Source organism: Janthinobacterium sp. MP5059B, from assembly GCF_001758645.1.
Lineage (GTDB): Bacteria > Pseudomonadota > Gammaproteobacteria > Burkholderiales > Burkholderiaceae_D > Janthinobacterium > Janthinobacterium lividum.
In genome coordinates this window covers 57,672-98,380 of the sequence record NZ_LRHX01000011.1, presented here as the reverse complement: position 1 = coordinate 98,380, position 40,709 = coordinate 57,672, and the positions used below count along the sequence as shown (strand labels likewise).

Below are 40,709 nucleotides of genomic sequence, written 5' to 3'. Positions count from 1 at the left end.
CTGCCATATTGCTGCAGTACCGGGTCAGGATGCAAAGTAGTGCATTCAGGACAGATTTCTGTCCCCATCGTCTAGAGGCCTAGGACATCACCCTTTCACGGTGAGTACAGGGGTTCGAATCCCCTTGGGGACGCCAGATTCGCAAGTAGTAACAGGTCGGGATGCAAAGCAGCGCATCCAGGACAGATTTTCTGTCCCCATCGTCTAGAGGCCTAGGACATCACCCTTTCACGGTGAGTACAGGGGTTCGAATCCCCTTGGGGACGCCAGACCGGCTGAATCAGCCAACAAAAAAGCCGCCTGGTAACAGCGCGGCTTTTTTGTTATGGGTCGCCATGCCCACGTTTTTCTCTTTCCGTTCAATATGCCACTTCCTACCGATCGCGCACCATCCCTGGCCATCTTCTGCAAAGTCGTCGATAACTACGGCGATATCGGCATTTGCTGGCGCCTGGCGCGGCAGTTGAGCGGCGAGCATGCCGTGGCCGTCACCCTGTGGGTCGATGATTTGCCGAGTTTCCAGCGCATTTGCCCGGAAATCGACGTGGCGGCCGAAGCGCAGCACGTCTCCGGCGTCATGGTGCGCCATTGGCGCGGCCAGGATGGCGCGTTCGTGCCCGGCGACGTGGCCGACATCGTCATCGAATTCTTTGCCTGCGACATTCCGCCCGGCTATATCAGCGCCATGGCGCAGTGCGCGCCGCATCCCGTGTGGCTGAACCTGGAAGGCTTGACCGCGGAAGAGTGGGTCGAGGGCTGCCACGCGCTGACGTCGCCGCGCCACGGCATGATCAAGCATTTCTTCTTTCCCGGCTTCACGAACAAGACGGGCGGCTTGCTGCGCGAAGCGGCGCTGGATGAGAAAAGGCTGGCGTTCCAGGCCGATGCACCCGCCATGGCGGCATTCCTGAGTCAATTCGGCGTGACGGCGGCGGAAATGTCCGCCTTGAAAATATCGCTGTTCTGCTACCCGTCCGCTCCCGTCGCCGAGCTGTTTGCGGCCTGGCAGGCAGGGAGCGAACCCATGACGTGCCTGGTGCCGGAAGGCGTCGCGATCGATGCCGTTCAGGTGTTTATCGGCGATGATGCGGCGGTATCTGGTGCGGTGCGCACGCGCGGCGCGCTCACCGTGCGCGTGCTGCCTTTCGTGCCGCAAGACGATTACGACCGCCTGCTGTGGGCCTGCGACGTCAATTTCGTGCGCGGCGAGGATTCCTTCGTGCGCGCGCAATGGGCCGGCCAGCCGTTTCTCTGGCATATCTATCTGCAGGATGAAAACTTGCATCACGTGAAATTGCGCGCCTTCCTGCAGCGCTATGCGGCAGATGCGGACGGCGCCATCGACAGCCTGGTGCAGGCGGCGCTGGCCTGGAATGGCGCCAGCGCGGACGCCTTGCCGTGGTCGCAGCTGTGGCCCGCATTGCAGGCCGATCTGCCGCGCATCAGGGTGCGCGCGCAGGACTGGCAGCGGCAGATGCAGGCTAATGGCGATCTGGCAAGTAAGCTGCTGGCGTTCGCTGGCGCGACGAGATAGGCGCTTGCTCAAAATTAAGGTAAAATGCCCGGTTATTTCTAACGTATTTTTAACCGATCAAACGCAAGCTTGCGGCGCTGATGGCGCACAGGCGGCAGATGGTCTTCATGCAACCCACTTTTTACGTACATTCCTATGAAACCCGCAAAAGAAATTCGTGTTGGCAATATCATCATGGTCGACAGCAAGCCAATGATCGTGTTGCGTTCTGATGTCAACGGTTCGAGCCGCACGGGCTTCACCTACAAATGGAAGATGAAAAATCTTCTGACGAACACTCCGATGGAAAACGTGTTCCGCGGCGACGACAAGTTCGACGTTGTTGTTCTGGATAAAAAGCCAGTGACGTATTCGTACTTCGCCGACCCGCTGTTCGTTTTCATGGACACCGAGTACAACCAGTACGAAATCGAAGAAGAAAACCTGGGCGAAGCGCTGAACTACCTGAAAGATGGCATGGAATGCGAAGCCATTTTCTACGACGGCAAAGCGATCTCCGTTGAACTGCCGACGACCATCGCCCGTCAAGTGGTGTACTCGGAGCCAGCGGTCAAGGGCAACACGTCGGGCAACGTCCTGAAAGAAGCCAAGATCGAAAACGCTATCGACGCGCACCGCCACACCGTGCAAGTGCCGCTGTTCGTGGCACAGGACGACGTTATCGAAATCGACACCCGTACCAACGAATACAAGCGTGTCGTACGCAACTGATAGATCGTTGCACTGCGCCGCTCGCATGGCCCGGCATATGCCGGCCTGGCTTGCTCCAGTGCTGGATGATCAAGAAACGCTGCCTTCGGGCAGCGTTTTTTTTGCTTAAAAAATAATTCCCTTCAACAACAATTGTGTTGCAGGGACTGCTATGCTATGGCTAGAACATTATTGCGGTAGAAACATTGAAGTTTCCTGGAGATAGCATGCAGCGCAGTCAGATGTTACGCAGTGGCGCGTCCCGGGGCGTGGCGCGTCCCGTGCTGGCCCGTGCCTCGGCGCCCGCCAGCCCCATGGCCCATCTGCTCGATGCCGGCGTCTTGCCGCAACAGCAAATGATGCAGGCAGGCAAACTCAGCTCCCATGCCCTGACGTCGCAGTACCTGGGGCGCATCCGCTCCCTGTGCAGCATCGGCGCGCGCACCTATCCCGGCATTGAAATCAATCCCGATGCGTTGAAAATTGCCCTGGAAATGGACCGCGAGCGGCAGGTGCACAAGGTGCGCGGCCCCTTGCATGGCATTCCCGTCGTCTTGCGCGACAATATCGCCACGGGCGACCGCATGAAGACGCGCACGCAAGCCCCCCAAGCCACGCAGGCCAGCTGCGATTCCTTTGTGGCGGCGCGCTTGCGCGCGGCCGGCGCCGTCATCATCGGCAAAAGCAATTTGCGCCAGTGGGCTGCCGTCAGCGTGCCGCATGCCACTGCCAGCTGGGCCGGGCTGACCATCCTGGCCGTCGACAGCGCTGCGGACGGCTCCATCGTCGCGCCTGCTTCAGACTGCGGCCTGGTCGCCATCAAGCCCACGGGCAGGGCCGCTGGCGGGCAGGGCGGCGAGCCAGCCATGGCCGGGCCGATGGCTCCCAGCGTGCGCGAGGCGGCCTGGCTGTTCGCCGCCCTGAGGGGCGAGCGCCTGGCCGATGGCGTGGTGCTCGATGCGGCCGGCTTGCATGGGCGCCGCATCGGCGTGGCGCGCAGCCTGTTCGGCCTGTGCGCGGGGACCGATGCCGTGATCGGGCAGGCGCTGCTGGTACTGCGCGACCAGGGCGCGGAACTGATCGAGATGCCGCCCGCGCCCGGGACTGGCGGCATCGAAGCATTGCTGGGCTCGCATGGGCTCGATGCGCTGGTGGGGCCTACCTGCCATGGCGTATCGCAGGCGCCGGCGGCCTTGCCGCATATCACGGTGCCGGCCGGCGTGGCCGGGGGCTCGCCGGTCGGCTTGTCCTTCATCGGTCCGGCCCACGGCGACATGCAGCTCATTGCGATGGCCTATGCGTATGAGCAGGCGACTTTGCACCGGCGCACGCCCGCGCTGCCGTCGAGCATCACCCTGGCGCTGCGCCAGCCATGAATTTTCTTTTCGTTTTCTTTCGATAAACTATGCTTGCAACCTTGCTGCTGAGTGCGGCCGTGACCGCCACCCCGACTCCTTTTGACGCCGCGCAATTGTCTGGCAGCTGGTCCGACAGCGTCAATACGAACAGTGTTTGCGAAGAAGCGCGGCACTTTACGCGCATGCAGCTGTCTGACGATCATCAGCGGCTGGCGATCTTCAACGACCGTACGTGGAAAAGCAAGCTGGGTGAAACCAACCGCTTTGCCGCGACGGTGGTGGCGGAAACGGAGCACAGCCTGACTTTACGCTATGACAATGAAACCCGCCTCAATGCCGCTGGCAAGCTGGTGGAATGGCAATTGATCATCGTCGCGCCCGGCGTGTACCGCTGGCGCGAGACGGGCTGGCCGGAAGGCAAGGTCAACGGGGTCGTCGGTATCCGCTGTTCTCCCTGAGGCGGTGCGCAAGCATGCCATTCTGCTATGCTGCCGGCATTACATGATGCTTTTAGGAGATTGCATGTCAGCACGTTTGCTGTTCCCCCTGTTCCTCGGTGCCGCCGTGGCGCTGGCCACGCTGCCGGCGCACGCGCGTACGCCTAGGCTGTCGCTGATCGAGCAGGCGCAAAGCTGCGACGGCGGCCACACCTGCCCGTACTTCCCGGACGTCTACAAGGCGGACTACGCGTTTCGCAAGGCCTTCAATGTGGGCTTGAAAAAAGCTGGCCTGAAGCGGCAGCGCTGGGTGCCGGATGGCGTGGCCAGCCCGCTCAAGCCCGTCGAGATCGACGGCAAGGCGCGCCTGCTGAGCAGTGTCTGCGAACCGCACAATTGCGGCCACCGCTACTCCATCCTGTACGACCCGGCCGAGCGCAGCATGACGGGCGTGTATATGGGCAGCGATGGCAAGGGCGGCCTGCGCACCGTTTACTTCGGCGAACCCAGCATCGCCGAAGCCGACCTGTTGTTCAAGAACTGATGCACGCGCCACTGCGCATTTCCAGCGAACGCGGCGAGCTGGACGTGGACATGATCCACCGCTACCTGAGCGAGCAATCGTACTGGAAGCGCGGCGTGGCGATCGAAACGGTGCGCAAGGGCATCGCCAACGCGCTGTGTTTCGGCGGCTATGTGGATGGCCAGCAAGTGGCGTTCGCCAGGGTCATCACCGATTACACGGATTTTGCCTACCTGCGCGACGTGTTTGTGCTGCCGCCATACCAGGGGCGCGGCTATGGCAAGCAGATCGTGGCCGCCGCGCTCGGCGATGCGCGTGTGCGCGATGTCGCCTGGATGCTGGGGACCGATGACGCGCACGGCTTGTATGCAAGCTTTGGTTTTGCGCCGCTGGAGGCGCCACACAAGTATATGCGTCGTCCTGCGGCGTGAGAATTATCAAAACAACCTTTAGGTGTCAAGAGAGCTATTAACATTATTGTACGCAATAATGTTGCATTGATAATGACATCATGTCATTATGCGCGCTCTGCAGCTTACGCAGCGGTGCGTTGCTGGTGCTGTGCTTTGCCGTCGCTACCTGGCGGGGCAAAGGTGGTGAGCGGTCCGATTGGTCGTCCCTGGCACGTTTTCTCGTCACTTTAAAGGAATACATCATGAAACAATATGGCGCCGAATTTCTCGGCACGTTCTGGTTGGTCCTGGGCGGTTGCGGCAGCGCCGTGCTGGCCGCTGCCTTTCCCGGCCTTGGCATCGGCTTTGCCGGCGTAGCGCTGGCCTTTGGCCTGACGGTGCTGACCATGGCTTACGCCATCGGCCACATCTCGGGCTGCCACCTGAATCCTGCCGTCTCGATCGGCCTGTGGGCCGGCGGCCGCTTCCCCGCCAATCAACTGTTGCCATACATCATTGCGCAAGTGCTGGGCGCCATCGTGGCCGGCGGCGTGCTGTACGTGATCGCCAGCGGCCAGGCCGGTTTCGATGTCAGCAAGGGCTTTGCCTCGAACGGCTTTGGCGCCCATTCGCCGGGCGGCTATTCGATGCTGTCGGCGCTGGTCATTGAAATCGTGCTGACGATGTTCTTCCTGATCGTCATCCTGGGCGCCACCGACAAGCGCGCGCCGGCCGGCTTCGCTCCGCTGCCGATCGGCCTGGCGCTGACCCTGATCCACCTGATCAGCATTCCCGTCACCAATACCTCCGTCAATCCGGCCCGCAGCACGGGCGTGGCCCTGTACGTGGGCGATTGGGCGATCAGCCAGCTGTGGCTGTTCTGGCTGGCACCGATTATCGGCGCCTTGCTGGGCGCGCTGGCCTACCGCTTGATTGCGGGCGAAAAAGAGTAGGTCGGCTTAGCCCGCAGGGCGTAAGCCGACAATGCCGGCAGCGCAGCTTGTCGGCTTGCGCGCGGCCTTGCCACGCTAAGCCGACCTACGCGCCGCGCCACTCGCTCAGGTAATGTTGCGGCGTGCGGCCCAGGATGCGGCGGAACATGGCGCTGAAGGCGCTGGGGCTGGCGTAGCCCAGCGCATAGGCGATGGCCGCCACGCCTTCACCCCGGTCCAGGCGGCAGAAGGCCTCGGCCAGGTGGACTTGCTGCAGCCATTGGCGGTAATGCAAGCCCGTTTCCTTGGGGAATAAACGGATCAGGGTGCGCGCGCTGGCGCCCGCGTCCTGCGCCCAGTCCTCGATGCTGCGCCGGCTGCCGGGCGCGCTCATGATGGCCGAGCAGACGGCCACCAGGCGGCGGTCGCGCGGCCAGGGGATGGCAAGGGGGACGGTATCGGCCCCCGCCAATTCCGACAGGATCAAATGCGCTAGCCAGTCACCGCGTCCCGCCAGCGCATATTCGATCGGTTCGGCCAGCAAGGCCAGGATCAGCTCGCGCAACAGCCGGCTCACTTCCAGTACCTTGCAATCGGCGCCATATTGGGCCGCTACCTGCGCATCGATGTACACGGTGCGCATGCTCAGTTCGCTCAAGATGTGAACTTCATGCACGACGCCCACGGGGATCAGCAGGGCGCGCCGCGGCGGCAGGATCCACACGCCGTGTCCGGTGGAGACGCGCATCACGCCTTCCGTCGCATACAGCAGCTGCGCCCGCACATGGCTGTGCGGCGCCGTGTAGTCGCCCGCCACGTATTGCCTGGACATGGCCGTCACGGGGCGCGGCACGTGCTGGTAATCGTGCGAGCTGGTGCTGCGGCTGAACGGCACGCCATCGGGGTGGGTCTGGGCGGGGTGGTTGGTGTACATGTGGGTCGTTGGATTGTCACCTGATTGTCACTTAGTTGTCACTTGGGCGACGATTATTGGAAGTTGTCAGTTCAGTGACCATACTATACTGGCTTCTTTGCCGGGCCGCCTGCCGTGCCCGATTATTGCGGATGACACATGCACACAACCACACCTGCCCCAGCACTGGCCAAGCCCGTGCCGGCGGCTCCCTCGCTTCACAGTTCCCAACAACAATCCGGTCTGGCCATGCACATCCTGGGCGCCGTCGCCTTCGTGCATTTGCTCAATGACTTGATCCAGGCATTATTGCCGTCGATTTATCCGATGCTGAAAGCCGAGTTTTCACTCAGTTTTACCCAGGTCGGCCTTATAACCTTGACGTTCCAGTGCACGGCATCGTTGCTGCAACCCTGGATCGGCTTGTACACGGACCGCCGTCCGCTACCATTCTTGTTGCCCGTTGGCATGTGCTTTACCCTGGCGGGCGTGCTGATGCTGTCCATCGTCTCGACTTTCCCGACCCTGCTGATCGCCTCGGGCCTGATCGGCGTCGGCTCGTCGACCTTCCACCCGGAAGCGTCGCGCGTGGCCCGCATGGCGTCGGGCGGACGCTACGGCTTTGCCCAGTCGCTGTTCCAGGTGGGCGGCAACGTCGGCTCCGCCCTGGGCCCGCTGCTGGCGGCGGCCGTCATCGTGAACCGTGGCCACGGAAATGTCGCCTGGTTCAGCCTGCTCGCCGTGCTGGCCATCGGCGTGTTGTACAAGGTCAGCCACTGGTATAGTGGCCACCTGGCCAGCTTCAAGCCGAAGGCGGGCGGCCATGGACCTAACTTGTCGCGCAACAAGGTGATGGGTGCGCTGGGCGTGCTGGCCCTGCTGGTGTTTTCCAAATACATCTACATGGCCAGCCTGTCGAGCTACTACACCTTTTACCTGATCGACAAGTTCCACCTGTCGCTCGGCGATGCCCAGCTGTACCTGTTCCTGTTCCTCGCCGCCGTGGCGGCCGGCACCTTCATGGGCGGCCCCATCGGCGACCGCATCGGCCGCAAGCGCGTGATCTGGATTTCCATCCTGGGCGCCGCGCCATTTACCCTGCTGCTGCCATATGTCGACCTGTTCTGGACGGCTGTATTAACGGTGATCATCGGTTTCGTGATTTCATCCGCGTTTTCCGCCATCGTTGTCTTCGCGCAGGAACTGGTGCCGGGCAAGGTGGGCATGATCGCGGGGATCTTCTTTGGCCTGATGTTTGGCGTGTCGGGCATCGCGGCCGCGGCAATGGGCCACCTGGCCGACGTGTCGGGCATCGCCTATGTGTATAAAATCTGCTCCTACCTGCCGCTGCTGGGCATATTAACGGTGCTGCTGCCGCATATCGAGCAGGCGAAAAAGTAGGCCAGCGTCGCGGGAGGGCTTGACGGCCCGCCCGCGCGCATGCGATATTCTCTTCATGAACTCTTCCATCCTCCATCCAGTCCTTGCATACCGCGCCGCCGCTGCGCTGTGTCCGTGTACCTGGCTTCGCGAGGATGCGGCCCGGCGCCGTTAAACTTTTTACTCCTCATTCCGATGGCCACAGTGTTGAAAAACCTGTGGCCATTTTCTTTTTCCGCAACGCGCATGAAAGTCCCGCATGACACTTCATTTGTACGACACGTATAGCCGCAGCCTGCGGCCCTTCGAGACCATCGTCCCTGGCCATGCCGGTATGTACGCGTGCGGCCCCACCGTCTACGATTACGCGCACATCGGCAACCTGCGCACCTATCTGTTCGTCGACGGCTTGCGCCGGGCGCTTGAATTTAACGGCTTGCAGGTGCGCCACGTGATGAACATCACGGACGTGGGCCATCTGACGTCGGATGCGGACAGCGGCGACGACAAGATCGAGGCGCGCAGCGCCCGTAGCGGCAAGTCGGCCTGGGATATCGCCGCCGAATTCACACACGCGTTCGAGGGCGATCTGCGCGCGCTGAATATCCTGCCGCCCACCGTCTGGTGCCGCGCCACGGATCACATCGCGGAGCAGATCGCATTCATCCTCGACCTGGGAGCGAAGGGCTATACCTACCGCACGGACGACGGCATTTATTTTGACACGACGCGCCAGGACAGCTATGGAAAACTGGCGCGCCTGAACCGCGACGGCCTGCAGGCGGGGAAGAGGGTGGAGCTGGGCGAGAAGCGCGAGATCTGCGATTTCGCGCTGTGGAAGTTCAGCGGCGTGCCGGGCCAGCGGCAAATGGAGTGGGACAGCCCCTGGGGCCTGGGTTTCCCTGGCTGGCATATCGAGTGCTCGGCGATGGCGGAAAAACACCTGGGCGCGTATTTCGACATCCATTGCGGCGGTGAAGACCACGTGGCCGTCCATCACAGCAACGAGATCGCGCAAACGGAAGCGCGCCACGGCACGCGCCTGGCCAATTTCTGGCTGCATGGCGCGTTCCTCAAGACCCAGGATGCGAAGATGTCGAAATCCTCGGGCGACTTCTTGCGTTTGCAAGGCCTGGTGGAGCAGGGCGTCGATCCGCTGGCCTACCGCTACCTGTGCCTGGGCGCCCACTACCGCAGCAGCCTCAATTTCACGGACGATGCGCTGCGTGCCGCCGCCAGCGGCCTGGCGCGCTTGCGCTCTGCCGTGCATGCGCTGGGCGCGGCGCAGGGACAGGCCGATCCCGTATGGCATGAGCGTTTCATGAGCTGCGTCAACGATGACCTGAACTACCCGCGCGCGCTGGCCGTGGCCTGGGAGCTGCTGAAAAGCGGGCTGCCGGACGCCGTGAAAAAGGCCACCATGGCCCGCTTCGATGCGGCCCTGGGGCTCGATCTGCTGGCCTGGCAGCCGGCGCAGGTGGCAGTGCCGCAGCAGGTGCAGGCGTGGATGGCGGAACGGGCTATCGCCCGCGCGCAGCGCCAGTGGGCCGAGGCGGACCGCTTGCGCGACCTGGCGCGCGCGGTCGGTTATGGCATCGACGATACGCCGCAAGGGCAACAGGCGCGGCCTTTGTGAAGATGTCCTGCATAATGGCCGCCTGATGAAACTGGAGATGCCGTGAAGCGTCGTTTGCTGCTATTGAGTTTTTGCCTTGCCTTGTCGAACTCCGTCCAGGCGGCCAGCGCCTGCCCCGGTTTTCCCGCGCTGGCTACATCGAGCGAGGCGCTGCTGGCGCAGGTGCGCGCGCTGCCGCCCGCCGCTGTGGACCGCGAACGGCAGGCGTGTGCGCCGGCGACCGTCATCGATTTCGCCTACAGCGGCGGAGTGCTGTGCAGTTTTGGCGGTGAAGTGGATGCGGCGACATCCGCCGTCACGCGCCTGGCGGACGGCGGCGAACTGATCGAGTACCTGTATCTGTTCCCGTATGCACCGGCCTCGCATGCGCGTTTGCTGGCGCTGCTGGCCGCGCGGTTTGCGCCTGTCGACAAGGCGGCCTGGCCGGCCTTTTTGAAGACCGCAAGGCCAGGCAAGGAAACCACGGCCCTGTTCACACATGACGGTTTTTATATTTCGTTGGGCAAGCCCACCGAAGGCGATCCTGCCGCATGGTATTCGAATGTGATCTTTGAAAAGATGGACAAGCCGGCGCTGGGCGTGCGCAAGGTGTGCCGGGAGGGAAGCGATGGCTGAAGCGGATGCCTTTCCGGCGGCGCTGGCCGGCACTGTGGCGCGGCTATTGCCCGCGCTGGGGAGTAGCCGGGCACACCCGCCATTTGCAGTATGCCAGGATGGCGAGGCCTTGCTGATCCCGACGCGCACGTATTACGAGCGCCAGCGATTGCTGGCCTGTACGCAGCTGCCCGGCGACGCGGGCGTGATCGCCCTGTGCCTGGGCACGCGCCACCACGATGGCCATCTGCGCGAAGCGTGTGTCAGGCAGCTGTTGCTGCAGGAGCGGGCGTGGACGGTGCCGTTCGTCGTGCACCTGTGCGGTGAATACGTGCTGGAGATCGTCGAGAGAATCGGGGCGGCGCTGCCGGCCTGGAATGCGCAGGCGCTGGCGCGCTACCTGCGGGAGAACCCCGCATATGTGGCCACCCTGGAGCGGCGCAGCATCAGCTACTGGAACTGCTACTACCGCAGGCGCTACCCCGTGTGGCAAGACTATCCGGGACGCAGGGCCATGGCGGCCCTGCGTGCATTGCAGCAGCTTACGCCTCGATAAAGCGCATCTTGAAGCTGCGGCCCTTGATGTTGCCGAAGTCGCGGCCCAGGGTATTGCCCGCGTTCAGGCGCTTGAAGGCCGCTTCTGCCACCTTGCGGTCCAGCGCCACGTAGGTCATGAACTCGAACACGTTGATCTTGCCCACCTGCTCTTTGGTGAGGCCAGCGTCGCCCGTCAGCGCGCCCAGCAAGTCGCCCGGACGCAGCTTGTCCTTCTTGCCGCCCATGATGCACAGGGTGACCATCGGCGCCGGCAGCGCCTCCATCCCGTCATCTTCCGCCAGTTCCTTCAGGTCGTGCCATTCGGCGGCGCTGTTCTGGTACTGCTCGATCAGCTTGACCCATTTTTTCTCGTTCGGCGCGCACAGCGACAGGGCCAGGCCCTTCTTGCTGCCGCGGCCAGTGCGGCCGATGCGGTGGATGTGCACTTCCGTGTCCTTCGACACGTCGACGTTGATCACGGCGCCCAGGTCGGAAATATCGAGGCCGCGCGCGGCCACGTCGGTGGCGACCAGCACGGAGCAGCTGCGGTTGGCGAACAGCACCAGGATTTCATCGCGCTCGCGCTGTTCCAGCTCGCCGTACAGGGCCAGCGCGGAAAAGCCTTGCTGGCGCAGTTCCTCGGCCAGTTCGCGGCAATGCACCTTGGTATTGCAGAAGGCCAGGGTCGATTCCGGCTTGAAGTGTTTCAATAGCTTGCCGACGGCGCTGTTGCGCTCGTCGAAGCCGATTTCATAGAAGCGCTGCTCGATCTTGTCGTTGTCGTGCTGCGCCTCGACCGTCACTTCCAGCGGATTGACGAGGAACGAGGCCGTGGCGCGGCGGATGTCTTCCGGATACGTGGCCGAGAACAGCAGGGTCTGGCGGCGCGCCGGGCAGGCGCTGACGATGCCGGCGATTTCCTCGTAAAAGCCCATGTCCGTCATGCGGTCCGCTTCATCGAGCACCAGCGTCTGCACGTGATTCAGGTTGATGGTGCCGCGGCCCAGATGGTCGCGCAGGCGGCCCGGCGTGCCGACGACGATATGGGCGCCGTGTTCCAGCGAAGCGATTTGCGGACGCATCGGCGCGCCGCCCGTCAGGGTCAGGATCTTGATGTTGCCAGCCGCGCGGGCCAGGCGGCGCAGCTCATTGGCCACCTGGTCGGCCAGTTCGCGCGTGGGGCACAGCACCAGTCCCTGCACGGCAAACCAGGCCGGATTGAGCTTGTGCAGGATGCCGATGCCGAAGGCGGCGGTCTTGCCGCTGCCCGTCTTGGCCTGGGCGATCAGGTCGCGGCCGTCGAGCACCGCCGGCAGGCTTTGCGCCTGGATGGTGGTCATCTCGTGGTAGCCGAGCGAGTCCAGGTTGGCCAGGAAGGCGGGCGTCAGCGGCAGGCTGGCAAAGGAAGTGGTGGTGTCAGTGGTGGTGTTCATAGGGGCGGAGCCGGTAAAAAGCGGGTGGATGGGCACAGTCTACAGGCGTTCTACGCCCTTGTGCGGATGGTGGTGTGGAAGCTGGCGGCAAACGGCCGCCCGCGTGTGGTATTAATTGTCGGGCGCCCAGATGGGCAAGCCGGTGAGATCCAGGCCGGCGTCGCGCGTCCACACGGGCAGGCCCGTGGCGTCGGTCGGCTCCAGCAATTCGAGCTGCACTTGCTTCAGCGCCAGTTTGCGCGGGCGCGCGCGGCGCTGTGGCTCCGGCGCCGGCTCTGGCGCATCGTGCGCTGGCGGCGGGCCGAAACCGGGCAAGTCGATGGTGGCGTTGTCTTTTTTATCTCTCATTTGATAACCTCTGTCCCTGGCCTGCGAAGGCCAAGGGGCGGGCAGCATGCTGTCCGCCTATGTCCATACGCTTTAACTTCATCCACAAAACAAAAGCCCGGCTACAGGAGTCGGGCTCATTGTGAATATCATCGGCAGGAAAAGCAGACCTGCGGATTAAAGTGCGGCACGCAGTGTATCACAGGCGTGCCGCATTGTGGGATGCGCTGTTGTTGTGTCAGCGAAAGCTCAGGGCGCCCGTCAAGTCGCCCGGCGGCAGCGCGCCGCGTGACGCAAAGGCGTCATTGCGCACTTTCAGGCCTTCGAGCAGCGGCAAGTCGTGCAGGCGCGTGATCAGGCGCAGGATCGACGTGGTGTCGTAGAAACTGTGGTCGACGGCGCCTTTTTTCGCGTATGGCGAAACGACGATGGCGGGAATGCGCGTGCCAGGACCCCAGCGGTCGCCTTTCGGCGGCGCCACGTGGTCCCACCAGCCGCCGTTTTCATCGAACGTGATCACCACGATCATGTCTTTCCACTGCGGCGACTCCTTCAGATGCTGGATGACGTTGGCCACGTGCTGGTCGCCCGACTCGATGTCCGAATAGCCCGCGTGCAGGTTCAGGTTGCCCTGCGGCTTGTAGAAGGTCACGGCCGGCAGCTTGCCCGCCACGGCGGCGGCGAGGAATTTGTTCGAAATCGGGCTGTCGCCCGTGCCGCCGTCGCGCAGGTGTTCGGCGCGCGCGGCGGTGCCGGGTGCGAACTGCTTGAAGTAGTTCAGCGGCTGGTGGTGGAACTGGAAATTCGGCTTGCTGCCGCCGCCCTTGTGGTCGAGCGCCGCTTGCCAGCCGCCGCCATACCAGGCCCAGCTGACGCCCTTGCGCGACAGCAGGTCGCCGATGGTGTCGTAGGTTTGCGGCGGCAGGGTATTCGCGTCGGCCGGATCGGCGTGCAGCGGGTCGCCGTCGAAGGCGGGGCGGATATAGCTGGGCTGGTATGGCGGTGCCATGGTGTTGACGGCATAGCCGTCCGGCGTGAGGGCGCCGTCATTGACGTATTTCGGCTTGCCGTCGAGCGCGGAGGCGGGGCAGTCGGGCGAGATCGCCAGGCGCACGCCTTGCGGGCCGTCGGACAGCACGGCGATCTTTTTCTTTGCCGCCGTCTCGGCCGCGTTGAAGTATTCGTTGGCCCGGCCCGTGACGAGGAACTGGTGGTTCATGTAGGAGCCGCCGAAGGCCGCCATGAAGAAATTGTCGCACAGTGTGTACTGTTCGGCGATCTGCCACAGGTTCAGGTTTTTCGACGTTTCGCCGTAATGGCCCATCACCAGGCCGCCGCTGTCGGCCCATGCGGCAAAGCCGTCGTTCTTGCCGCCGTTGATCTGCATCTGGTTGTTATAGAAGCGGTGCACGAGGTCGCGCGTGATGATGCTCTCGGGCAGGGGCTTGCCGGCCGCATCGCTCAATTTGTAGGGTGCGTTCGGCAGGCCGGAAATCTGGTCTTCCTTGATCAGGTAATCGATGCCGCCGATATTTTGCTGGTTCGGCACCAGGCCGCCCCAGATTTTCGGCAGGGTAGCCAGCGGCTTGCCGTCGCGGTCCAGCTGCTGCGCCTGTTCGGCCGTGACGGCGGACAGGGGGGCGCTGGTGCCGGGGAAGTTGGCGAACAGGTTGTTGAAGCTGCGATTTTCCAGGTAGATCACGACCACGTTCTTGACGTGCGCCTTGAGTTTCGCGTCGAGCGAGCCTTTGGCGATGGTCTTCCTGGCTGGCGCGGCGTCGGCCAATGCCGGCATGCTGGCGGCCAGGCCGACTGCGGAAGCGGCCTGGAAAATGCGCCGGCGCGAGGGATTGGCGGGTTGGTCGGCCGGATCGGCTGGCAGGGCGGGGGCGAGGTCCTTCACACATTCTCCTTGGGTGTCTCTATGGGCACGGGCGTTGGCGGCAATCGCCGGCAACGCCCGTGAAGCGGGAAAATTGTATCACCGGCTCCGCGCCCCTGTGAACTATTCAGCCGCTCTTAGAACTGATAACGCACCTTCAGCGACACCTTGCGCGCCGGGCCATACATGCCCGAGTACCACCAGTCCGACACGGAAGCCGTGTACTGCTTGTCGAACAGGTTGGCCACGTTCACGGTGGCAGAGAGCTTGTCGCTGACGTCGTAGCGCGCCATCAGGCTGGCCACCGAGTACGCCTTCTGTTCCCAGTGCAGGGTACTGTTGATCTGCCACGCGTCGATGTCGGAATACACGCGGCTTTGCCAGTTCATGCCGCCGCCGATGGTCAGGCGATTTAGCTCGCCGGGCAGGCGGTACGTGGTCCACAGTTTCACCAGGTGGCGCGGGAAGGTGGTCTGGATCGCCTTGCCCTCCGCATTTTCCGTCTGGCTGTACGACCAGGACGCGGCCACATTCCAGTTTGGCGTGAGGGCGCCCGTCGCTTCCAGGTCGATGCCCTTGGTATCTGCGCCCTTGATGGTGCGGAACGCCGGATCGTTGGAGCCGGGCAGGGTGTGGCCCGGGTCCGTTTCAGCCAGGTTTTTCTGGCGGATCAGATACAGCGCGGCGGACGTGTTCAGGCGGCCATCGAACCAGCCGCTCTTGACACCCGCTTCATAGGTCTTGCCTTCGCGCGGCGCCAGCAGCTTGCCGTAGCGGTCTTGCGAGGCTTGCGGCTGGTAGATGGTGGAGTAGCTGGCGTAGGCGCTGTGCGTGGCGTCGATGTCGTATACCAGGCCGCCGTATGGCGTGAAGACGCTGCTGTCCGATGCCGGGGATGCGCTGAAAAATTGCGCCTCAGGCGCGTCCGAGATGTAATTTTCGCTGTAGCGCAGTACTTTTGCGCCGGCGATCAGTTTCAGGCGCTCGGAGAGGCTGAGGCGGCTGGCTGCGTAGGCGCTGGCCTGGCGGCGCGTGCTGTCATAGGTGACGAAGGTATTGCCAAACACGGGCGTTGCCATGCGATTCCAGCGGTACAGGTTGACGGGAGCGCCCTGGATGTCCTTGTCGCGGCGGCCATCCGTCGTGCTTTGGAATTCGTTGTAGTCCATGCCCAGCACCAGTTCGTGCTGGCGGCCGAACGCGTTGAACGGTCCGCGCACATTGACGTCCACGCTGTTGACCTGCAACTGGTAGTCGCGGTAGTCGGCGCTCATGCGCAGGCCATCGCCCGTGGCCTGGTCGGCAAAGGCGGTACTCACGTTCATGAACACGGAGCGCTCTTCCTGCGAAGACTGCACGCGGTTGGCCGAGATTTTCAGCTTCCAGTCGTTTGCCAGCGCGTGTTCCAGGGTGGCGAAGAGGTCGGTCGAATTGGTGCCGAAGCGATTCGACTTGGCCGCCGGGCTGAAGGAGCGGGGCAGCTTGGTCATCGCGCCATTGCTGTAGAACAGGGGAAAGCCCAGGTAGGACAAGGATCCGTTCGAGCGCTTGCGCTGGTGCGTGATGCCGGCTGTCAGCTTCGTATCGGCGGACAGGTCCGCTTCGATCACGCCATACACCACTTTCTTGTCGCGGCTGTAGCCGTCGATGATACCGTCGCCTTCCTCGTACAGCGTCACCAGGCGGCCGCGCACGGTGCGCGCCTCGTTCAGCGGACCCGCGATGTCGGCCATGGCGCGCCGTTCATCGTAGGAACCCAGCTCGCCCTCGACGGACGCCTGGAACTGCGCCGTTGGCTTCTTGCGCACCATGTTGATGGCGCCCGAGGCGTCGCCCGCGCCCGTCATCAGGCCCGAGGCGCCGCGCAATACTTCGATGCGGTCGTACAGCGCCATGTCGGCCAGGCTTTGCGACGGTATCGCATTGAGGCCCAGGTTTTCCGAATGCGTGCTGACGCCATCGAGCTGGTAATTGGTGATCGCATAGCCGCGCGAAGTAAAGCCGGAGCGTTCGCTGCCCAGCGAGAACAGGGTGATGCCCGGCGTTTGCGCCATCACTTGCGCGATGGTGTTCAGGCCCTGGTCCTGCATGCGCTGCTGCGTGATGACGCTGACCGACTGCGGCGTTTCCCGGATCGACAGGCCCAGTGGCGTGGCCGTGGCGATCGATAGGGTGGAGACATACGCGCCCGAGCCTTCGGTGGCATCCTGCTGCGCCTTGACTGACACTTCCGGCATCATCGACAGCGCTTCGCCGCCCGCCGCGGCATCGGCCGGACGCAGGACAAAGCTGCCGTTGGCGCTGCGCTCGGCCTTCAGGCCCGTGCCGCGCAGCACGCCGTTCAGGGCGGCCAGCACGTCGTGGCGGCCGCTCAAGCCTGCGGATGTCTTGCCGCGCGTCTGTTCCGGCGTAAAACTGAGGATGACCCTGGACTGGCTGGCGACCTGGCGCAGCGCCGCCGCCAGGTCGCCGGCCGGCACCTGGAAATCCTGGATGTTCTGGCTGGCCGCTGGCGCTGCCGCGCTTTCCTGCGCCATGGCGGGCGCCCGGGCGTTCAGCAGCAGGGCCGAACCGATGAAGACGAGTTGGATGGCATACGCCATGCGCTTGATGCGCGGCTTGGAATGAATGGCAGGAGACATGGTTACCTTGTGGTGTAGTCGTCAAAAAGAACGTTGCCTACACAGGTCACGCGAGAATCGAAAGCGGCTACCTTTTTTTTCGTTGGCGTCTAAATAAATGTTCAACGCTGCTGGCGCGCCTCGACCTGCACCCAGTAGCGCGTGCGCAGGCGGATATCGACGGGCAGGGAGTCGGGCAGCGACAGCAGCACGGCGTCCAGGTCGGCCAGCGGGAAGACGCCGGAAATGCGCAGGCCGGCGACGGCATCGTCGCAGCCCAGCAAGCCATGGCGGTAGCGGCTCAGTTCATGCAGGAAGTCGCGCAGCGGCATGGCGTCGGCCAGCAGCAAGCCCTGGCGCCAGGCCCAGATGTCGGGCGAGACGGCGTGCGCGGGCAAGAGCTGCCGCGCCGTCATGCCGCCGCCCTGGCCTGCACGGATGAGCAGATTGCCATCGCCATGGCGCGGCATCAGCCGGACGGCGCCTTCCTCGACAGACACGAGAGTGCTGCCGCCGGCCTGGCGCACCGAGTAGCGCGTGCCCAGCGCCTGCGCCTGGCCATGCGCGGTTTCGACGAGGAAGGGGCGGTAGGGCATGCCTGTTTCGCGGGCGGTGGCGATGAAGACTTCGCCCTGCACCAATTGCAGCAGGCGCTGCGTGCCGCTAAAGCGGATATTCACGGCGCTGCCGCTGTTCAGGTGCAAACGGCTGCCGTCGGGCAGGGTCAGCTCGCGGCGCTCACCCACGCCCGTGGACAGGTCGGCCAGCGCGGCGCGGGCCATGTCGGGTGCATATTCCGAGCGTGCGCCGAACCAGCCCGTAAGGCCGATGGCCGATACCCACGCCAGCAACTGCAGGCTGTTGCGGCGCGAGATCGGCGAGGCGAGGCGGGAGCGCTGTGTCAGCGCCTTGCGGCTGGCCTGCGCATCGAGTTCGCGCAAGCCGCCGCTGACGCTTTCGATGTGTTTCCACGCCCGCTCATGGTCGGGATGCGCCTGGCGCCACTGCTGCCAGGCCGTTTTTTCCGCCGGCGTGGTTGCGCCGCTCATCAGGGTGGCCAGCCATTCGGCCGCCTGCATGGCGATCGCCAGGTCGATGGGCTGGCCCTGTGCGTAGACGGTGGCGCCGCGCATGTCAGGACGCGGCAAAATCGGGCACGGCAAAAAAGCACAGCAGATTGGCCTTGCTCAGGTATTTTTTGACGGAATGCGTGGTGGTGCCCAGTTCGGCGGCGATCTCGGCATAGGTCATGCCGTCCAGGTGGGCCAGCAGGAAGGCGGCCTTGGCCTTGGCGGAGAGCTGGTCCAGCGCGCGGTCGACCCGTTGCAGCGATTCGAGCAGGATGGACATCGCTTCCGGCGAAGGCGTGCAGGCTTGCGGCTGGTGTAGCAGTGCGTCGAGGTAGGCCCGTTCGAGCTCTTCGCGCCGGCAGTGATTGGCCAGCAGGCGCTTGGCGATGGTGGCCAGGAAAGGGCGCGGCTGCGCGATCCCGGCACTGCTGCGCGCAACGAAGATCTTGATGAAGGTATCCTGCGCCAGGTCGCCCGCCAGCCCCGCATCGTGCAGGCGGCGTTTCAGCCAGTGCAGCAGCCAGGAGTGGTGCTCGGCATACAGGGCCTGGAAATCGGATGGCGGGGAAGGGGCGGACAGCATGCGTACAGTCTGGTTTAATCTAAATGAGAATTGTTCTCATAATAGCGTAGCGGCGCGCACCCGGCAATCAGCAAAACGCGGCGTTGCTGAAATGCGACTGCGTGTCCGGACCGCGCGCGGCGGCGGATTTGCGCTGCCGCACGGCAGATGTAAAAGTTTCCTTGGCGCAAGCTTTCATGTGAGAAAATGCGGGCTGTCGATGTGGTGCGGAGCGGAGCGAAAAATGATGTGGATGGTTGGCGGTGCCCTGGTTCTCCTGGTCGCCAGATTCTTATGGTTGGCCTACTTTCACCGGGTCAACGCGATGTCGCGCCAGGCGGAGTTGATGAACTGGCTCGACATCGGCCGGGTGTCGAATGCCGATGGCGGCAAGGATATTTTGTTGGCGAGAAACGAGCGCGGCGCCAGGATCGACTGGCGCACGGGCGAGGTCTGGCTGATGAATCCGAAGGTGGCCGAGCCGTTCGCCGATTTCCTCGCCGTCGAGCGCTGGCTGACTTTGCGCGACATGCCGGCGGCGGACAAGCCGGCCGCAGCGGCGCCTGCACCCGCGGAGCCGGAACCGGAAGCGGCGCCGGATGCTGGCCCCGTGCGCGATACCTTGCCGGCCTTCCAGCAAAAGGTCGATGCTTGCCTGGCCAAGGCGGAGGGCGGCCAGGAGTTGCTGGAAACGAAGCAGGCTTTCGAGGCGGGCAGCGAGCCTTACCTCGAGGCGTCGACGGAACTGAGCAAGACGGCGCTGGAGCTCGAAGTGTCGCCGGCGATGGTGGCCACGTTTCATATCAGCGCGTTTGCCGCCCTGGCCGAAACGGCGGGAGCCGACAAGCTGGAACGAGTGGCGGCCAGCCTGCACGCGGCGGCCAGGCAGATCAGGGCCAGCGTCACCGCGTAAAGGCGGGACAGGGCAGGCGGCAGGCATGAATGAAAAAACCGCTGCATCCCTTGCGGGAGTCAGCGGTTTTTATGTATTGGTTGCGGGGACAGGATTTGAACCTGTGACCTTCGGGTTATGAGCCCGACGAGCTGCCAGACTGCTCCACCCCGCAGGCGAATTATATACGAGTTTGCTGCATTGCGGGAATGATCTTTGTCAGGCCTGCCGCATCGCTTACTGTTGCTTGAAAACCGTGGCCGTTCCCTGGCGTGTAAACGGCGTGCCCATATGGACTTTCTTGCCGCGCAGTTCGTATGGCAGAAAGGTGATGATTGAATAGCCATCGCGATGGTCGAGCGCTACGGCTATTGCATCTGATTGTTTGCCGGACGAGGGCAGGGGGACGGTGGCGTCATACACGAGGGCGGTTGTCTTGTATTCGCCGTCGACGGCGCCTTGCACCAGGGCTTCCTGTATCAGCTTGATGATGTCGGCCGGCAGTAGCGACATCGCAGCTGTGCTTGCGGGCATGAGGACGAATTTGTCGGCCTGCTTCAGGGCCGCGCCGAGCGGGAGGAAATGGCCTTGCTTTTCAAGTTGTAGCTTGGCCAAAGGAACGACGAACTCTTGCAGATATTCGGTATCCCGCTGCGCTTGGGATTGGGCTTGTGCCGTGGCGGAAAAGCACAGGACGGCAAGCAGGGTGACAGTGCGGCAGGCTTTCAAGGCGTGGCCCTTGTACATTTAAAGTTTCAATTTAACATGATTGTACAATGGGCGAGAATGAAAAAGCCGCTGATCCCTTTGCAAGAATCAGCGGCTTTCATATATTGGTTGCGGGGACAGGATTTGAACCTGTGACCTTCGGGTTATGAGCCCGACGAGCTGCCAGACTGCTCCACCCCGCAGGCGAATTATAGCGGGGTTTGCTGCAATGCGCAATGGCCGGGTTTCAAACCCTGGATTACGCTGCCGCCAGGCGCCACAGCGAGGTGATTTCCTTCGAGCGGGCCGCGTGCAGGCTGTCGGTGGCGTCCTGCGCGCGCGGGTGCGTGGGTTTCACGTCCAGGCGGTCGATGACTTTCAAGCCCGCCTGTTCTATCCACTCCAGCAATTGCGCGCGCGGGCGCAGGCCCAGGTGCTCGGCCAGGTCCGATAAAATCAGCCAGCCTTCGCCGTTTGCTTCCAGGTGCCCGGCCAGGCCGGCGAGGAAACCGCGCAGCATGCGGCTGTCCGGATCGTAGACGGCGTATTCGATCGGCGAGCTTGGGCGCGCCGGCAGCCAGGGCGGATTGCACACGATGAGCGGCGCGCGGCCGGCGGGGAACAGGTCCGCTTGCAGCACGTCGACCTTGTCAAGCAAATCGAGGCGGGCCAGATTTTCGCGCGCGCAGGACAGGGCGCGCGGGTCCTGGTCGGTGGCGACGATGCGTTCAATGCCGCGCTGCGCCAGCACGGCGGCCAGCACGCCCGTGCCGGTGCCGATATCGAAGGCCAGCTTGGCGCGCGCAGGCAGCGGCGCTTCCGCCAGCAGGCCCACGTATTCGCCGCGGATCGGCGCGAAAACGCCGTAATGCGGGTGGATGCGCTGGCCCAGGGCCGGCAGTTCCACGCCCGTGCGGCGCCATTCGTGCGCGCCGATCAGGCCCAGCAATTCACGCAGCGAGGCGATAAACGGTTCTTCGCCGCGGCCATACGCTTCATTGCACGCCAGTTTCACGTCCGGCGCGCGGCGCAGCGGAATCGTGTAGTCGGCGTCGAAAGGCAGCAGCAGCATGGCCAGGGTACGGGCGCGCTGCGACTGGGCCTGGCGGTGCAAGTGGAAGGCTTCCGTGGCGGACGGTTCGGGTTTCGTCAGCTTGGCGGCCTTGGCCTTCTTGCTCGGTTTGTCGTTCTTGTGGTCGGCGCGCCGCGCCAGCGCCTGCAGCAGCTGGCGCGCGTTCTGGAAGTCGCCGCGCCAAAGCATGGCCGTGCCTTCGCAGGCCAGGCGGTAAGCCTGGTCGGCCGTCGTGCGGTCATCGGCGATGACGACGCGCTTGGGCGACGGCATGCCGCTTTCCGAGCGCCAGCGGGCCGAATGCTCGGCGCCGTTTTCGCTCCAGTGGATCTGCGGATGAACGGTAGGTGAAGAAGTGTCGGACATGGGATTCAATCGATAGAAGGTGGCGCGCGGCATGGTCGCCTGCGCAGGCCGTCTTCCATTATACGTTGCTGGCCGTGCTGTTTGCCGTGTCCGTGCCATAGGCGAGTGCCAGCGCGCGGGCGCGCGCCTGCTCTTCCGGCGTGGCATCCACGGCTTTCCTGTCGGCTTTGGCGGTCTCAGCGACTTGGTCCGGCTGCACCAGCTTGAGCAAGCGCAAGCTCAGGCTGCCTGCCAGGCCGTCATCCTTGCCGCTGGCGCTGGCGCCATCGGACGTGCCCTGGTAGAGATTGCTTTGCAATTGCTGGCCCAGCAGCTTGAACAGGTCGTGCAGATTGCCGCCAAAGTGCGTGGCGGGCAACTCTTTCGCCGGCAGCTGTGCGTCATCGGCGGAGCCTGCTTCCTCGGCGGCATTCTGCGTTTGCTCAAGGACGCCCGCGCTGATGTTCGATTGATATTGCACTTCCACTTCGAAGTCGAAGGTCTGACCATCGGCCGTCGTGATCTTGCCCTTGCCGATGAAGTGCGCGTTTTCATCGAGGCTGAAGGCGGCCGCGTGGCTGCTGCCGTTGGCGCCCGAGACGCTGGCGCTGCCACTGCTGAAGCTGGAACCGGCCTGCAGGTCGACGGAATCGAAGGCGACCGTGGCGCCGTCGCCGAACAGCTGGCGCGTCATGGTGGAGAGGAAATCCTGCGCCACGTCGACGGTGGCGTTGCCCAGCGCATCGGTCCGTTGCGACAATCCCTTGGCCGACAGGTCCAGGCCATTTTTTGACAGCGCCACCACATCTTGCGCCGTGCGCTGCATCAGGGGCGAAGCGGCCAGGCCCGTGGCGCTGCTGCCCGTGCGGGACGGCTGCTGGCCAGCCAGCGTATTCGAGGCGGGTTGACGGCTGGCAAGGGCGGGGAGCTGGGACATGGTCGGTTCAAATGGGGAGGATAGTCGAATTAACGGCAATATCGCCCCATTCTTTAACCATCAGTGGTGGTGCGACCAGCTACCGTCTGCCGACTCCAGATAGGATTTGACGGCATCGGCCTGGCCCGTGGCGTGACGCTTGAGTTCGCCGCATGCGCAAATGCCCTGGTACGGCTGGATATGCGAGCAGGCGGAGACTTTTTGCAGGTAAACCTGCATGGATTTGTGACATTTTACGCACTTGAAGGTGAGGCTGCGGGCGGCTTTCATGGGTTCCTTGAACTGTTGCGGGGCGTAGAGTTCGTCTACGCGAAGGCGGCGATTTTAACGCACTCCGGCCATCGTTACACGTTGTTGCATCTGCGCCACGCGCACGTCAACTGAATCCGCGCCATGACGTTGAGCGTATATAGGAGGTCGTCTGACCGCCATTGAAGAGGTAGCACCATGGACAAGCATGACAAGGAAAAGCCTGTACAGCCCGCCAAGGAGCTGGTCAGGAAGTGGCTGAAAGCGGAGCTGGAACAGCGCCGGCCCCCGCCCGACCCCGAGCAGATCCGCCGCGAACTGGGCTGGGATATGCTCAGACTGTGCCGGGAGCCGGCCAGCCGCTAGTGACTCAGCGCACCGTCACCACGCTCTTGCCGCCGGACCCAGGCTGCACGAGGATGCGGGTGGCGATGCGCTCCGTCATTTCCTGTACGTGCGAGATGACGCCCACCTTGCGGCCCATGGCTTGCAAGCCGTCGAGCGCATCCATGGCCACGCGCAGGGTTTCCGTATCCAGGCTGCCGAAGCCCTCGTCGATGAACAGCGATTCCACGCGCACGCGGTTCGAGGACAGCGAGGCCAGGCCCAGCGCCAGGGCCAGCGAGACGAGGAACGATTCGCCGCCCGACAGCGAGTGCACGGAGCGCAGCTCGCCGCCCATGTCCTGGTCGCGCACCATCAGGCCCAGCGACGGATTGTTCGGGTTGTCGATGCGTTCAAGCTGGTAGCGGCGCGCCAGGTGGTTCAGGTGTGCATTGGCATAGCCCAGCAGCACTTCCAGCGTGAATTGCTGTGCATAGTTGCGGAATTTCTTGCCGTCGGCCGAGCCGATCAATTCATTCAGGCTGGCCCAGCGCCGCTCGATGACGGCTTGCGCCTCGATCTGCGCCAGCATAGCTTGCGCGCTGTGGCGCCGCGCATCGTCCTGCGCGATGGCCAGGCGCAGGCGCGTCGCTTCCTGGTTGGCCGCCTGACGATCGGCGCCAAGCGCGTCGAGCGCCGCCTGCAGCGCGGCCTCGTCCGTTTCCAGCGCTTCCGGTGGCCGTTCCAGATGGTCCGCATGCCGCTGCCGGCGTTCGGCCAGCACGGAAACGGCCGCCGTGTGGCGGTCGGCGATCATCTGCAGGGCGTCGCGCTCGGCGCGCATGGCGTCCGGCGCGATGGCCAGGCGCGCGCGCAGCTCGTCGAGCGTGGCGGGCGCATGGCCGGAGTGACGCTGCCGGAACTGCTGCAGCCAATCGTGCAGGACGGCGGTGGCGCCGCGTTCCTGTTCATGCAGGGCGGCCAGGCGCTGCGACAACTGCACGCATGCTTCATCGAGGCGCGCGCGCTGCTGGCTGGCCGACTGCGCCGCCGTTTGCTGCTGGGCCAGCAGCTCCTTGGCCTGCGCGATGGCGCCAGCCAGGCTGTGTTCCACCTCGGCCACGTTCTGGCCCTGCCATAGCGCGTTGCGCTCCGTTTGCAGTGTCGTGCGCTGTTTGTCGGCGGCAGCAAAGGCGGCGTGGGTTTCCTGCGCCGTGTGCCGTGCCTTGCCGGCGGCCAGCAACGCCGCTTCCAGTTGCGCGGCCAGGGTCGCCAGCGCGTGACCGCGATTGTCCTGGTCCGCCTGCTGTTTCATCCATTGCCGGCTTTCCGTTTCGCGCGCCGTACGGAAGTCGGCGGGGCCGGCGCGCCAGTTGTCCTTCCAGCCTTCGGCGCCTTCCACGTCGGCAAACGCGGTATCGAGCTGCGCCAGCAAGCCGTCAAGCGCGCTGCGCGACGTTTCCGCCTTGTCCACGCTGGCCGCCTGCTGCGCCTGCAACTGCGCCAGCCGTGTCTGCGTTTCGGCGACGGCGCTTGTGCAGCGCGCGTGTTCGGCGCCGGCCAGTTCGTGCGCCGCCTGCGCCTGCTCGCGCCGCGCGCTGGCCTGGCGCAGCGCCGCCTCCTGCTGCGCCAGCGCCTGCAGGGCTGCCGTATTGGCCGTCAACTGCTGCGCGAACCAGTGCGCGCGCTGGTTTTCCGGCGGCAGATGCAGGGTATCGGCATGCGGCTGCCATTGCGCGTGCAGGCTGGCGATGGCGGGCGGCAGGGCCGCCAGTTCGGCATCCGTCTGCGCCTGTTCGCGCGCGGTCGCGGCCAGCGCCGCCCTGTGCGTGGCCAGTTGCTCCAGATTGCCGCGCGCCTGTGCGCGGCAAGCCAGTACGTCATCCTGCAAGCTGGCCAGCATCGCCTGCAAAGCGTGATCGGCGTGGCTGTACGGGTGTTCCAGGGCACCGCAGACGGGGCAGGGCTGCTCGTCCTGCAAGGTGGCGCGCAGCTGCTCGACGCTGGCCGCGCATGCCGCTTCCGCGCCTTTCAGGGATTTTTCCGCCTGCGCCAGGCTCGCTTCCAGCAGCGCTGTTTGTGCCGCCGCCGCGGCCAGCGCCGCGTTTTCCGTCTGCGCGGCCTGCGCCAGCTGGGCGGCCCTCGCTTGTCCATGCGCCAGCGCCTGCTGCTGGCGCGCCAGCTCCGTCCACGTCTTTTCCGCCGCATTCAACTGGCGCGCATGGTTTTCCAGCTGTCCGCGCTGTTCCTGCAGCAGCTGTCCGTCGATGGCTTGCACGGCGGCCAGCGCTTCGCGCCGCTGCCCATCGTGCTCGGCGAGCGTGGCGGCGGCGGCCGTCAATGCGGCTTGCGCCGCGTGGCCCGCGTTGGTTGCCGCGCGCACCAGCTGCGCCGCTTCGGCAGCCTTGGCGTCGGCCGCATCGGCTTGCGCGGCAGCCTGGCCGGCCTGGGCGAACAGCTGGTCCGACAATTGCCACGACGTGGCCAGCGCTTGCCAATGCTGGTGCGATGCCAGCCACAGGCGGCCCGTTTCCTGCTCCGCCTGCATGGCGTGCTGGCCTTGCTGCAGATCGTGCAAGGTGGCGCGCGCCGTCTCGTTGGCCTGGTCTGCCGCCAGTGCCGCCTCCCTGGCCTGGCGGTGCGCGGGCAAGTGGGCGGCAATGCCGGCATCGAGCGCCTTGGCGGCATCGAGCCGGGGTGCCGCGTCGCGCTGCGCCGCTTCCCTGGCCTGCAAGGCCGCTGCCGCTTGCTGCACGCCGGCAGCCAGTTGCGCCTCGCTGGCCACGGCTTGCGCCGCCTGCGCGCGCGCCGTTTCCAGCGCGGCGCCGCTGCTGGCGATATCGCTCGCCAGGCGCGCCACGTCATCGACGAAGGGGCGCGCCGGCTGCAGCAATTCCCACTGCGCCAGCGCCGTGCGGCGCTCTTCGGCAGCGGCCCGTTCGGCATCCGCGTTATCGAGCGCCTCTTGCGTCGCCGCTATCTGGCTTTGCAGCTTGTGCGTTTCCTGGTGCCAGCGCTGCTGCAGTTCCAGCACCGCCTTGCGCAAGTCGATGGTTTGCAGGGTGGTCTCGGCCGCGCTGCACAGGGCCTCGGTATCGGTACGTTCTTCCGGCGACAAGGGCCGCTGGTCGGCCAGTTTTTCGCCCAGGCGTTCGAGGACCTGCTTTTCTTTTTTTGCCCGCTCGAAGGCGCGCATGGAAATGTCGGTATAGATGCTGCTGCCCGTCAGGGTTTCCAGCAACTCTCCCCGTTCATTGTCTTCCGTCTTGAGGAAGGTGGAAAACTCGTTTTGCGCCAGCAGCACGGCGCGCGTAAACTGGTCGAACGACAGGCCGATGCGCTTTTCGATCTCTTCCTTGACTTCCGTCTTGGTGCCACCGATGGGCTGCAGCGCTGGCAGCTGGTGCAAGCTCATGGCGGTCGCCTGCAGCGCGCCTTCGGCTTTGGTGCGCGAACGGCGCACGCTCCAGCGCGCGCGGTAGCTTGCGCCATCGTTGCCGACGAAGTCCACTTGCGCGTAGCCGTCCGGCGTGCCGCGCCGCAGCAGGGTGCGCGTATCCTGGGCGTTGACGGTTTCCTTGCCCACGTCGGGCAGGGCGCTGCCCCGGCCCAGCACTTTCAGCAGGCGCGGCGTGGCGTCGTACAGGGCCAGGCACAGGGCATCGAGCAGGGTGCTCTTGCCCGCGCCCGTGGGCCCGCTGATGGCGAACAGGCCGGAAGACGCGAGCGGCTCCTGCTGGAAGTCGACTTCAAATTCGCCGGCCAGCGAGGCCAGGTTCTTGCCGCTGATTTTCAGTATTTTCATGGTTCTTCAGGTGTGCTCAAGCGCCAGGCAGCAGCAGTTCGGCCAGGGCCGACAGTTGTTCGGGCGGCGCGGGCCGGCCGTATTTTTGCAGGTACAGGCGGCGGAAGATGTCGTCGGGCTGCAGCTGGCCCAACTGGTCGAGCGTCATGTTTTCGGGCGCGCTGCTGCGCGCGGCGCTCGACGTTTCGATCTTCGCCAGGCGCAGGTGCTTGCCGTCGAGCGCCGTTTCGATGCGCGTACGCAGGCCCGGCTCCGGCGCATCGAGGCGCACGCGCACTTCCAGGAAGGGCTGTGCTTCGGCCGGCGCGTCCGGCACTTCGAGGGCGGCCAGCTGTTCCAGCACTTCGGCAATCGGCGCCGGCGTGGCGGGCACGCGCAGCAGCGGCACGGCGCGCGGCACCTCGATGGCGCGTACCTCGCGTAATTGCTCGCCGTCGATATCGAGGCAGAGTACCTGATGGCGGTAATTCACTTCCGCGAAGGACAGGGGAATCGGGCTGCCGCAGTAGCGGATATGCTGCTGGCCGCCCACGGCCTGCGCCTTGTGCAAATGGCCCAGCGCCGCATACGCGATGGCGGTGTCGAAAATCCCCGACGGCAGCATCTCGGTGCCGCCGATGACGATGCGGCGTTCGGAGTCGTTCGACATTTCGCCGCCCACCATGTGGCAGTGGCCCATGGCGATGATGGCTTGGCCGGGCTGGCGGCGCGCCAGCGCCAGGTCCGCCAGCTGGCGGTACAGCAGGGCGATGCCGCCCAGGTAGGCATCCTGGGTATCGCCGGCCGGCAGTTTCGGCACGTCGCCGGGGCGCAGAAAGGGCACGGCCAGGCACCACGCCTGCACTTGCCCATCGTTGCCGGTGAGCGGCAGCAGCAGGCGTTCCAGGTCGATCTGGCCATCGTCGCCACGCAGCAAATGGCCGACCACGTGCGTGCCATGCGCGGCCAGCAGGGGGCCGGGCGCTTCCAGGCGGCCGGCCGAATCGTGGTTGCCGGCGACGACGACCAGCTGCAGCGCTGGCAGGCGCGCGCGCGCCTGCTGCAGGAATACATATAACTGCTTTTGCGAGGCGGCGGAAGGGTTGGCGTTGTCGAACACGTCGCCGGCCACCAGCAGCACGTCGACCTGTTCGGCCACGAGCGTGTCGAGCAGCCAGTCGAGGAAGCGCTGGTGTTCGTAGCCCCGCTCATAATTGTGCAGGGTCTGGCCCAGATGCCAGTCGGAAGTGTGCAGCAGGCGCATGGTGGGGCAAGGGTAGGGAGGACAGGCGCCAATATAGCAGGAATGGCGCCTGTCTCACGCCGTCAGCACGCCTGCGCGATAAGTATTGCGCCCATCCTGTTTCGCCTGATACAGCAGCACGTCGGCCCGCTGCAGCAGCACGGCGGGGGAAATGTCTTCGTCGCGGTAGAAGGCCAGGCCGATGCTGGCGGAAATGCGCACGCTGATGCCATCGAGTTCGAACGGCTGCTGCATGGCGGCGACGATTTTTTCCGCCAGCACGGCCGCGTCGTCGGGCCGGGTGATCTGTTCCATGATGATGGTGAATTCGTCGCCGCCCAGGCGGGCGATGATATCGGTGGCGCGCATGGTCTGCGTCAGGCGCTGGGCGAAGGCGCGCAGCAGGGCGTCGCCGGTGCCGTGGCCATGCGTGTCGTTGACGGGCTTGAAGCGGTCGATATCCATGTACATGACGGCCATCAGGTGCTGCTGCTGGCGGCTCGCGTGCATGGCGTCGCTGAGTTTTTGCTGGAAGCCGGCGCGGTTCGACAAGCCCGTCAGCGCATCGACCTGGGCCAGCTTCAGCAGCCGCTGTTTTTCGCGCTTTTGCACGGTGATATCCTGGCGCATCACGTGAAAACCCACCACCTGCAGCTTGTCTTCGCCGATCTGCGGGATGTAGATCACTTCCATGCAGCGCTCGATGCCTTCCTTGTCGTCTTCTTCCTCGAAGCTCAGGGTTTCGCCCGCCAGCACTCTTTCGATATACGGCGCCACCGTGCGGTAGCGCGCCTCGCCCACGGTGTCGCGCACGCTTTTGCCCAGCGCCTGCCGGCCCGTCAGGCCGAATTCGCGTTCATAGGCGATGTTCAGGAAGCGGTAGACCTGGTCCGCGTCGATGTACGCGATCATCGCCGGCAAGGTGTCGGCGATGGTGCGCAGGCGCGCTTCGCTTTCCAGCAGCGCCACTTCCGATTCGCGCAAGGTGGTGATGTCGTCCAGGGTCCCCACGTAGCCTTCGATCCGGTCGTCGATGAGGATGGGGGCAATTTTGACGGAGACCCAGACCAGCCTGCCGTCGCGCTGCAGGCAGCGCAGGGTGGACTGGAACGGCGCGTGGCTGCGCGTGAGCTGTTCCAGCGCCACGTGCATCAGCGGATAGTCGTCCGGGTGCAGGGCGCTGGTCCAGCCGGCGCCCAGGGCGGCGGCGCGCGGCAAGCCCGTGATCGATTCGAAGGTGCGGTTGACGTAGGTGCAGCGGCGCTGGCGGTCCAGGCGCACCAGCCCGAGCGGCGAGGCGTCGTTGACGGCGGCCAGTTCGGCCTGTTTCTGGCGCAGTTCCAGTTCCTGCTGGCGGCGCTGCGAGATATCTTCGGCGATGCACAGGATATGTTCGATCTGCTGGCGCTCGTCGAACACGGGCACGGAGACGGCGCGCAGGTAGCGCAGGCTGCCGTCAGCCAGGCGCAGCGGTTTTTCCGTATGGTCGATGACCCCGCGCTCGGCCAGGATGGCGCGGTCGTCCTCGGCGTCGTGCAGGCCGAAGTCGGGCGGGAAGGCCTGGCAATCGGTCTTGCCGATGACGTCGGCGGCCAGGTGGCCGGTGATATCCTCTGCGGCCTTGTTCCACACTTCCATCTTGCCGAAATTTTCCGGGCGCGCGCTTTTCACGTAGACCAGCACGGGCAGATGGTCGATCAGCGACTGCAGGAAGCTGCGGTTGTCCTGCAGCGCCAGTTCGTCGTGCTTGCGCGCGCTGATGTCGCGCGAGGTGACGGCCACGCCGTCGGCAATCGGCACCACCTGGTGGCGCAGCCAGCGCGTGCCACCCGAGGCCAGCGGCAGCTCGAATTCATCTTCCAGCGGCTGGCCCGTTTCCATCACCAGCACGAAGCGCTTGAAAAAACGCTCGCCGCGCAGCAGCGGCATCTGCTGCAGTACGCGCTGGCCCAGTAGTTCGGAGCGTGGCTTGCCCAGCATGTCGGCGGCCCGCTCGTTGATGTCGGCGAAGATGAAATCTTCCACCGGCTTGCCCGGCGCGGGGCGCCAGGCTTTCAGCAGCAGCACGGCATCGAGGCTGCCCTGGTGCGCCGCGCGCAGCAAGGCCTGCGTCTCCTTGGCCTGGCGGATGCTGCGGCGCAGGCGCGCGCTCTGGCGCATCAGCAGGGTCGTAAAGCCGGCAATGAGCACGCTGGCGGCAAGCAGCGCGCCGACATAGACCAGGCGGCGGTGTTCGAAGCGCGCCAGGGCGACGGCGCGGTTCACGCCCACCACGGCCAGCAGCGGGTAGCGCGGCAGCTCGTGGTAGCTGTAGATGCGTGACGTCGCGTCGACGGGCGGCTCGATCAGCAGTTCTTCGGGGGCGTGCTGCGGCGGTCCCGGCATGCGGAAGTCGATGCGGTCGCTGAGGATCAATTGCTCGCCGATGCGTCCCACCGTCAGCCCGCTGTCGCGCGCCACCAGCATCAGCGCGCCCTGTTCATCGAGGTTCAGGCGGTCGTAGTCGTCGACAAAATACGTGGGGTCGACGAGGATGACGATGGCGCCGGCGAAGCGGCCTTGGGCATCGTTCAGGCGGCGCGCCAGGCGGATGGTCCAGCGCTTGCTCTCGGCGTCGAGCATGGGCGTGTCGACCAGGGCCGTGTCGGATGCATTCGCGGCCAGCGCCCTGAAAAATGCCTGCGTGGCCAGGTTTTCCGGCAGATAGGCGTGAGCGCTGTCGACCACATTGCCGTGCGCGTCGATGAGGGCGATCGGCAATTCGAGCTTCGATGGCAGCACGCTGTCGAGCAGGCCCTGGCGGCGCGTGAATTCATTCAGGCGCAGGCCGCCGTCCGTTTCCTCGTATTTGAGCTTGAACAGTTGGGTGGCGTGATCCGTCTGGCGCAGGGTGAAACTGGTATGGTCGGCCAGGGTGCGGGCCAGCGACTGGCTGACGGCCACGGCGTCGCGCACGGCGCTGGCCCGCTCCTGGCCAACCTGGTAAAAGACGGCCGCCCACAGCGCCAGCAGCAAGATGAGCGCGAACAGGGGTACCAGGCTGAGACGGTACAGGCGGCGGGCAAGGCGTTGCAGGGGTCTTGTTATCGCTATCACGGGCGCTTGCAGGCTAGGGTCATGGAAAAGGGGAAGGGCGGCGTGGCGCGCATCATAGCCGAAATATGCTGACCTGCGCGCGGCCTGCTGCCCCAGCGTCTGTTCGTAGTCTGTCGCTGGCCTTATTTTGCGTTAAATCAAGTATCTGTGGTGCCGCGCACGCTAAAAAAAGCACGCCGGCGGCGACACGGGCCGGCGGCGTGGCAGAAAAAGTACAATTGCGCCCCCATCCTCATTAAAATGGGCGCTTCTACCTCCCATATCGAAAGTTGTCATGCAGAGTAAAAAGCCCGACGCGGCAAGACTGGACAAGATCGTGGCCGAAGCGCGCCGCGCCGCCGACCAGCGCGAGAGCGGCTACCGCGAGCGCTCGCTGAAGATGTATCCATGGGTATGCGGCCGCTGCATGCGCGAATTTACGCGCGCCAACGTGCAGCAGCTGACGGTGCACCACCGCGACCATAACCACGACAACAATCCGCCGGACGGCAGCAACTGGGAACTGCTGTGCCTGTATTGCCACGACAATGAGCACTCGCGCTACCTGGAAGCGGACCGTGGCGCCGGCCTGCTGTCGGCCGAGGTGGCGCCCGCCACGCACAATCCGTTTGCCGCGCTCGCTGGCCTGATCAAGAAAAAGGACTGAGCGGGCCGCGCCGCTTCCCCCATGCGCATCTTGCTGACCGAAGACGACCCGCAGCTGGGCCGCGCCACGCAGATCGGCCTGGAACAGGGCGGCTATGCCGTCGACTGGGTCACGAGCGCCGAACACGCGCACACGGCCGTGCGCCTGCACGACTATGGCTGTATTTTGCTCGACCTGGGCTTGCCGGGGCAGGATGGCATGCAGGCGCTGGGCGTGCTGCGTGACAATGGCTACAGCGGCGCCGTGCTGGTCGTCACGGCGCGCGACCAGGTGGGCGAGCGCATCGCCGGGCTCGACGCGGGGGCCGACGACTTCATCGTGAAACCGTTCGACCTCGACGAGCTGGCCGCGCGCATCCGCAGCGCCTGCCGCCGCGCCGCCGGCCGCCTGCGCGAGCACCTCGTGCATGGCGACCTGGTGCTCGATATCGCGGACCGGCAGGTAACGCAAGGGGGATTGCCCGTGACCTTGACGGTGAAGGAATTTCGCATCCTGCAACTGCTGCTGGAGCACGGCGGCCGGGTGCTGAGCCGGGAACAGCTGGAGAAAAACCTGTACAGCTGGGGTGACGAAGTGGAAAGCAATGCCGTGCAAGTGCATATCCACCACCTGCGCAAGAAGCTGGGGCGGGACTTGATACGCACCGTGCATGCGATCGGTTATTGCATCGACAAGCCCAAAGCGGCTTGACACAAAAACGGGCTACCCTGAGGCAGCCCGTTCGATGTTGACGCTGATGGCGCGTTACGGCATCAGAAATCGACGGTGGCCGACAGCCACAGGCGACGGCCGTCCAGGCTGTTGACATAGCGGTTGGCGTAGGTCAATGCCGGTGCGCGGTATGGCTGGTAGTCGACGAAGTCCTTGTTGAGCAGGTTGTACACGGCCGCGTTCAGGGTGACGCGCTTGTTCAGCTGGTAGCTGCTGCCCAGGTGCAGCATGGTGTAACCCTTGTAGTCGCCCAGCGCGGCCTTGGCGGCGCGCGTGGAAGCCGAGGTGCCCGGATCGCGGAAACGCTCGCTGCGGTACTCGGCGCGCAGCCAGCCGTTCCACTCGCGCGAGATATCCCACGACAGGCGCGCATTGACGGCGTGCTTGGGCGTGTCGCTCAGGGGCTTGCCGGCGTTGCTGCCACTCTTCTGTTCGCTTTCCGTGTACGTGTAGTTGGCGCTGGCCGACAAGGTCTTGCCCAGCGGGAAGCGCGTGTTCAGCTCGACGCCGCGCGTGACGGCTTCATCCACATTGACCGATTGGCCAAATGCGTCCACGTTGGGCCAGTTGCCGAAGCTGACGCAGCCGGGACGGTTCGGCGAAGGGCGGTAGTCGCAGTTGACGAGGCCCGTGCCCGTCGTGATCTTGTCCTTGAAGGTATTGTTGAACAAAGTGCCGCTGGCGGTCCAGCCGGCCAGGTTGTCGAAGTACGCGCCGATTTCCGTCGTCGTGCTCGTTTCCGGCTTCAGGTCCGGGCTGCCGACGAGGGGGATCGTGCCCTGGCCGCCAAAACCGTTGATGCCTGGCGACAGTTGCTCCACGCGCGGCGTCTTGTAGCCCTTGCTGACGCCGCCCTTGACGGTCCAGCTTGGCGCTGCGTTCCACACGGCATAGGCGCGGGGGCTGGTCTGGCCGCCGAAGATGCTGTGATCGTCATAACGGGCGCCGACGGTCAGTGCGACGTTGTCCAGCACCTGCCATTCGTCTTCCACGAACAGGGCTTTTTGCGTGAATTCGAATTTTTTCGGCGCCACGCCGTCCGTCATTTCCGCTTTCCACCATTGCGCGCCGATGGTAGCCATGTGTTTGCCCAAAGGCATGACCAATTTGGTATCGAACACCTGGCTTTCCACTTCCAGCGTGCGCGCGCTGCCGGTAACGGCGCCTGGCGTGCCCGGCGGAATCGTGCGGCCCAGGGTTTCCGTCTTGTTTACCATGTAGCTGCTGTCCAGGGTGCCGAAGCCGAAGCGGCCCGTGTGCGACAGGGTCCACTGGTCGCGCTTGTATTTCTGTTCCGGGCCGTAGCCGCCCTGTACGGTATTGGTGCCGAGCTGGCCCTTCGAATTGTCGTAGGTCTGGCGGCCCGCGTCCGCGTCGAGGATGACGGTGTGGTAGCGGTTCGGCGTGAAGGCCAGGCGCGCGCCAAAGTTCTCGATGTCCGAGCGCACGGGGTTGGCGCCCATGCTGGCGGGCACTTGCGCGCCGGCCGCGTTGAGGACGCGGATGTCGGCCGCGTCGCGGCGCTGCTTGCTGCCGCGCAGGGACAGGCCCAGCGAGTCGGTGGCGATGGGGCCGCTCAGGTAGAAGCGGCCGCTTTTCACGTCGCCGAAGTCCGATTCTTCCTGCAAGGTGTAGTCGGCCGAGACGGAGCCCATCCACTGCTTGCCCACCTTGCGCGTGATGATGTTGATCACGCCGCCCATGGCGTCCGAGCCGTACAGGGTCGACATGGGGCCGCGGATGATCTCGATACGCTCGATGGCGGCCAGCGGCGGCATGAAGCTCGTCTGCGTGCCGCCGAAGCCGTTCGGCGTGACATTGCCTGCCGCGTTCTGGCGGCGTCCGTCGATCAGCACCAGGGTGTAGTCGCTGGGCATGCCGCGGATGCTGATGTTCATGCCGCCCGTCTTGTCGCCCGCCGCACCCACGTCGATGCCTTCCACGCTTTCCAGCGCCTGCGTCAGGTTGCCGAAGCGTTCCTTCGACAGCTCCTGGCGCGTCAGCACCGTGATCGAGGCCGGCGCCTGCTTGATATCCTGCTCGAAACCGGAGGCGGAGACCACCACTTCCGGCATGCTGGCAGGCGTGCCCGTCTGGGCGTGAGCCGGCAGGCAGGACAGGGCGGCCAAGGCCAGGGCCAGGGTGGTGGGACGCGGCAGGCGCGCGCTGCGGGTGCTGTTGGACATGCAAACTCCTGATGGTGGATGAGTTATTGGTTTTGCTGGTGCAAGCTAATGGGAATCATTGAGGCAATAAGAATCATTTACAATTGCAGCCATGGCTTCCCAAAAAATATTTCGCTCCGGATCTTGCGCAGAAGTTCTTAAGAGATTCTTAACGGCTGGCGGCGGCCTGAAAACCTGGTCGCTGCGGCGCACTTTGCTGGGCGTGCTGCTGGGCCTGACCCTGGCCCTGTGGGTGGGCAGCGCCGCCATCGTGTACGTGGAAGCGCGCCGCGAAAGCCAGGAACTGTTCGACCAGTCGCTGATCGAGACGGGCCACCTGCTGCTGTCGCTGGTGGAAAAGGATGCGCGCCAACACGGCTTGACGGGGCCCATCGACGTGCCGCTGCGCGGCCATCCGAATCCCCATCAGTATTTGCTGTTCAAGGTGCGCGACGCGCAGCAGCGCGTGCTGTACCGTAATGACGCGGCGTCCGATATCGCCCTGTCGCGCAGCGCGCCGGACGGCCTGTCCTGGACCCGCATCGGCGGCCAGCGCTGGCGTCTGTTTTCGTTGTGGGACCCGCAGCGCACCCTGCAGCTGCTGGTGGCCGAGCCGACCAGCCACCGCGACGATATCAGCCGCGGCTTCTTTTACCGCATCGCCGTGTTCGGCCTGCTGCTGGTGGCGCTGGCCACCATTGCCATCTGGTGGAGCATCCACCGCGTGTTTCGCGTGCTGCAGGCGTCCGCCGATGAAGTGTCGGCGCGCACGCCCGATGACCTGGCCGACGTCAGGCTGGCTGGCGCACCCACCGAGCTGCATCCGCTGCTGCTGGAAATTAACCGTCTGTTCGGCAGAGTGCGGCAAAGCCGCGACAACGAGCAGCGCTTCACGGCCGATGCGGCGCACGAATTGCGCACGCCGCTGGCCGCCATCAAGACCAATCTGCAAGTGCTGCAGCGGGCCCGCAGCGAGGCTGAACGCGAGGAGTTCATTGCAGCCCTGGGCGTCAGCGTGGAGCGCGCCACGCGCCTCGTCAACCAGTTGCTGGCGCTGGCGCAGCTCGACCCGCATTCGGGCGCGGCGGCCGACTTGCGCGCGGGGGACCTGTCCGACCTGCTGGCCGAGCATGCCGCGCAGTGGCAGGCGCTGGCCGCGACGTACCGGCTGTCGCTGAGCGTGATCATGGCACCGGCGCCCTGCGCGCTGCATGCGGACAGCCTGCAGATGTTGCTGCGCAACCTGGTCGACAATGCGCTGCGCTATACGCCGGCGCCCGGCTGTGTCGTCATCAGCTGCGGCGTGGAAGCGGGGCGCAGCTATTTGCGCGTGGCCGATTCCGGTCCGGGCATCGCCGAGGAACTGCACGCGCGCGCGTTCGAGCGTTTTGTGCGCCTGGGCGGCGGGCAGCTGCCCGGCAGCGGCCTGGGCCTGTCCATCGTGCGCCGCATCGCCGAGCGACATGGCGCGGACATCCTCCTCGGCGCCGGCTTGCAGGGCAGAGGGCTGGCGGTGACGGTCGTGTTTCCATGACGGTCCCGCCAGGGCAAGGCGTTTAGGCCGACTTTACAGCGACTTGAGGAAAGCCAGCAGCGCGTCGCGGTCCGTCTTCGACAGGTTCTCGAAACGCTGGCGCGCTTTTGCCCCTTCGCCGCCGTGCCACAAGATCGCTTCCGTCAGGCTGCGCGCGCGGCCGTCATGCAGGTAGCCCGCCTTGCCGCCACTACCCATGACTTTTTCCGTGTAGCCGATGCCCCACAGCGGTGCCGTGCGCCACATGCTGCCTTGCGCCTGGCCTTCCGTGAAGGTATCGGCCAGCTCGGGACCCATGTCGTGCAGCAGCAGGTCGGTGTACGGACGGATGGTCTGGTTGCGCAGTTCCGCAAACAAATGTCCCGCGCCCGTCTTCATTTCCACCGTGTGGCAGGCAGCGCAGCGCATGCCCTGGAACAGCTTCGAGCCGGCGGAAACCTGCTGCGGGTCGACCTTGAGCTCCTCGATCGGCGCCACGCCTTTCGGGAAACCGCTGGCGATGCTGCGCTGGGCCGGCACGGCCACCAGGGCCAGGTATTGCGTGATCGATTGCAGGTCCGCTTCCGAGATGCCTGGCTGGGCGCCGCCCGCCGCGCAGGCTACCGGCCCCGCCATGCAGGCGCGGTTGCGGTACACGGGCGAGGTGACGGCCATGTCCAGCAGCAGCGCGTCGGCGGCCTGGTGGCGCAAGGTGGCTTTCGAGGCCTTCCAGCCGAAGCGGCCCAGGCGCACGGCGCCCGTCTCTGGTTCATATACATAGTTGGGCAGGCCCTTGACGCCGTCGGCATCCGGCGTGCTGCGGGCGCGCGCCAGGATGTCGGCTTCCGGCACGGCTTCCAGCAAGCCCGCGCCGATCATGGGCGGCGCCGCGCGCAGCGAAACGACTTGCGGCACGGGGCCTTCGAAGGCCAGCGTCGGTTTGCGCAGTTCGACCTGCGTGCCGTCGGCCAGGGTGGTCTTGCTCGTCGTGAAACCGCCCACGCTGACGCCGTTGCCCCAGTTTTGCGGCACGCCGGAAGGCGAGACGGCGTTCATCTGGATCGCGGTGCCGTATTGCGGGTGCGGCACCTGCTGCCCCGCCGCATTGATGCTGGCGACGCGCACGGCCATCGTGTCGAGGCGCTGGTTCAGGGCCATCGGCGCGGGGCTGCGGCCATTGTTGACGTGGCAGGCGATGCAGGCCGACTGTCCGTAGCGCTGTCCCTGCAGGCCGACGGCGGGCGCGTATCGGTCGTTGCCGCCTTCGTTATGCTCGCCGGTGGTGAAGTTGGTATGCACCAGGCGCCGGCCCTCGACGAAGCGCTGCATGTTCTGCATGCCGATATTGTTGTGCGGCTGCTGGAACATGAACAGGGCGTTGTCCGAGTAGTTATACGACACGGAACCGAGGCCGCCGGAGAGCGTTTCCTCCGGCAGTGGCACGGAATTGAGGCGCGGCTGCACGCCATACCAGGGCCGCAGTCCCGCGCCCACCACATACGTCCATTCGTACGAGTAGTAGCGAATGCCGCCGGCATCGCCTTTCGACGCCATCGAGGCGGTGGTGGAAAACATCGATGGCGACACTTCGATGATGTCGCCCGCCGTCAGCGCGCGCGCCTTGACGTCCGTGCCATTCGGCATGCCGCCGGCATCGAGGCCGCCATGGCCCGGGTACTCCTTGATCAGCAGTGTGCAGGCGCCATTGATGCCGTTGGCGTTCGTCAGCCTGTCGTTGGCCGGGTAGGCCGTCGGCTTGCAGACGGGGACATTGCGGTCCACCAGTTCGCCGGGCGACATCCAGCCGTAACCCGTCACGCCGGGACGGTCGAAGCCGCGGAAGAAAGCCACGCCGCCGGACAGAAAATCGACGGTGGTGTACTGGTTGACGATCAGCGTGGGTTTGGTAACGCCGCGTACCTTGCTGTTGTCGATGATTTCCACGCCCCAGGTGCGGTTCTTGAAGTATTGCGGCACGAAAGTGAGGTAATTGCCCGGCCCCTTGTCTTGCGGCAGGCCCGTGACGGGATCGACCGTTTCATTCGGGCCGTAGCCGATTTCATTCCATTCCTCGCCCCGTTCGCGGCCATGGCGCGCCAGGCCGCGCGCGCCGAAGCGCGTCACCAGGGTGCCGTCGGCCAGGGTGAATTGCAGGCTTTCCAGCGGCTGGGCGGCGGCCGGCAGCGGTGTCCAGCCGGTGCCGTTGGCGGGGAACTTCAGGGCCGACGTCGCAGTCGACGGCAGGCTGTTGTCACTGCCCGGCGTCTTGAAGCTCACTTCCAGCAGCGAGTAACCATACTGCGTGGCGCGCGCCACGCCCTGCAGGCGGATGTAGCGGGCATTGATGCCCAGGTTGAAGAATTCCTCGGTGCCGCCGTGGCCATTCGTCACGTAGCGCACTTGCGACCATTTCTGGCCATCGTCGGAGACCTGCAGCGCGTACTGCTTGCCGTATGCGTTTTCCCACAGCAGTTCCATGTAGCCGACGGGCGTCTTCGCGCCGAAGTCGAACTGGATCCAGGCGCCGTCCTCGAACTTGCTGGCCCAGCGTGTGCCCGTCTTGCCGTCGATCGCCATGGCGGCGGACATGCCGTTGTTTTCCACGGGCGAGGAAGTGGCGGCCACGGGGCGGATATCCACACCGGGCTGGCCCGGATCGATGGTGACCGGGGGCGGTTCGGTGACGGGCGGCGTCACCGGCGGCAGCACGGGCGTACCCGAAAATGCCTGGATTTCAAAGATGGAATAGCCGTACTGGCCTGCGCGTTTGACGCCCTGCATGCGCAGGTAGCGGCCTTGCGCGTCGAACCCCGTGATGTCCTCGATGCCCCCCTTGCTGTCGCTGACGTTCTGGATGGTGGTCCAGTGCACATTGTCGTCCGATACCTGCAGCAGGTAGGCGCTGGCGTGCGCGTTTTCCCAGGCGATATGCACGCGGGTAATGCGCTGCGAGGTGCCGAAATCGAGGGTCAGATATTCGTTGTCGGTAAAGCCGCTGCCCCAGCGCGTGCTGTCGTTGCGGTCGATGGCGGCGCTGGCCGACAGGTCGCCCCGTTCCGCCGAGCTGGCCGTGGCGGCGACGGGCGTCAGCGCCGTTTCCGCCGACGTTTGCGCCAGCAGGCGCTGCGCCGTGGCGGGCGTGGCCGGGTTGTCGCCGCCACCGCCGCCGCACGCGGCCAGCAGCAGGGCTAGGGCCAGCGGCAAGCGCCGCCTGGAAAAGTGGATAAAGCCGGCCGGGTGCTGCCGGGGCCGAAGCAGGGATGTGTGCATGCTATCTTCCTTGTTTTTATTGATTATGCAAGATTGGTCAGACTGGACGTCTCCGCATCCCCGTCGATGGTGCTGCGCATGCTCCACCGTCACGGCAGCGCCTTGCGGCCAGGGGGCGGCAAGGAAGGACATGGCGGCAAAGATGGGGGGAGCAGTTTTAATTGCCGTATGGCAATAATTTTCTTAAGTTATAGAAGCGCATGAGGCATGTCAAGCGGTCTCGTGGACTTGTCATCAACTGTTCATGTCGCCCGGGTTTTTTGCACTATGCTGGTGCGCAAGATGAATAATAATGGGCGATAGCATGAATAAAATTCAGCAAGAAATGCGTGGCGCGCGACGGGAATGCGGTATCTTCCTGAAATGCCTGCCGACTGCGCGCCCCCTTTTTTGAGGAAGAACTGACCTTGCCGATTCCGCCCGCCATACCGATACTCCCGCCGCTCTCGCTGCCCGCCGCGCGCGCCTTGCACCTGGCCGCGCAGGGCTTGCTGCAGGCGCGCCGCAGGAAAGCCGTCAAGGCCGATGTGCTGGCCGCCGTGCGGCAGATGGGCGTGCTGCAGATCGACACCATCCACGTGGTGGCGCGCAGCCCGTATCTGGTGTTGTGGAGCCGGCTGGGCGACTATCCGCAGCCGTGGCTGGAGCAATTGCTGGCCGAGGGCGCGCTGTTCGAATACTGGGCGCATGAAGCCTGCTTCGTGCCCATCGAAGACTATGGCCTGTACCGCCACCGCATGCTGGACCCGGCCGCCATGGGCTGGAAATACTCCGTCAAATGGATGGCCGAACAGGGCGAGGCCGTGGCCTCGGTGCTCGAACATATCCGCGCCAACGGCGCCGCGCGCTCCGCCGATTTCGAGCGCACGGATGGCCAGGCGGGCGGCTGGTGGAGCTGGAAGCCGGAAAAGCGCTCGCTTGAGGTCTTGTTTA

33 protein-coding genes and 4 tRNA genes (1 of these 37 only partly in view) are annotated in these 40,709 nt (G+C 64.8%); 19 read left to right on the top strand and 18 right to left on the bottom strand.

Features of this window, described 5'->3' with window-relative positions; translation table 11 throughout:
* Positions 1-60: 60 nt before the first annotated feature.
* The 9 genes from JAB1_RS15055 (at position 61) to aqpZ (ending at position 5,887) form a co-directional block, all read left to right on the top strand.
* A tRNA-Glu gene (locus JAB1_RS15055) sits at positions 61-136 on the top strand.
* A gap of 57 nt (positions 137-193) precedes the next feature.
* Positions 194-269: transfer RNA gene (locus JAB1_RS15050), tRNA-Glu, on the top strand.
* Positions 270-364: 95 nt separating this feature from the next.
* The gene (gene earP, locus JAB1_RS15045) at positions 365-1,534 is read left to right on the top strand and encodes an elongation factor P maturation arginine rhamnosyltransferase EarP (protein WP_070280479.1); all 1,170 of its coding nucleotides are present in this window, start codon (positions 365-367) and stop codon (positions 1,532-1,534) included.
* A gap of 135 nt (positions 1,535-1,669) precedes the next feature.
* Entirely contained in the window at positions 1,670-2,245 is a 576-nt protein-coding gene (locus JAB1_RS15040) for an elongation factor P (protein ID WP_034758247.1), read from the top strand.
* Positions 2,246-2,451: 206 nt separating this feature from the next.
* Positions 2,452-3,600: an amidase family protein gene (locus JAB1_RS15035; RefSeq protein WP_070280477.1), complete on the top strand. Its 1,149-nt coding sequence runs from the start codon at positions 2,452-2,454 to the stop codon at positions 3,598-3,600.
* Between the two features lie 29 nt (positions 3,601-3,629).
* The gene (locus JAB1_RS15030; protein WP_034778064.1) at positions 3,630-4,040 is read left to right on the top strand and encodes a hypothetical protein; all 411 of its coding nucleotides are present in this window, start codon (positions 3,630-3,632) and stop codon (positions 4,038-4,040) included.
* Between the two features lie 64 nt (positions 4,041-4,104).
* A complete protein-coding gene (locus tag JAB1_RS15025; RefSeq protein WP_175445070.1) occupies positions 4,105-4,563 on the top strand; it encodes an Ivy family c-type lysozyme inhibitor in 459 nt (152 codons plus the stop codon).
* Positions 4,563-4,973 (top strand): GNAT family N-acetyltransferase, encoded by a 411-nt coding sequence (locus tag JAB1_RS15020; protein WP_070280473.1) that lies wholly within the window; start codon positions 4,563-4,565, stop codon positions 4,971-4,973. The genes JAB1_RS15025 and JAB1_RS15020 overlap by 1 nt, the downstream gene beginning before the upstream one ends.
* Before the next feature lie 224 nt (positions 4,974-5,197).
* On the top strand, positions 5,198-5,887 hold the full coding sequence (gene aqpZ, locus JAB1_RS15015; protein WP_070280470.1) for an aquaporin Z: 690 nt from the start codon (positions 5,198-5,200) through the stop codon (positions 5,885-5,887).
* An 85-nt stretch (positions 5,888-5,972) separates the two neighbouring features.
* Here the strand turns inward: aqpZ and JAB1_RS15010 are convergent, their stop codons facing one another.
* Positions 5,973-6,800 (bottom strand): helix-turn-helix transcriptional regulator, encoded by an 828-nt coding sequence (locus JAB1_RS15010; RefSeq protein WP_070280468.1) that lies wholly within the window; start codon positions 6,798-6,800, stop codon positions 5,973-5,975.
* A gap of 228 nt (positions 6,801-7,028) precedes the next feature.
* On the opposite strand from JAB1_RS15010, the gene JAB1_RS15005 reads away from it, so the two are divergent.
* The 4 genes from JAB1_RS15005 (at position 7,029) to JAB1_RS14990 (ending at position 10,945) form a co-directional block, all read left to right on the top strand.
* Positions 7,029-8,180, top strand: a complete 1,152-nt coding sequence (locus JAB1_RS15005; RefSeq protein ID WP_034778072.1) for an MFS transporter — start codon at positions 7,029-7,031, stop codon at positions 8,178-8,180.
* Between the two features lie 238 nt (positions 8,181-8,418).
* Positions 8,419-9,795, top strand: coding sequence for a cysteine--tRNA ligase (gene cysS / locus JAB1_RS15000; RefSeq protein WP_070280467.1), 1,377 nt, complete (start codon positions 8,419-8,421; stop codon positions 9,793-9,795).
* A gap of 42 nt (positions 9,796-9,837) precedes the next feature.
* On the top strand, positions 9,838-10,410 hold the full coding sequence (locus tag JAB1_RS14995) for a hypothetical protein (protein ID WP_139144567.1): 573 nt from the start codon (positions 9,838-9,840) through the stop codon (positions 10,408-10,410).
* Complete coding sequence (locus JAB1_RS14990) at positions 10,403-10,945, top strand: hypothetical protein (protein WP_070280465.1); 543 nt, start codon at positions 10,403-10,405, stop codon at positions 10,943-10,945. Before JAB1_RS14995 ends, JAB1_RS14990 begins: the two co-directional genes overlap by 8 nt.
* On the opposite strand, the gene dbpA is transcribed toward JAB1_RS14990, so the two are convergent.
* From dbpA to JAB1_RS14960, 6 genes are all read right to left on the bottom strand, one after another.
* Entirely contained in the window at positions 10,932-12,359 is a 1,428-nt protein-coding gene (gene dbpA, locus JAB1_RS14985) for an ATP-dependent RNA helicase DbpA (protein ID WP_070253445.1), read from the bottom strand. The genes JAB1_RS14990 and dbpA overlap by 14 nt on opposite strands.
* 111 nt (positions 12,360-12,470) lie before the next feature.
* Complete coding sequence (locus tag JAB1_RS14980; protein WP_070280464.1) at positions 12,471-12,707, bottom strand: hypothetical protein; 237 nt, start codon at positions 12,705-12,707, stop codon at positions 12,471-12,473.
* Between the two features lie 217 nt (positions 12,708-12,924).
* Positions 12,925-14,589, bottom strand: a complete 1,665-nt coding sequence (locus JAB1_RS14975) for an acid phosphatase (protein ID WP_070280463.1) — start codon at positions 14,587-14,589, stop codon at positions 12,925-12,927.
* A 116-nt stretch (positions 14,590-14,705) separates the two neighbouring features.
* Positions 14,706-17,210 (bottom strand): TonB-dependent receptor, encoded by a 2,505-nt coding sequence (locus tag JAB1_RS14970; protein ID WP_070280462.1) that lies wholly within the window; start codon positions 17,208-17,210, stop codon positions 14,706-14,708.
* Positions 17,211-17,311: 101 nt separating this feature from the next.
* Positions 17,312-18,322: a FecR domain-containing protein gene (locus JAB1_RS14965; RefSeq protein ID WP_070280461.1), complete on the bottom strand. Its 1,011-nt coding sequence runs from the start codon at positions 18,320-18,322 to the stop codon at positions 17,312-17,314.
* Position 18,323: 1 nt separating this feature from the next.
* Complete coding sequence (locus JAB1_RS14960) at positions 18,324-18,842, bottom strand: sigma-70 family RNA polymerase sigma factor (protein ID WP_034778088.1); 519 nt, start codon at positions 18,840-18,842, stop codon at positions 18,324-18,326.
* A 325-nt stretch (positions 18,843-19,167) separates the two neighbouring features.
* Between JAB1_RS14960 and JAB1_RS14955 the strand changes: the two genes are divergently transcribed.
* Positions 19,168-19,734, top strand: a complete 567-nt coding sequence (locus tag JAB1_RS14955; protein ID WP_070280460.1) for a hypothetical protein — start codon at positions 19,168-19,170, stop codon at positions 19,732-19,734.
* A gap of 77 nt (positions 19,735-19,811) precedes the next feature.
* On the opposite strand, the gene JAB1_RS14950 is transcribed toward JAB1_RS14955, so the two are convergent.
* The 6 genes from JAB1_RS14950 to JAB1_RS14925 all read right to left on the bottom strand — a co-directional run bounded on the left by JAB1_RS14950 (position 19,812) and on the right by JAB1_RS14925 (position 23,045).
* Positions 19,812-19,888: transfer RNA gene (locus JAB1_RS14950), tRNA-Met, on the bottom strand.
* A 62-nt stretch (positions 19,889-19,950) separates the two neighbouring features.
* On the bottom strand, positions 19,951-20,460 hold the full coding sequence (locus tag JAB1_RS14945; RefSeq protein ID WP_034787770.1) for a hypothetical protein: 510 nt from the start codon (positions 20,458-20,460) through the stop codon (positions 19,951-19,953).
* 87 nt (positions 20,461-20,547) lie between these two features.
* A tRNA-Met gene (locus JAB1_RS14940) sits at positions 20,548-20,624 on the bottom strand.
* A 56-nt stretch (positions 20,625-20,680) separates the two neighbouring features.
* Positions 20,681-21,859: a class I SAM-dependent methyltransferase gene (locus JAB1_RS14935; RefSeq protein WP_070280459.1), complete on the bottom strand. Its 1,179-nt coding sequence runs from the start codon at positions 21,857-21,859 to the stop codon at positions 20,681-20,683.
* A gap of 58 nt (positions 21,860-21,917) precedes the next feature.
* On the bottom strand, positions 21,918-22,775 hold the full coding sequence (locus tag JAB1_RS14930; protein ID WP_070280458.1) for a hypothetical protein: 858 nt from the start codon (positions 22,773-22,775) through the stop codon (positions 21,918-21,920).
* Positions 22,776-22,835: 60 nt separating this feature from the next.
* Positions 22,836-23,045 carry a hypothetical protein gene (locus JAB1_RS14925; RefSeq protein WP_034755039.1) on the bottom strand — a complete coding sequence of 70 codons (210 nt, stop codon included), beginning with the start codon at positions 23,043-23,045 and terminating at the stop codon, positions 22,836-22,838.
* Positions 23,046-23,222: 177 nt separating this feature from the next.
* On the opposite strand from JAB1_RS14925, the gene JAB1_RS29945 reads away from it, so the two are divergent.
* The gene (locus JAB1_RS29945; protein WP_162835746.1) at positions 23,223-23,390 is read left to right on the top strand and encodes a hypothetical protein; all 168 of its coding nucleotides are present in this window, start codon (positions 23,223-23,225) and stop codon (positions 23,388-23,390) included.
* A gap of 4 nt (positions 23,391-23,394) precedes the next feature.
* Here JAB1_RS29945 and JAB1_RS14920 read toward each other — a convergent pair whose 3' ends face one another.
* From JAB1_RS14920 to JAB1_RS14910, 3 genes are read right to left on the bottom strand one after another with little or no spacing between them, the layout of a single operon-like run.
* A complete protein-coding gene (locus JAB1_RS14920; protein WP_070280457.1) occupies positions 23,395-27,153 on the bottom strand; it encodes an AAA family ATPase in 3,759 nt (1,252 codons plus the stop codon).
* A 16-nt stretch (positions 27,154-27,169) separates the two neighbouring features.
* Positions 27,170-28,396 (bottom strand): exonuclease SbcCD subunit D C-terminal domain-containing protein, encoded by a 1,227-nt coding sequence (locus tag JAB1_RS14915; RefSeq protein ID WP_070280456.1) that lies wholly within the window; start codon positions 28,394-28,396, stop codon positions 27,170-27,172.
* Between the two features lie 54 nt (positions 28,397-28,450).
* A complete protein-coding gene (locus tag JAB1_RS14910; protein WP_249936266.1) occupies positions 28,451-31,471 on the bottom strand; it encodes a PAS domain-containing protein in 3,021 nt (1,006 codons plus the stop codon).
* 274 nt (positions 31,472-31,745) lie between these two features.
* Between JAB1_RS14910 and JAB1_RS14905 the strand changes: the two genes are divergently transcribed.
* Entirely contained in the window at positions 31,746-32,117 is a 372-nt protein-coding gene (locus JAB1_RS14905; RefSeq protein ID WP_034755042.1) for a YajD family HNH nuclease, read from the top strand.
* Between the two features lie 21 nt (positions 32,118-32,138).
* Positions 32,139-32,807: a response regulator gene (locus JAB1_RS14900; protein WP_070254154.1), complete on the top strand. Its 669-nt coding sequence runs from the start codon at positions 32,139-32,141 to the stop codon at positions 32,805-32,807.
* A 62-nt stretch (positions 32,808-32,869) separates the two neighbouring features.
* On the opposite strand, the gene JAB1_RS14895 is transcribed toward JAB1_RS14900, so the two are convergent.
* Positions 32,870-35,014 (bottom strand): TonB-dependent receptor, encoded by a 2,145-nt coding sequence (locus JAB1_RS14895; RefSeq protein WP_070280455.1) that lies wholly within the window; start codon positions 35,012-35,014, stop codon positions 32,870-32,872.
* Between the two features lie 202 nt (positions 35,015-35,216).
* Here JAB1_RS14895 and JAB1_RS14890 point away from each other — a divergent pair, with 202 nt between their 5' ends.
* The gene (locus JAB1_RS14890) at positions 35,217-36,527 is read left to right on the top strand and encodes an ATP-binding protein (RefSeq protein WP_254672107.1); all 1,311 of its coding nucleotides are present in this window, start codon (positions 35,217-35,219) and stop codon (positions 36,525-36,527) included.
* A 33-nt stretch (positions 36,528-36,560) separates the two neighbouring features.
* Here the strand turns inward: JAB1_RS14890 and JAB1_RS14885 are convergent, their stop codons facing one another.
* Positions 36,561-39,776 carry a di-heme oxidoredictase family protein gene (locus JAB1_RS14885; RefSeq protein WP_083299755.1) on the bottom strand — a complete coding sequence of 1,072 codons (3,216 nt, stop codon included), beginning with the start codon at positions 39,774-39,776 and terminating at the stop codon, positions 36,561-36,563.
* Between the two features lie 407 nt (positions 39,777-40,183).
* On the opposite strand from JAB1_RS14885, the gene JAB1_RS14880 reads away from it, so the two are divergent.
* On the top strand, positions 40,184-40,709 hold the 5' portion of the coding sequence (locus JAB1_RS14880; protein WP_254672105.1) for a crosslink repair DNA glycosylase YcaQ family protein. 752 nt of this gene lie beyond the right edge of the window; only the first 526 of its 1,278 coding nucleotides appear in the window; the start codon lies at positions 40,184-40,186; its stop codon lies off the right edge, out of view.

Coding starts and splice junctions, on each gene's coding strand:
- earP (WP_070280479.1), top strand. CDS start 365: ATGCCACTTCCTACCGATCGCGCACCATCCCTGGCCATCTTCTGCAAA.
- JAB1_RS15040 (WP_034758247.1), top strand. CDS start 1,670: ATGAAACCCGCAAAAGAAATTCGTGTTGGCAATATCATCATGGTCGAC.
- JAB1_RS15035 (WP_070280477.1), top strand. CDS start 2,452: ATGCAGCGCAGTCAGATGTTACGCAGTGGCGCGTCCCGGGGCGTGGCG.
- JAB1_RS15030 (WP_034778064.1), top strand. CDS start 3,630: ATGCTTGCAACCTTGCTGCTGAGTGCGGCCGTGACCGCCACCCCGACT.
- JAB1_RS15025 (WP_175445070.1), top strand. CDS start 4,105: ATGTCAGCACGTTTGCTGTTCCCCCTGTTCCTCGGTGCCGCCGTGGCG.
- JAB1_RS15020 (WP_070280473.1), top strand. CDS start 4,563: ATGCACGCGCCACTGCGCATTTCCAGCGAACGCGGCGAGCTGGACGTG.
- aqpZ (WP_070280470.1), top strand. CDS start 5,198: ATGAAACAATATGGCGCCGAATTTCTCGGCACGTTCTGGTTGGTCCTG.
- JAB1_RS15010 (WP_070280468.1), bottom strand. CDS start 6,800: ATGTACACCAACCACCCCGCCCAGACCCACCCCGATGGCGTGCCGTTC.
- JAB1_RS15005 (WP_034778072.1), top strand. CDS start 7,029: ATGCACATCCTGGGCGCCGTCGCCTTCGTGCATTTGCTCAATGACTTG.
- cysS (WP_070280467.1), top strand. CDS start 8,419: ATGACACTTCATTTGTACGACACGTATAGCCGCAGCCTGCGGCCCTTC.
- JAB1_RS14990 (WP_070280465.1), top strand. CDS start 10,403: ATGGCTGAAGCGGATGCCTTTCCGGCGGCGCTGGCCGGCACTGTGGCG.
- dbpA (WP_070253445.1), bottom strand. CDS start 12,359: ATGAACACCACCACTGACACCACCACTTCCTTTGCCAGCCTGCCGCTG.
- JAB1_RS14980 (WP_070280464.1), bottom strand. CDS start 12,707: ATGAGAGATAAAAAAGACAACGCCACCATCGACTTGCCCGGTTTCGGC.
- JAB1_RS14970 (WP_070280462.1), bottom strand. CDS start 17,210: ATGTCTCCTGCCATTCATTCCAAGCCGCGCATCAAGCGCATGGCGTAT.
- JAB1_RS14965 (WP_070280461.1), bottom strand. CDS start 18,322: ATGCGCGGCGCCACCGTCTACGCACAGGGCCAGCCCATCGACCTGGCG.
- JAB1_RS14960 (WP_034778088.1), bottom strand. CDS start 18,842: ATGCTGTCCGCCCCTTCCCCGCCATCCGATTTCCAGGCCCTGTATGCC.
- JAB1_RS14955 (WP_070280460.1), top strand. CDS start 19,168: ATGAACTGGCTCGACATCGGCCGGGTGTCGAATGCCGATGGCGGCAAG.
- JAB1_RS14945 (WP_034787770.1), bottom strand. CDS start 20,460: ATGTACAAGGGCCACGCCTTGAAAGCCTGCCGCACTGTCACCCTGCTT.
- JAB1_RS14935 (WP_070280459.1), bottom strand. CDS start 21,859: ATGTCCGACACTTCTTCACCTACCGTTCATCCGCAGATCCACTGGAGC.
- JAB1_RS14930 (WP_070280458.1), bottom strand. CDS start 22,775: ATGTCCCAGCTCCCCGCCCTTGCCAGCCGTCAACCCGCCTCGAATACG.
- JAB1_RS14925 (WP_034755039.1), bottom strand. CDS start 23,045: ATGAAAGCCGCCCGCAGCCTCACCTTCAAGTGCGTAAAATGTCACAAA.
- JAB1_RS29945 (WP_162835746.1), top strand. CDS start 23,223: ATGGACAAGCATGACAAGGAAAAGCCTGTACAGCCCGCCAAGGAGCTG.
- JAB1_RS14920 (WP_070280457.1), bottom strand. CDS start 27,153: ATGAAAATACTGAAAATCAGCGGCAAGAACCTGGCCTCGCTGGCCGGC.
- JAB1_RS14915 (WP_070280456.1), bottom strand. CDS start 28,396: ATGCGCCTGCTGCACACTTCCGACTGGCATCTGGGCCAGACCCTGCAC.
- JAB1_RS14905 (WP_034755042.1), top strand. CDS start 31,746: ATGCAGAGTAAAAAGCCCGACGCGGCAAGACTGGACAAGATCGTGGCC.
- JAB1_RS14900 (WP_070254154.1), top strand. CDS start 32,139: ATGCGCATCTTGCTGACCGAAGACGACCCGCAGCTGGGCCGCGCCACG.
- JAB1_RS14895 (WP_070280455.1), bottom strand. CDS start 35,014: ATGTCCAACAGCACCCGCAGCGCGCGCCTGCCGCGTCCCACCACCCTG.
- JAB1_RS14885 (WP_083299755.1), bottom strand. CDS start 39,776: ATGCACACATCCCTGCTTCGGCCCCGGCAGCACCCGGCCGGCTTTATC.